56 protein-coding genes (2 of these 56 cut by a window edge) are annotated in these 57,671 nt (G+C 53.6%); 26 read left to right on the top strand and 30 right to left on the bottom strand.

The features are described 5' to 3' along the window. Positions 1–504: the 5' portion of a GlxA family transcriptional regulator gene (locus tag C5750_RS07480; protein WP_105733834.1), read on the bottom strand. Its footprint begins 435 nt before the window's first position; the window shows 504 of its 939 coding nt (coding positions 1–504); it begins with the start codon at positions 502–504; its stop codon lies beyond the left edge, outside the window. A 94-nt stretch (positions 505–598) separates the two neighbouring features. On the opposite strand from C5750_RS07480, the gene C5750_RS07475 reads away from it, so the two are divergent. The 5 genes from C5750_RS07475 to C5750_RS07455 all read left to right on the top strand — a co-directional run bounded on the left by C5750_RS07475 (position 599) and on the right by C5750_RS07455 (position 6,627). Further along, positions 599–1,291: a DJ-1/PfpI family protein gene (locus C5750_RS07475; RefSeq protein ID WP_105733258.1), complete on the top strand. Its 693-nt coding sequence runs from the start codon at positions 599–601 to the stop codon at positions 1,289–1,291. A 92-nt stretch (positions 1,292–1,383) separates the two neighbouring features. Then, positions 1,384–2,088 carry a DJ-1/PfpI family protein gene (locus C5750_RS07470; RefSeq protein WP_105733257.1) on the top strand — a complete coding sequence of 235 codons (705 nt, stop codon included), beginning with the start codon at positions 1,384–1,386 and terminating at the stop codon, positions 2,086–2,088. A gap of 82 nt (positions 2,089–2,170) precedes the next feature. Next, entirely contained in the window at positions 2,171–3,058 is an 888-nt protein-coding gene (locus C5750_RS07465; protein ID WP_105733256.1) for an alpha/beta hydrolase, read from the top strand. 425 nt (positions 3,059–3,483) lie between these two features. Beyond that, positions 3,484–4,296, top strand: coding sequence for a DJ-1/PfpI family protein (locus C5750_RS07460; RefSeq protein ID WP_105733255.1), 813 nt, complete (start codon positions 3,484–3,486; stop codon positions 4,294–4,296). A 321-nt stretch (positions 4,297–4,617) separates the two neighbouring features. Further along, positions 4,618–6,627: a TonB-dependent siderophore receptor gene (locus C5750_RS07455; RefSeq protein WP_199538025.1), complete on the top strand. Its 2,010-nt coding sequence runs from the start codon at positions 4,618–4,620 to the stop codon at positions 6,625–6,627. A gap of 26 nt (positions 6,628–6,653) precedes the next feature. On the opposite strand, the gene C5750_RS07450 is transcribed toward C5750_RS07455, so the two are convergent. Then, a complete protein-coding gene (locus C5750_RS07450) occupies positions 6,654–7,058 on the bottom strand; it encodes a RidA family protein (protein ID WP_105733253.1) in 405 nt (134 codons plus the stop codon). A gap of 62 nt (positions 7,059–7,120) precedes the next feature. Beyond that, positions 7,121–8,596, bottom strand: a complete 1,476-nt coding sequence (locus tag C5750_RS07445; protein ID WP_105733252.1) for an FAD-dependent monooxygenase — start codon at positions 8,594–8,596, stop codon at positions 7,121–7,123. A gap of 51 nt (positions 8,597–8,647) precedes the next feature. Between C5750_RS07445 and C5750_RS07440 the strand changes: the two genes are divergently transcribed. After that, positions 8,648–9,316 (top strand): TetR/AcrR family transcriptional regulator C-terminal domain-containing protein, encoded by a 669-nt coding sequence (locus C5750_RS07440; protein WP_105733251.1) that lies wholly within the window; start codon positions 8,648–8,650, stop codon positions 9,314–9,316. Positions 9,317–9,629: 313 nt separating this feature from the next. Here C5750_RS07440 and C5750_RS07435 read toward each other — a convergent pair whose 3' ends face one another. The 5 genes from C5750_RS07435 to C5750_RS07415 all read right to left on the bottom strand — a co-directional run bounded on the left by C5750_RS07435 (position 9,630) and on the right by C5750_RS07415 (position 13,196). Further along, a complete protein-coding gene (locus C5750_RS07435; protein ID WP_130502090.1) occupies positions 9,630–10,301 on the bottom strand; it encodes a helix-turn-helix domain-containing protein in 672 nt (223 codons plus the stop codon). A 231-nt stretch (positions 10,302–10,532) separates the two neighbouring features. Beyond that, complete coding sequence (locus C5750_RS07430) at positions 10,533–10,754, bottom strand: YbhB/YbcL family Raf kinase inhibitor-like protein (protein WP_105733249.1); 222 nt, start codon at positions 10,752–10,754, stop codon at positions 10,533–10,535. 74 nt (positions 10,755–10,828) lie between these two features. Continuing rightward, positions 10,829–11,638, bottom strand: coding sequence for an SDR family NAD(P)-dependent oxidoreductase (locus tag C5750_RS07425; protein WP_105733248.1), 810 nt, complete (start codon positions 11,636–11,638; stop codon positions 10,829–10,831). Positions 11,639–11,892: 254 nt separating this feature from the next. Beyond that, on the bottom strand, positions 11,893–12,480 hold the full coding sequence (locus C5750_RS07420) for an SCO family protein (RefSeq protein WP_105733247.1): 588 nt from the start codon (positions 12,478–12,480) through the stop codon (positions 11,893–11,895). Between the two features lie 188 nt (positions 12,481–12,668). Next, positions 12,669–13,196 (bottom strand): copper chaperone PCu(A)C, encoded by a 528-nt coding sequence (locus C5750_RS07415; protein ID WP_245421027.1) that lies wholly within the window; start codon positions 13,194–13,196, stop codon positions 12,669–12,671. A gap of 396 nt (positions 13,197–13,592) precedes the next feature. On the opposite strand from C5750_RS07415, the gene C5750_RS07410 reads away from it, so the two are divergent. Beyond that, a complete protein-coding gene (locus C5750_RS07410) occupies positions 13,593–14,129 on the top strand; it encodes a DUF305 domain-containing protein (protein WP_245421026.1) in 537 nt (178 codons plus the stop codon). 300 nt (positions 14,130–14,429) lie between these two features. Here the strand turns inward: C5750_RS07410 and C5750_RS07405 are convergent, their stop codons facing one another. Next, positions 14,430–15,230: a substrate-binding domain-containing protein gene (locus tag C5750_RS07405; RefSeq protein ID WP_105733246.1), complete on the bottom strand. Its 801-nt coding sequence runs from the start codon at positions 15,228–15,230 to the stop codon at positions 14,430–14,432. A gap of 388 nt (positions 15,231–15,618) precedes the next feature. Between C5750_RS07405 and C5750_RS07400 the strand changes: the two genes are divergently transcribed. Both C5750_RS07400 and C5750_RS07395 read left to right on the top strand, forming a co-directional pair. Continuing rightward, entirely contained in the window at positions 15,619–16,290 is a 672-nt protein-coding gene (locus C5750_RS07400; RefSeq protein WP_105733245.1) for a response regulator, read from the top strand. Next, positions 16,290–17,651, top strand: coding sequence for a sensor histidine kinase (locus tag C5750_RS07395; protein WP_105733244.1), 1,362 nt, complete (start codon positions 16,290–16,292; stop codon positions 17,649–17,651). Before C5750_RS07400 ends, C5750_RS07395 begins: the two co-directional genes overlap by 1 nt. A gap of 43 nt (positions 17,652–17,694) precedes the next feature. Here C5750_RS07395 and C5750_RS07390 read toward each other — a convergent pair whose 3' ends face one another. The 3 genes from C5750_RS07390 to C5750_RS07380 form a co-directional block, all read right to left on the bottom strand. After that, on the bottom strand, positions 17,695–19,035 hold the full coding sequence (locus C5750_RS07390; RefSeq protein WP_280952402.1) for an HlyD family type I secretion periplasmic adaptor subunit: 1,341 nt from the start codon (positions 19,033–19,035) through the stop codon (positions 17,695–17,697). Beyond that, positions 19,035–20,780, bottom strand: coding sequence for a type I secretion system permease/ATPase (locus tag C5750_RS07385; RefSeq protein WP_105733242.1), 1,746 nt, complete (start codon positions 20,778–20,780; stop codon positions 19,035–19,037). The genes C5750_RS07390 and C5750_RS07385 overlap by 1 nt, the downstream gene beginning before the upstream one ends. A gap of 88 nt (positions 20,781–20,868) precedes the next feature. Beyond that, positions 20,869–22,020 (bottom strand): calcium-binding protein, encoded by a 1,152-nt coding sequence (locus C5750_RS07380; RefSeq protein WP_105733241.1) that lies wholly within the window; start codon positions 22,018–22,020, stop codon positions 20,869–20,871. Between the two features lie 762 nt (positions 22,021–22,782). Between C5750_RS07380 and C5750_RS26515 the strand changes: the two genes are divergently transcribed. The 14 genes from C5750_RS26515 (at position 22,783) to sctT (ending at position 32,579) form a co-directional block, all read left to right on the top strand. Beyond that, the gene (locus C5750_RS26515) at positions 22,783–22,944 is read left to right on the top strand and encodes a hypothetical protein (RefSeq protein ID WP_165401895.1); all 162 of its coding nucleotides are present in this window, start codon (positions 22,783–22,785) and stop codon (positions 22,942–22,944) included. 62 nt (positions 22,945–23,006) lie between these two features. Further along, positions 23,007–23,915 (top strand): SctD/MshK family protein, encoded by a 909-nt coding sequence (locus tag C5750_RS07375; protein ID WP_105733240.1) that lies wholly within the window; start codon positions 23,007–23,009, stop codon positions 23,913–23,915. A gap of 387 nt (positions 23,916–24,302) precedes the next feature. Then, on the top strand, positions 24,303–24,482 hold the full coding sequence (locus C5750_RS07370; RefSeq protein ID WP_105733239.1) for a hypothetical protein: 180 nt from the start codon (positions 24,303–24,305) through the stop codon (positions 24,480–24,482). Between the two features lie 38 nt (positions 24,483–24,520). After that, positions 24,521–25,333, top strand: a complete 813-nt coding sequence (locus tag C5750_RS26750; protein ID WP_199538026.1) for a type III secretion protein — start codon at positions 24,521–24,523, stop codon at positions 25,331–25,333. Between the two features lie 51 nt (positions 25,334–25,384). Beyond that, positions 25,385–25,798 (top strand): hypothetical protein, encoded by a 414-nt coding sequence (locus tag C5750_RS07360; RefSeq protein ID WP_130502089.1) that lies wholly within the window; start codon positions 25,385–25,387, stop codon positions 25,796–25,798. A 7-nt stretch (positions 25,799–25,805) separates the two neighbouring features. Further along, a complete protein-coding gene (gene sctJ, locus C5750_RS07355; protein WP_105733237.1) occupies positions 25,806–26,597 on the top strand; it encodes a type III secretion system inner membrane ring lipoprotein SctJ in 792 nt (263 codons plus the stop codon). Continuing rightward, positions 26,594–27,247: a type III secretion protein gene (locus tag C5750_RS07350; RefSeq protein ID WP_105733236.1), complete on the top strand. Its 654-nt coding sequence runs from the start codon at positions 26,594–26,596 to the stop codon at positions 27,245–27,247. Before sctJ ends, C5750_RS07350 begins: the two co-directional genes overlap by 4 nt. Before the next feature lie 15 nt (positions 27,248–27,262). Further along, on the top strand, positions 27,263–27,862 hold the full coding sequence (locus C5750_RS07345) for a FliH/SctL family protein (protein ID WP_105733235.1): 600 nt from the start codon (positions 27,263–27,265) through the stop codon (positions 27,860–27,862). Further along, on the top strand, positions 27,862–29,211 hold the full coding sequence (locus C5750_RS07340) for a FliI/YscN family ATPase (protein WP_105733234.1): 1,350 nt from the start codon (positions 27,862–27,864) through the stop codon (positions 29,209–29,211). The genes C5750_RS07345 and C5750_RS07340 overlap by 1 nt, the downstream gene beginning before the upstream one ends. Next, positions 29,208–29,705 carry a type III secretion system stalk subunit SctO gene (sctO, locus tag C5750_RS07335; protein WP_105733233.1) on the top strand — a complete coding sequence of 166 codons (498 nt, stop codon included), beginning with the start codon at positions 29,208–29,210 and terminating at the stop codon, positions 29,703–29,705. Before C5750_RS07340 ends, sctO begins: the two co-directional genes overlap by 4 nt. A 41-nt stretch (positions 29,706–29,746) precedes the next feature. Then, positions 29,747–30,775 (top strand): type III secretion system cytoplasmic ring protein SctQ, encoded by a 1,029-nt coding sequence (gene sctQ, locus C5750_RS07330; RefSeq protein WP_158531304.1) that lies wholly within the window; start codon positions 29,747–29,749, stop codon positions 30,773–30,775. Next, positions 30,768–31,427: a type III secretion system export apparatus subunit SctR gene (gene sctR, locus C5750_RS07325; RefSeq protein ID WP_105733231.1), complete on the top strand. Its 660-nt coding sequence runs from the start codon at positions 30,768–30,770 to the stop codon at positions 31,425–31,427. The genes sctQ and sctR overlap by 8 nt, the downstream gene beginning before the upstream one ends. Before the next feature lie 2 nt (positions 31,428–31,429). Then, entirely contained in the window at positions 31,430–31,699 is a 270-nt protein-coding gene (locus tag C5750_RS07320; RefSeq protein ID WP_105733230.1) for an EscS/YscS/HrcS family type III secretion system export apparatus protein, read from the top strand. A 13-nt stretch (positions 31,700–31,712) separates the two neighbouring features. Beyond that, complete coding sequence (gene sctT / locus C5750_RS07315; RefSeq protein WP_105733229.1) at positions 31,713–32,579, top strand: type III secretion system export apparatus subunit SctT; 867 nt, start codon at positions 31,713–31,715, stop codon at positions 32,577–32,579. A 162-nt stretch (positions 32,580–32,741) separates the two neighbouring features. Here sctT and C5750_RS07310 read toward each other — a convergent pair whose 3' ends face one another. The 8 genes from C5750_RS07310 to C5750_RS07275 all read right to left on the bottom strand — a co-directional run bounded on the left by C5750_RS07310 (position 32,742) and on the right by C5750_RS07275 (position 40,096). Beyond that, entirely contained in the window at positions 32,742–33,398 is a 657-nt protein-coding gene (locus C5750_RS07310; RefSeq protein ID WP_105733228.1) for a L,D-transpeptidase, read from the bottom strand. Positions 33,399–33,459: 61 nt separating this feature from the next. Beyond that, a complete protein-coding gene (locus C5750_RS07305) occupies positions 33,460–34,500 on the bottom strand; it encodes an EscU/YscU/HrcU family type III secretion system export apparatus switch protein (protein ID WP_105733227.1) in 1,041 nt (346 codons plus the stop codon). 15 nt (positions 34,501–34,515) lie between these two features. Next, complete coding sequence (locus C5750_RS07300; RefSeq protein WP_105733226.1) at positions 34,516–35,328, bottom strand: tetratricopeptide repeat protein; 813 nt, start codon at positions 35,326–35,328, stop codon at positions 34,516–34,518. A gap of 40 nt (positions 35,329–35,368) precedes the next feature. Then, positions 35,369–35,803 (bottom strand): hypothetical protein, encoded by a 435-nt coding sequence (locus C5750_RS07295; RefSeq protein WP_162800183.1) that lies wholly within the window; start codon positions 35,801–35,803, stop codon positions 35,369–35,371. Positions 35,804–35,828: 25 nt separating this feature from the next. Continuing rightward, the gene (locus tag C5750_RS07290) at positions 35,829–37,181 is read right to left on the bottom strand and encodes a type II and III secretion system protein family protein (RefSeq protein WP_105733831.1); all 1,353 of its coding nucleotides are present in this window, start codon (positions 37,179–37,181) and stop codon (positions 35,829–35,831) included. Positions 37,182–37,236: 55 nt separating this feature from the next. Next, positions 37,237–39,387, bottom strand: a complete 2,151-nt coding sequence (gene sctV, locus C5750_RS07285) for a type III secretion system export apparatus subunit SctV (RefSeq protein WP_105733224.1) — start codon at positions 39,385–39,387, stop codon at positions 37,237–37,239. Further along, complete coding sequence (locus C5750_RS07280; protein WP_105733223.1) at positions 39,384–39,719, bottom strand: tetratricopeptide repeat protein; 336 nt, start codon at positions 39,717–39,719, stop codon at positions 39,384–39,386. The genes sctV and C5750_RS07280 overlap by 4 nt, the downstream gene beginning before the upstream one ends. Further along, positions 39,716–40,096: a hypothetical protein gene (locus C5750_RS07275; RefSeq protein WP_105733222.1), complete on the bottom strand. Its 381-nt coding sequence runs from the start codon at positions 40,094–40,096 to the stop codon at positions 39,716–39,718. Before C5750_RS07275 ends, C5750_RS07280 begins: the two co-directional genes overlap by 4 nt. A gap of 826 nt (positions 40,097–40,922) precedes the next feature. Between C5750_RS07275 and C5750_RS26510 the strand changes: the two genes are divergently transcribed. Then, positions 40,923–41,084 (top strand): hypothetical protein, encoded by a 162-nt coding sequence (locus C5750_RS26510; RefSeq protein WP_165401895.1) that lies wholly within the window; start codon positions 40,923–40,925, stop codon positions 41,082–41,084. 185 nt (positions 41,085–41,269) lie between these two features. Beyond that, on the top strand, positions 41,270–42,037 hold the full coding sequence (locus tag C5750_RS07270; RefSeq protein WP_105733221.1) for a lytic transglycosylase domain-containing protein: 768 nt from the start codon (positions 41,270–41,272) through the stop codon (positions 42,035–42,037). 469 nt (positions 42,038–42,506) lie between these two features. Here the strand turns inward: C5750_RS07270 and C5750_RS07265 are convergent, their stop codons facing one another. Continuing rightward, complete coding sequence (locus tag C5750_RS07265) at positions 42,507–42,971, bottom strand: hypothetical protein (protein WP_105733220.1); 465 nt, start codon at positions 42,969–42,971, stop codon at positions 42,507–42,509. A 718-nt stretch (positions 42,972–43,689) separates the two neighbouring features. On the opposite strand from C5750_RS07265, the gene C5750_RS07260 reads away from it, so the two are divergent. Next, on the top strand, positions 43,690–44,697 hold the full coding sequence (locus tag C5750_RS07260) for a helix-turn-helix domain-containing protein (RefSeq protein WP_105733219.1): 1,008 nt from the start codon (positions 43,690–43,692) through the stop codon (positions 44,695–44,697). 276 nt (positions 44,698–44,973) lie between these two features. Here C5750_RS07260 and C5750_RS07255 read toward each other — a convergent pair whose 3' ends face one another. The 9 genes from C5750_RS07255 to C5750_RS07215 form a co-directional block, all read right to left on the bottom strand. Continuing rightward, on the bottom strand, positions 44,974–46,089 hold the full coding sequence (locus tag C5750_RS07255) for a branched-chain amino acid ABC transporter substrate-binding protein (protein WP_105733218.1): 1,116 nt from the start codon (positions 46,087–46,089) through the stop codon (positions 44,974–44,976). 618 nt (positions 46,090–46,707) lie between these two features. Beyond that, on the bottom strand, positions 46,708–48,057 hold the full coding sequence (locus C5750_RS07250; RefSeq protein WP_130502088.1) for a hypothetical protein: 1,350 nt from the start codon (positions 48,055–48,057) through the stop codon (positions 46,708–46,710). A 293-nt stretch (positions 48,058–48,350) separates the two neighbouring features. Further along, positions 48,351–52,130: a type III effector HrpK domain-containing protein gene (locus C5750_RS07245; protein ID WP_105733216.1), complete on the bottom strand. Its 3,780-nt coding sequence runs from the start codon at positions 52,128–52,130 to the stop codon at positions 48,351–48,353. 333 nt (positions 52,131–52,463) lie between these two features. After that, complete coding sequence (locus C5750_RS07240; protein WP_105733215.1) at positions 52,464–53,420, bottom strand: ABC transporter ATP-binding protein; 957 nt, start codon at positions 53,418–53,420, stop codon at positions 52,464–52,466. Continuing rightward, positions 53,417–54,439, bottom strand: a complete 1,023-nt coding sequence (locus C5750_RS07235; RefSeq protein ID WP_105733214.1) for an ABC transporter ATP-binding protein — start codon at positions 54,437–54,439, stop codon at positions 53,417–53,419. The genes C5750_RS07240 and C5750_RS07235 overlap by 4 nt, the downstream gene beginning before the upstream one ends. Before the next feature lie 8 nt (positions 54,440–54,447). Further along, the gene (locus C5750_RS07230) at positions 54,448–55,365 is read right to left on the bottom strand and encodes a dihydrodipicolinate synthase family protein (RefSeq protein ID WP_105733213.1); all 918 of its coding nucleotides are present in this window, start codon (positions 55,363–55,365) and stop codon (positions 54,448–54,450) included. Between the two features lie 19 nt (positions 55,366–55,384). Further along, positions 55,385–56,260 carry an ABC transporter permease gene (locus tag C5750_RS07225; protein WP_105733212.1) on the bottom strand — a complete coding sequence of 292 codons (876 nt, stop codon included), beginning with the start codon at positions 56,258–56,260 and terminating at the stop codon, positions 55,385–55,387. Between the two features lies 1 nt (position 56,261). Continuing rightward, complete coding sequence (locus C5750_RS07220; RefSeq protein ID WP_105733211.1) at positions 56,262–57,221, bottom strand: ABC transporter permease; 960 nt, start codon at positions 57,219–57,221, stop codon at positions 56,262–56,264. Positions 57,222–57,278: 57 nt separating this feature from the next. Continuing rightward, positions 57,279–57,671: the 3' end of an ABC transporter substrate-binding protein gene (locus tag C5750_RS07215; protein WP_105733210.1), read on the bottom strand. 1,194 nt of this gene lie beyond the right edge of the window; only the last 393 of its 1,587 coding nucleotides appear in the window; the start codon falls outside the window, past its right edge — the gene reads right to left on this strand; its stop codon occupies positions 57,279–57,281.

Genomic DNA, 57,671 nt, shown 5'->3' with positions numbered 1-57,671 from the left:
GGCCACCATGGCAAGTGCCAGATCGATCCCCGCAGTGATGCCGGCGGAGGTCCAAACATTGCCATCGCGCAGAAAGATGCGGTCCGGATCCAACTTTACTTTCGGATAACGTGACAGGAAATCTTGCGTGCAGCACCAATGCGTGGTCGCCTTTCGTCCATCCAGCAAACCCGCTTCTGCAAGAACATAGGCACCGGAGCAAACGCTGGCGACACGCACGCCTTGCTCAGCTAGTCGGCGTAAAAAGGAGATGGTCGTTTCGCACTTGACTACCGCGTCGACACCATTCCCGCCAGCCACGATGAGGGTCGACAGGCAGTCCGAAGAAAGCAGTGCAGAAGCAAGTACTTCGATGCCCGAAGAACTCTGCACAGGTCCAGCGTTGAGAGCGAGCATCTTAACTCTGGAGGCAACCGGCGTGAAGCGAGCAGCAACTTCAAATACCGCAATTGGGCCAGACGCATCCAGCAATTGAAAGTCTGGAAAGATCAATATCCCAATCATGCCTACGTCCGTAAATGAGGGAATAACACCGTTTCGAATGAGATGGCAACATGGCAATATTCCAGTGTCAAGCTCGACACTAGAAGGTTTCATCATGTCTAAACTTCTACAGATAGGATTTCTTGTTTTTCCTGGCATGACCCAGCTTGATATGACTGGGCCTCTGCAGGTGTTTTCCAGCGTGCCTGGCGCTAGGGTCCACTTAATCTGGAAACGCATCGAGCCGCTGGCCAGCGACAGCATTCTCACCATCATTCCGACCATCACGTTAGCCGACTGCCCTCAGCTTGATGTGATCTGTGTCCCCGGCGGTTATGGCACGGATGATCTCATGGCGGACGATGAGGTTCTGAACTTTCTCCGGAAACAGGCTGAGCATACACATTACCTCACGGCTGTATGCACCGGGTCACTTGTGCTCGCAGCGGCGGGGCTATTGCATGGATATCGCGCGGCCACCCATTGGAGCGCTGTCGACGCGCTGTCCATCTTCGCTGGGGTGACTGTATCGCGTGAACGCGTCTGTGTTGATCGCAACCGCATCACAGGTGGCGGCATCACTGCCGGAATAGATCTTGGGCTAACTGTGGTAGCAAAGCTCACCGATCGCACAACTGCGCAAGCTGTCCAGTTGCGCATGGAGTACAACCCAGCGCCGCCATTCAATGCTGGATCACCTGAAACCGCGCCGGTTGAGGTCGTCGCTCTCTTAAACGAACAGACGTCGAAGGCAAGGATACGCCGGATCGAACTCGCGAAGCAGGCTGCGACCAGAGCCCACGGCTAAATTGAGCATTCACCCGAAGGAACGGCCAGCATGACTGCATAACCTATCGCATCAGATAGTTGCCGACCCCAGCCACAAATGAAAGGCCCAAAATGTCCGCCCGACTTCAGATAGGACTGCTTGTATTCCCCCGCATGACACAGCTTGATATGACGGGGCCGCTCCAAGTATTTGCAGCCTTGGATGACGCCGATATCCATCTGGTTTGGAAAGATATGAAGCCGGTATCGAGTGATACTGTGCTCACTATCGCACCGACGGTCTCCTTTGCGAACTGTCCTCGGTTGGATGTCATCTGCGTACCAGGTGGTTATGGTACAACCGAACTGCTTTGCGACAACGACGTACTAGAATTTCTGCGCGATCAGGCAAAAGAAGCACGCGTCGTTACCTCCGTTTGTACCGGCGCGCTTGTGCTGGGTGCGGCAGGGCTTTTGAAAGGCTATCGGGCAGCCACTCACTGGAATTCACGCGATGCGCTTCCCTTGCTGGGCGCAACGATCGCGTGCGAGCGAGTTTGTATCGACCGCAACCGCATAACGGGAGGGGGCGTCACAGCAGGAATAGATTTTGCTTTAGCTGTCGTTGCGGAACTTAGAGACCGCCCCACGGCAGAGGCAATCCAGTTGAGTCTGGAATACGATCCTGCACCGCCGTTCAATGCAGGTTCGCCAACCAACGCACCAACACAAATCGTTGAAATCGTACGAGAAAAGATGGCTAAAGCCCGAGCTGAGCGTTTTGAACGCGTTAAGCTGGCAGCAGCCAGATTGAGCGATACGACGTTATCACAATAATTTTGGCTCGTGCGTTTGGCTTAAATGACGGCATGACCCCGTCCACTGTTAGCGATAAGCGCCACAGGATAAGGAAAAATCTATGCCAAATACAATCATCATCGCATTCCTTGCATCGTTGGTAGCCCTGGTCTCCCAGCCAGCATTGGCTGATGAAAAGGACGTGAGCTTCAAGGTCGACGGCCAAGTTGTGCATGGTACACTGGCGCTGCCGGATGGCATCAAGGCTCCCCCCGTCGTGCTAATGCTCCACGGTTTCGGGGGAACCCGAAACGAGTGGACCTCGCCATACGTCCCAAAGGGGCTCTTCGGGCAGGCCGCCGAGACGCTCGCAAGAGGGGGCGTTGCCTCGCTGCGCATAGATTTTCGGGGCAGCGCGAGCAGCGAAGGAAAGTTCGAAGACATGACCGTCAACACAGAGATACAGGACGCAATCGCTGCGTTGACGTTCCTCAGCTCGAGCCCGCATGTGGATAGCAAGCGGATTTCTGTTCTTGGCATGAGTCTTGGGGGAGTCGTCGCGTCTGCCGTTGCGGCGCAACGCGGCGAGGATCTTAGATCTGTTGTTCTCTGGAATCCCGGCATTAATCTGCCAGCTGCGTTCGCTGCACTGGTTGGGCTGGACCAAGTACGCAAAGGTCTTTCCGGAGGCGATAACCCGGTCGAGATAGCGCTTCCAAACGGGAAGAGCTTGAACCTGAAAAGGACATTCTTTGAAAGTTTGTATCGCATTGTTCCGGCAGCCGAGATTTCCCGGTATAATGGCCCCCTGCTGGTAATGGTGGGTACGAAGGATGACCTCGTCTTTCCGCAACCCGTATCAGCCGAAGCTCTACTCTCCTATCACCCCGGAACACATGTCTTATGGCAACGTCCTGTTGATCATGGATTCGATGTAGAGAAGGACGGCAAAACCGTTTCTGTATTGATCGACGGCACCCTCGACTTTCTGCGCGAGCATTTCAAATGAGGTTCGGCCAGGCACCATTTTGCGACACATCCGGCCTACGCGCTTATGAAAAATCACAGACAACGGAATAACGCGGCGTCTGGTTTGTCTAACCATTAGAATGCGCACAATCTGATCGGAGTATGAAAGACATGTCCCATCGATATCTCAATGGTGAACGAGTGCTTCTTCTCGCTGGAACACTGCCGTCATCTGCCCTCCGTCGCGTCGGCGCCTGATCCCTCCCACGACGTGATATGCGTGAGCGACCCAACAAAATCTGCAGTGCATTCTGACACAAAACGAGGATTTGCAGATGCGTAGATTGAGCAAGTCCCTTTGACCTACGCTTGCCACCGGCGCAAAGGCGAAAGCAAACACAGCATCCCGCTCCAAGTTGCGCCCGGTTTAAGGCACGCCCGCCCCATATAACCAAGGATAAGACTATGATCAATATCGACCGCCGGACCGTTACCTTGCTTGCACTCGCGGCTCCGTTTGTCTCTCTTGCCGCAGCTGCGCAAGCTCCTGAACATGGGACGTCCAACACGAGCCGGGATATGAGCAAAGTGCCTTGGATGGGGAGCGAGCAGATCGCGATGCTGATTTACCCAGGTATGACCGTAATGGACCTGATTGGGCCGCACTGCATGTTCGGCGCGCTGATGGGGGTAAAGATCGATCTGGTTGCCAAGTCGCTTGATCCCGTGACGAGCGACGCAGGAGTAACCATCCTGCCGACTGCCACCTTTCAGACCTGCCCCACTGATCTTACAGTGCTATTCGCACCGGGGGGCACGGACGGCACCTTGACCGCGGCGGCCGATCCCGAGACGCTTGCCTTCATGGCCGATCGGGGAGCGAGGGCTAAATACATTACAAGCGTTTGCTCCGGTTCGCTGATCTTAGGAGCTGCAGGATTGCTGAAAGGTTACAAGGCAACTTCGCACTGGTCCTGCCGGGATGCCTTGGCCGGGTTTGGCGCGATACCAACCGACGCTCGCGTTGTGCGCGATAGGAATAGGATTACGGGGGCCGGCGTGACCGCTGGCCTCGATTTTGGTCTCTCTATGGTGGCCGAACTGCGCGACCAGACCTATGCCGAATGTTGCCAGCTCATGAGCGAATATGATCCGGCGCCGCCGTTCAATGCGGGTTCGATGAAGACTGCCCCTGCGGAGGTCAAGACCGCCATGATCGACCTGGTGTCCGACTTTTCGAAGAAGGCCAAGGCACTCTCAGCGGCGGCGAAGTATTAGACTCATTTGCAAACGGCATCGCTCTCACGCGTGTTTTCGCGCGGACAGGGACTTGTTTGAGATTGCCTTGCCGTTTTGCATAAATGGCCTGCCTAACAACAGTCGATTTTGAGCAACTGATCTCGGGTAATGAGTTCGGTCTCGACCGGGTGTTTGAAAGGCAAGCCCAAACACCCTTTTATCTCACGGAAAACGAAAATGAGACATTGGAAGTTTGTGCTCGCGATAAGCACTTCTCTCACAGGCCCCGCATTCTCGCAGGAGGGGCCTGTTATAGAACTTGAACCAATCGTTATCCAGGGATCAAAAGGCGACCGGGTCGTGACCACGACGGCTGGAGATGTTGACGGATACAGAGCGCTGACCGCAACCAGCGCAACCCTGACCGAGACACCTCTACGGCAGGTTCCGCAATCAATCGAGGTCGTTCCCCGTAACATTTTGGATGATCAGGGCGTCACCTCCATTGGGGACGCATTGAAGAATGTCAGCGGAACGGTCGGCCAGAGTGCACTACAGACGCCGGTTTACAATTCAAATTACATACGAGGGTTTATCGCCGAACAATATCTGGATGGAATGGCGACATACCTGACCAGCGGCGATCCAAATTCCTTTGCCGATGTCGAGAGGATCGAAGTCTTAAAAGGCCCCAATTCCATTCTCTACGGTGGCGGAAGCGGAACGCCTCTCGGTGGAGTCATTAATGTCATTTCCAAACTGCCGACCGCTGATCGCTTTTTTGAGATCGGAGGTACCGTTGGGAGCGAGGGCTACTACGCCCCCTATTTCGACATTAACCAGCCCTTAAACAACGAGGGTACCGTTTTGTTTCGTGGAACGGGAACCTATGTCAGGTCGGGCTCGGAGATCGACGTTATCGACACGAAACGATATTCTATCAATCCTACCCTGACCCTGACGAACAACGCCGATACGACATTCACACTGCAAGGCCGTATTTCTCGCTGGGAACAGCCCGAATATCAAGGCCTGCCAGCTTGGGGAACAATTGCCGGTCCATTCCGAGTTGACCGAGATCTTTTTATCGGAGATCCGAATGTTCCAGATAGCCATTCCGAGACGAAGAGCATCACCGCAACTTTGGAGCATGAGTTCAACGATACCTGGTCGTCCAGTACGAAACTTCGTTACGGCCAAAGTTCCTATAGTCAGTTATCGCAGCTTATCATAAGCAATACGCCTGATGCCGGTGGGTCATCATGGTCGCTCCACAACACCAATATTGAAGAGGATCGAAAGGAATTCTCGATATCGTCACACCTCCAGGCCAAGTTTTCTTCCGGTGTCTTCGAAAACAATCTCCTGCTGGGTGCTGACTACAGCCGGATATCCGAGACGAACAATGTGTTCTTTAGTGGTCCAATCGGCACGATCAATCTTGATGCCCCCGACATGTGGCCGCCCTTTGCAAGGCCATTCGAAGAGACAAGCGATGCCGACAACGTCTATCGCACGCTGGGAGCCTATGCACAGCTGCAGTCAACGGCAGCAGACCGGCTTCATCTTCTAGCTGGCGTGCGCATTGCCCGACTTGAAATCGATCAATCGTCATCGATCAAACTTCGTAGCGATTACACCGGCAAAACAAAACTCCTGCCTCGGATCGGCGCGGTGTTCGATCTGACCGATCAATTGTCAGCCTTTGCCTCTTATAGCGAAGGCATGAGAGGAAATCCTTTCTACTTCTACTCGGGCACCGCAGCACCGGAAACATCGAAGCAATATGAGGCCGGATTCAAATTCGATCTCGACTACGGACTGTCAGGCAGCGCTGCAGTGTTTCAGATTGAAAGATCGAATGTTCCTGTCCCCGATCCGAGCGATCCTTACGGACTAACGAACTTGGCGATCGGACAGCAACGCTCCCGCGGCTTTGATACGGAGCTGACTTGGCAGCCCGACGACCATTGGAAAGTCATGGCGAACTACGCCTATGTAGATGCCGAGTTGACAAAGGATATTCCTGGCGGGGCTCAAAGTGGCAACAAGCTCAACAATGTGCCACGGCATTCGGGCGGGCTTTGGGTTGACTACACGTTCGGCGATGACGTTCTCAAAGGCTGGAGCACTGGGGCTGGCCTGCATGCGGCTTCCGGTGCGCCTGTCGATCTGGCAAATACCTACCGTACGGAGAGCTATGTCACCGCTGACGCCGCTATCCGATATAAGCATAACGGTTTCTCGGCCAATCTCGCCGTCAAGAATCTTACCGATGAGAAATACTACCTTCCATACACCTATCTCATTGGGGGCGTTGCAGCAGCTCAGGGCCGCTCGTTCTATCTTACCGTCTCGCAACGATTTTGAGATGATGATTTGCCAGCGACCACGGATCAACCGCCGCGATGGAGAACCATGTCGATCTCGACCAGTGCTCCCCGTCCAAGCGCCGCGACACCGACCGTCGTTCGCCCTGGCATCCGCGTGTCGTCATTGAAGTAGCGATGATAGACACTGTTGAACGCGGTGTAGTCCCTGTTGAAGTCCGCAAGATAGATACGCACGAAAATCGTATCGGAAAAATCATAGCGACATCCCTTCAGAATTTTCTCAAGATTGAGGAAACTCATTTCGGTTTGCGCGACGATACCTTCAGCGAGAGGTAAATCAGGTGCATCGGGATCGACGGGCAACTGGCCCGTCACGTAGAGAAAGCCGCACGCCTCGACGGCATGGCTGTATCTGGCGCTTTTGGGCGACGGCGCGGCATCAGGAACGTGATGGTAGATTTTCGTCATTGTAAGGTCTCGATTCCCGTTCGATCTAGCTAGGTCGCGGCTTTGGTGCAGTCCTCAGATCATCAGACCCCATCGACAGCCAACGCAGAGCTTGCAGCCAAATATCCGTCAGGCCGGACAAGCATGGCAGCCAAGCCCTGGAACAATGGCATTTGCATTGCAGCGGGTACACCCGTTAGGCTCTTTATTGCGCTGGGAGCGAGCCAGTCAGGCGCATCGACACGCGCGCCTTGCTGCAATGACAGGTGCAACCAATGTCCGCTTTCCAAACCATGGTAAATTGTCGTGATGGTCCCATCAGGACCAGTGAGGTCGCAGTCGGGGACGCGTTGCCCTATCAGGCCAGCCGATTGCCTATCGGAGTTGTCCTCAAGCAAGGGGGTCGGATAATGGAGGCCGAACCCGGATATTTCCCCCGCAAGTTCGTGGTTAAGGGAGGAATGCCCTAGAAACTCCGAAACAATTTCGCGCAGAGCGCGGCCGGCTGGATCGAAAAGCGACGCGAGTGCCGATTGCGCCAATGTGTTGTTGAAGAGCCGTTTGCCGACTGGGCGACGTTCGGCTTCATAGGTTGCAAGGAGCGCGGCAGGGGCGTCGCCCTTTAACACCGCCGCAAGCTTCCAGCCGAGATTCATGGCGTCCTGCAATCCGACATTGAGACCTTGGCCACCCATCGGCGCATGGATGTGGGCCGCATCACCCACAAGGAAAATCCGTCCCTGCCGATATGCGTCGGCAAGGCGCGTCTCGTCGGAGAACCGGGTCAACCATGTTGCATCACGTAGGTTGAGATCACTGCCAACTATGCGGATCAAGGACTGCCGAAGCTCGTCTTCGCTCAGAGGTTCGTGCGGATGCACATGGCTCCGCTCGGTATCCAGGCAGATAACACGTTGCGCACCATTGCCAAGGGGAAGGATTGTGAGGCCGCCGTTTGGGCATTCTGCCGAAAATGTCGGTTGACCGGCCGGAATATCTACGCGGGCATCGGCCATCATGATCGATTTGGTTGGATAGATTCCCGAGTATGGGATCCCCGCCTCCCGCCGCACCACGCTGCGTGCACCGTCGGCGCCGACGACATAACTTGCCTCAAGGGAAAACCAGCCTTCTGATCCTGCCCCTTCGACGCGCACCGACCGATCACCCTGTGCAACCTTCTCTACCAGGAAGCCGCGACGGATTTCCACCCCGAGTTCACGCGCACGAGCTTCCAGCAGTGCTTCAGTCTGAGTTTGCGGGATGAAGAGCATAAAGGGGTAGCGGGCTTCAAAAATTGAAAAATCGAGGCGTGTTGGCAGTCCGGCGAAATGCCAATTGGGAATCGGACGCCCCTTGGCAAGAAAGCGGTCGGCGAGCCCGCGCAATGCCAACACTTCAAGTGTGCGACCGTGAATCGTCAGTGATCGCGACTGGGTGACATGTTCTTGGCGCCGCTCCAAGACGCAGACTGCAATGCCCGCCAGCTTCAATTCAGCTGCCAGCCAGAGGCCCGATGGCCCACCCCCGACGATCACCACATCATATGTATCAGACATTGCCGAAATCTCATTTCTAACGTTGTTAGAATTTTCTTACGATGATAGAATTTGGATGTCAAGAAGGAGATGGATTTGAGATTTGATCGAGAAATTGCGCTGAAAGCAGCACTCCGGCTTCTCAATGAAGTTGGAATAGATAAATTGACGATGCGGGCGTTGGGAAATGCGATCAATGTGCAAGCCCCGTCCCTCTACTACTACTTTCCCTCCAAGCAGGCGCTTCTGGATGCAATGGCGGATGCAATCGTTCAACCGGCCATGGATGTCATTGCGGCGGATAGCGAATTGAATACCGTCGTACTGGAGGTCGGCCGCCGCTTCAGGAATGCGCTGTTGCAATACAGAGATGGGGCAAAAGTTTTCGCAGGCTCTTATGCCGTCACACCCGGTGTTCTGAAGCTCTCAGATACGCTGCTTGCCGCATTTCTGAAATCGGGTTTCGATGAAACTGCGGCGACCCATTCGACCTTCAATTTACTCTATTACGTGTTGGGATTCGTGCTCGAAGAGCAAGCCTTTGCGCAACGCTACGGCGATGCTGTTTCAGAGAACAGCCAGATGCAAGTGCGTCGCGAGTTCAGGGATCTCATGGCCAAAGGATATCCCGCAATTGATCGTAGTCTTGAGGCCATTCTGAACATCGATTTCGACAAACGTTTCGATTTCGGCCTTGCCACTCACCTTAACGGTTTTAAAGCGATGTTGAATGAGGTTTGACGGCACGGATCATGCGTCCAGCGAAGAGCGCTTCAGCGGCGATGCGTCAAAATCTAGGCCCGGAAACACCAAGCAAACTGGATAAGGCCGGATAGTATTGTAGTACCACAATCAATGCGCGATGACGGTTTGGTTGTGCGGGCAATTGATCCATTCACATCTTTGCACACGACATTGTTTATCTGAGAAAGACGGTAAGACAGTTGTAATGTTCGCTTGCCACCTATTGGAATGTCAGAAAGGTATGAGACCATATCGATCCGGCCGGGGCCCGGCTCTTCCCGCCACCCAACCGCGATAAGCTTGGGCCCCGTCAAATGCCTGGTTCGGACAGAGCAGTTTTGGGATGTTCGTTGCCCCTTCGTTGGTGCCCTCTAATCGCGCTGGGAGCAAAGCCGAACCGTCGACGAAAGCGTATGGCGAACCGTGAGGCGGACTCGTAGCCTACATCGAGTGCTATGCGTGAGATCGGCAAATGCGTCGATTGCAGCAGTTGCATGGCGCACAACATGCGCACGTCGGCAATTAGCTCGCTGAGCGCCATGCCTTCCTCGGCCAAGCGGCGGCGCAACGTGGCTTCGCTCATCGCGATTGTGGAAACGATAGCCGAGGCCGTCCAGTTGGCATCAGGCGAGGATAATATGAGACGCCGAACCAATGCGCTTGTTCGGGAAGACTGACGTTGGCCAAACCGGCCTCCGAAGCTATCGATCCAGACAAGGACTTCGTTCAGCCGATGGACGGCAATGGCGTGAGGAATGTTGTCGGGTTGACGCACAGCATCCAGAGCGACAGCGAAAGAATGGGAGAACTCGTCAGGGACCTGCTTCAAATCCTGCGCAATGTCAATGATTGTACTATTTGCATTGTCCGAAACAAATCCGGATATGAGTACCGGGTCCCACACCAGCCAATCGGCTTGGTATTGACCGTCAGGGCCGGGCATGTTGACGATGTCGAACACCTGATCCTGACTGATTGCCACAGCATCACCTGGCCCCAACACGCACTGGAACCCGGGGGCACGAAGCTCCTTTCGGCCAAATTTGACAACAATCAGCACCGGGCTCGTCGTGGTCACACGGCTGAACCGCAAGTGCCGGCTTTGTACAATTCTGGCCGCCGTCCCAACACCCGGCCTTATCGTGATAACGTGATCCAATGGATGCCCTCGTTGGTAGTGCCACGCAGCCGGCTGTGCGGCACCGGGAATAGGTCAGTTGCTGCCCTTTGCGGTCATTGTCGCGACAGCCAGTCCGTTCATATTGCTCACGAACCCGACCATTGCACCAGTGGCATTGGCAGCAACTGGCAGTTGCTCTACGCCAATGGCTTTGACCGTGATGACATAATCGTACGTCTCGCCGGCAGGCGGCCAGATTCCGGCATAGCCCCGGGCGCTGGCATCGTTAAGGGTCTGGAACGCTCCAATCGGCAACTTGGTCGCGTCGTTGCCGGCCCCCGGCGCAATGCCCGTTTCGGTACACCGTTCGAGTACCGGTGCGCCTGCTTTCAGGATTGACCCACTCGTCCTGTAAGGTCCATGCTGAGCTGCCGAAGTCTCTGCCGCGCATCGATATCATACGCCTGGGCATTTGCTTGCGCTTCGCGTTTGCCATTGAAATATCGCCCGGAAATTGCATCGCACGGGTTGTTAACGAGTGCGATAACGGCTTCCGCCCCCACATGGACTGAAGTCATTGGCTGGACGCCAGCAGCTCGAACCATATGAGTGTCCATGTATGTACCTGGATGAAGGCATGCGCTCGTAACGTTCGATCCCTGGAACTCTTTCGCCAGATCAAAGCAGTGCATGACATTCGCCAGTTTGCTTTGAGCATAGGCGCGATACCCGTCATAGCATCGCTCAAGCATCACATCGTCGAAGTCGATCGGTCTCTGAGACGCGGAAGCCACGTTGATTACCCGCGAATAATTCTCTCTCCCCAGGCACGGTCTCAAAATCTGGGTCAGCAGAAAATGTGCGAGATAGTTGACAGCAAAGTGCAGTTCATGGCCATCCTCGCTCAAACGCCGCTGTGGGTCGCCGTTTCCGGCATTGTTAATGATCACATCAAGCTGAGGATGTGCGGCAGCAATCGCTTCAGCCATCTGGCGAACGGCGCAGAGCGATGCGAAGTTCGCCTCATAGAAGATTGCGGATCCGCCCGCCATTTCCACGGCTTGGGTGACCGCACGTCCACGAGCAAGGTTACGCCCGTGAACGAGCAGAAGCACGTCGGGCGATGCGAGCGTCTCCGCAATGCATCGTCCCAAGCCGTCCGTTGCGCCGGTGATGAGTATGGTTCGTTGTGCAGTCATGACCGACCCGCTCCTGTGAAATTCTGAGTTATACTGGCGGGATCACTATAGAACTGAAATAGGCACTATATAACGCCGAAACGTTCAATCTTGGTGCTGATACCGCCAATCGAGCACTCTCTGTTGATTTCCAACCCGGAAACAACGCAAATGAATATTCGAAAGGAGTGTGACCGATCGTGCTGCTTCTGCAGGATGACTGCTGTACAGGTCCGACATTCTGGCACGCATGTCATAAGCGAGTGCAGATAAAATCAACCGGCGGACTTCAAGAGTGTCTGAATCTTTGCCAGTGCAGAATTCACCTCTTCGCCATAGGCTATCGTACCCTTGAGCCTTCCCTGATCATCCAACATGAATACAGAGGCTGTATGGTCGATCGTATAGTCGCCATCTGCTGTTGGTACCTTTCTAACAAATATCTGCCATTCCTTTATTACTTTTTGTACTTCTGCCGGATCGCCAGTGATCCCGGTCACACGATCCGTGAAATTGGATGTGTACCCGTGGATTATCTCGGGAGTATCTCGTTCAGGATCCACTGTGAAGAAATACGCCTTCAGTCCATCTGCTGCAGGACCAAGCGCCTTGAACCAGCCCGCCATTTCATACAGGGTCGTCGGGCATACTTCCGGGCAATGAGTGTAACCGAAAAAGACGAGAGAGGGGTGGCTCTGTAGCGCCCGATCTGTGATCGGCGCTCCCAGATCATCAACAAGATTGAAAGGCGCGCCATGTCTGGAATTGGTTTTGGTGCCTGCTGCCAGAAAAGTCCATGCCGCGAATCCAAGCGCCGCGCATATCAACGTGACGAAGAATATCTGTTTAGCTGTCAGCTTCATTATAATATCTAATCCAGAACGTAATGTCAGTTAACCAGCAGGCCAGCTGGAGCTTTGATTGATCGCAATGCTGCAGGAAAGAGAGCGATGGCGAAGCCGATAGCATTGATGTTGCCGGCTCCTCTTTGTCACAAACCGTCAATCGCCCCCAAGACTTCGCAGAAGCAACTGCTTTTGCATGCCCCGCCTCAAGACGCCTGACTGAGACAAGGGCCCGCCGCCGGGCCAACCAGGACGTCAATGGTGACCGGTCCTGCCTTTTCAAACTTCAGAGTGAGTTTGCTGACCTGCCCTTCCTTGAGGGGTTCCGCAACATCCATGAGCATGAGGTGATAACCGCCAGGGGTTAGTTTGACGCTTTCGCCCGCGGGGATTGCCAGCCCCTTTGGCAGCTCACGCATGACCATAACGTCATGGTCCATTGCCATTTCATGAATCTCGGCCTTTTTGGATCTTTCCGAGCTGATTGCAAACAATCTGTCGTCTGCCTTGCCAATATTCGTGATGGTCAGATACCCTCCCGCGACCTGGGCGCCAGGCAACATTGCCCGAATGCAGGAGTCAGACAATTTCAGATCGCCGACAGTGATCTCTGCGGCCGTTGCGGCCGTCATGAGACTAAAAACAATGGAGGCCGCCAGAATGAGAAGCGACACCAGTTTTTCCGCGATCAAGCCAGTTTTTGTCGTTGGCCAAAAGATTTTGTGGGCTCGCATTCACGTGCCTCCTTTGCTTGTTCCGGTTCTGCGGTGTTGCAGTTGCACCGTTCGTGACTGGGTAGACAAACGGGGGACGCGCTTTATTCCCATCGTGAAAGAATAAGAGCCATCGCAGATCAGATTTGACCCGCTGCGTCATGGCGACGGGCAATGCGGATGGCGGTCGCCACAAGAACCAGAAACAAAAAAATCAAAATAGAATCGGCTGACGTGGAATAAAATCACCTTGATCATTGTCTATATATGAGACGATCCGAAATGCTGTTTGCTGTACAAACAATGCAGTTCTATGAACGGCGCTTCGATTTTCTGTTACCTTCTCGTCAGGGCGCAATGCCCAGGCTGAGAGCATTTGGAAATCCCGCCGGCACATCGCCTTGAACTGGCGGAGAATTGACCGTCGAATATGACAAAACACATCAAGGGGAGATCGGTATCCGTTGCCGATTCAACAGCATGAAGCTTCTGAAGACATCCACAGCCTATCTCTTCTGCGCGCTACTTGGCGCAGCAGTGACGTTTGTATCCATAAGTACATTTGCACCATCCGCCGAGATGAAATCACCCTCGCAATTTCGACAGCTCGTGTCGAACCTGATGTCGGTTTGCAATTTGGGAATAGAAAAATTTGGCGATGAGACAGCTTACTTGGTCGCGATGAACAACTCTATGGAAAGAATGATGTATGACATGGTCGTATCTCCAACGGGGGCGCTCGATCATGATTTCGTTGAAATGATGACACCGCATCATCGGGGCGCGATCGACATGGCCCAAAACTATCTTCGGTTCGGCAGCAATGAACAATTGAAGCGCATTGCCCAGGAAATTATTGTCGATCAACAGCAAGAAATAGCAGCAATGCGACTAGCCATTGGTGAGCAGCTTCCACCCTCAGTGCCGGCACCAACACAGGTCGGCAAATACTAGATTTCGCGGGACAAAGGTTGTCGCCCTGCACAGGATAATCGGCTGTATTTCCAGGGAATGATATCGATCACCAGGGCAGGCGCACGATATCCACCGCTATTGAACCCACTTGGGGATGGCAGATGCGAATAAGCAGAAAAGCTCGATCTGATCCCTCGCTGTGATTGCATGGATTGAGCGAATTTGGGGCGCTGCCACGCGCCCCACATTATCGAGTGGGCCATCCCCGGTATTATCGCACGGCTTTTTGTATTTTATCCCTATAGGGAGGTGCGGGTTGGAATGACAGCGCAAAGATGCTTAGCGCAGCCAACCTTCGGTGCTCATAATCTTTTGCGCCTCTTCGGTGAGTAGATAGTCGAGAAATGCTTGCGCAGCTGGATCAGCATCAGGCGACTGGGCTACGTTGACGTCGCGCCAGACTGTGCGTTCGAGAGCCAGTGCAACTTTTTCCAGATCAGCGGACTTGGTAACCGGCCAGTTTGGCCAAGTGATCCAAGCGTCTGCATCTTGAGACAGAAACGCCTTGTAGCTCGCACCCGACCCCTTGGCGAAGGACACGATATTCTTGCGGAAAGCCTCAATGTCACTCAACCGCCCCAGACGGCCCGCTACATCTTCCCACGTGCCGGTGCCAGAGGTATTGTCTACGCCAGCGCCTTCAGTCACGACGATCTTTATTCCGGGAGCCAAGAGATCTTCAAAGCCGCTGATACCCTTTGGATTTCCCTTTTTCACGGCGATGATTGTTGGACGAATATAAATTGGATTAACCTGATCCGAAGAGAATGTCTTATAAGTCTCAAGGAATGCCGTCATCGACTGTTCAGACGTGCCCCAAAGAATATCCGCATCCGCCTGTGCCTTGAGCGACCAGGTTTTTTCCGGCCCGGCGATAATCTCGACTTTCTGCCCGGTTTTCTGTTGCCAGACGTCGGCGACTTTGCGAAACGCCGTATCAGGCCCGCCAGCCCCATACAGTTTAACGATACCATCCTTGGGCATGTGCTTGATCGACGGATCGTAAAGCTGAGAACCTTCGGCGAACGCAGTTGGGGCAGCCAACAAGAGAACGACAGTCAGCAGGGATTTCCTAAGCATCTAGTTTCTCCAGAAGTTTGAGTTGCGTACCATACGCCCTGGTTAGACACTGGAGGTCTTGGAATATTCCGTGACGGCCATCACACGACCGTGACTGAGGGGATTTATGCCCATGGTCCGGGCGTGCGGGATAAAATTGACTTGATCAAGAGAAGCGGTTGATTGACTCCGGCCGAACTGCGTAACACTGCTGTAATATTGAAACGTGAATCATAAGACCGGATTTGAAGGTACAGCTCATCCTTTAGATGGAACTCGTCACATCCCTTGATGAATGGCTGGTTCAATACAAGTGCAAAACATTCATCTGACTATGGGGTGTTGTTGTTCGATACGGATTGTTCTCTTTGAAAATTATCCCAATGTACAATTGCTTCCGGGAGGATCCATGCGCGTTCTAATTGTGGAAGACGATAGCGAATTGGCTGATTGGTTGAAAGATACCCTGGCCAACGCCATTGGACCGACAGATGTATTTTCTACAATTGGTGAAGCCGAGGCTGCCTTGTCCACCCACCAATTCGACTTGGTGGTTATTGATCGATGTTTGCCAGACGGCGATGGCCTGACACTTTTGTCGGCTCTAAAAGCGTCTCGATCACAACCGGCAACTCTTTTCCTGACTGCCCTGGATGATCACAGAGATATCATAGCAGCTCTTGATCGCGGTGCTGACGAATACATTGGAAAGCCATTTGAGCCAACCGAGCTTGTTGCCCGGGCGCGCGCTGTTCTGCGCAGGTATAATCTGGATCGCAATGGAACGGACCAGATCGGCAACCTTTGTTTTAACCTTCATCATCGATCGGTTGTTGTCAACGAAGAGCCCCTTGAGGTTCCTCGCCGTGAACTTGCAATATTGGAGGCGCTGGTTCGACGGGCGGGCCGCGTCGTGCAAAGAGAAGCGCTGGAGGCATCAGTGTATTCTATCGACGACGAAATTGAATCGAATGTGATCGATTCACATGTGTCGCGGCTGCGCCGCAGACTTCGCGAGGCAGGCTGCAACGCGCTGATACGCACCATTCGCGGTGTTGGCTACGTGCTGACAACACCCTGATGTTCAACCGTCGCTCCATAGCGTTTCCGGCAGCCGTTCTATTGGTCGTCGGCATGACCGTCGTCATGGCTTTAAGCACGATCCTGACGCTGGCGCTGCTTGTCACCACGCAAGTCGAGGATCGGATGCGTGTTGGACCATACGAATTTGCAAAACTACTGCGCGAGACCATAGAACGTAATGGTCCAGGGGAACTGAAGTTCCCTGATGAGATTCAGTCATCAACTTTGATGCGGATGGTCAAGGACCAACCCTCGTTCTGGTATATCATCAGTGATGCAACGCACAGGATTTCTTACGGACCGGTTCGCCAGGGGATGGATCAGAAAACAACTGATACAACCGTTTATTCCGAATCGCTTTATTCCGATGGCGGGCAGCAATTTATGGGTGTGCGGATCGCTGTATCGGGAAGGGAGGGAACAGTTGTCGAAGTTGGCGGGATCTCGCTTTCCACGCCCCAGGCGATCTGGGTGGCATTATTGGCTGCCCGCTCCGGAGGGGTTTATCAACTCCTAACGCTGATTCTGGGCGCGACCACAACGGCTGCGGTTCTCATCGTGCGTGCAACCATTGCAGCGCCGGTCCGCCGTGTTGTCAGATCCGCAGAGGAAATCGACGGTTTACCAAACGGTCGTCAATTGCCGTGCGATTCTACTCCAATAGAGCTCATGCCAATGGTTACCGCATTCAATACGGCATTGCGGCGCATTGATACCGCTTTTGACTCTCAACGTAATTTTCTGTCCAATGTTGCTCATGAATTGCGCACACCTCTCACCAGAATGCGGCTCAAACTCGAGCGAATCCAGGATGAGAATTTGCGACGCGGCCTCATTCGCGATACATCCCGCCTGGCTTCCATCGTCACAACGATGCTCCAGCTTGCCCGCCTGTCCAATCAGTCGCTTGCCTTTACAGCTGTTAATTTGGTCGCTGTCGCGCGTGCGGTTGTAACCGACCACGCTCCAATAGCGTTGAGCAGGGGCGTAAACCTAAGTTTGAACGCGCCCTCAGCGCCACTCTTCGTATATGGGTCCGAGGACGCGATCTATACGGCAGTATCCAATCTTCTCCTGAATTCGGTCCAGCATGCAACCGGCACTAATCTTGTAACTGTCAACGTGGGCTATCCAGCACAAGTTACGGTTGTTGATCATGGCCCAGGCATTCCTCCACAGGACCGAAATTCTGTCCTGCGACCGTTCGTTCGCGGCTCCAGAAGCAGCCACGACGGAACAGGCCTGGGATTGGCCATTGTCGCACAGGTGATGGCCGTTCACGGCGGGTCAATTGCACTGGACGACACGGCAGGAGGTGGGGCAACCATTCGCTTGCTGTTTTCCACCAAGACTTTATGACGACAAAGCCGTCTTCAAAATGGAATGGCTCATTTCCTGTTTGTCACTGCTCCCGAAACGCACGGGCAATTTGATCTGCAACTGGTTTGATCAGATATGAAAGCGCTGTTCGCGATTCCGTCTGAATGTGGATTTCCGCGGGCATTCCCGGCCGCAGCTTCAGACCGCCAAGACGATCAATCTCGCTCGCAGCCAGCTCCATCCTAACTTCGTAATAGGGTTGTTGGGTTCGCTCTGCAGGTTTTCCTTCTGTTATATCCGCAGACACGCGGGTAATCTGGCCGACGAGTTCCGGTGTCGTGCGCTGATTGAATGCAACAAGACGCACGATGGCCTGTTGACCGACCTCGACCTGATCTATGTCCTTGGGAGCAACGCGTGCCTCGACTGTCAGGACATCTGCCGTGGGGACAATATACATCAGCGTTTCCCCCGGCCCGACAACGCCCCCAACAGTGTGCACTGCGAGTTGGTGGACAATGCCATCTTGCGGTGCACGGATATCGATACGTTTCAAATCATCTGCCGCCGCCACATTGCGTTCGACAAGTTCACCGTATTGGGCGTCGACGTCGCGTAATTCATTCACCACTTCGGTACGTCTGTTTTGATCCAGCTGGATAATTTGCAAGCGCGTTTCGGCAATCTTTCCTTTGCTTTCAGCGATACTCGCCAATAGCCGACCCTTCTCGCCGTCCAGCCTGACCGCCTCGCGCTGCAGGGCAATCCATCTTGAGGCAGGCACAAGTCTCTTTACATATAATTCGTTCAGATCCTTAAGCTCTTTTTTGACGAGATCGAGCTGGGAATCTGCGGACAATATCTGAGCATCAAGCCCCTCGATCTCCTTCGTATATTGCTCGATGCGTTCATTAAGCTGAGCTTTTTGCCCTGCCAAAGCCTCCAGACGCGCAGTAAACAGGTGCTGCTCATCGCTCATGATCTCGCGCAAGTGAGGCTCCGTAGTGCTGCGGTTTCTGAAAGAAGCGGGTATGGGCACGAGGCTCTCAGAATCTCGTTCAGCCGCCAAGCGTGCATGCCTGCCATCGAGCTCATCAAGCTTGCGCGCGACGACGTTCAGTTTGGCTCGGGTTGTTGTTGCATCCAGCCGCAGGAGGACGTCTCCCGCGTGCACGACACTGCCATCATTCACATTGAGCTCGCCAATAACGCCACCGGTCGGATGTTGAACCTTTTTGAGACTGCTTTCGACCGCCATCACGCCCGGCGCGATGACAGCGCCCGCTATCCTGACCGTGACTGCCCATAAACCAACGCTCAAGAACATCCCCAGGCATGCAATGATGCCCAGAAGAAAATGTCCGCGAACAGACGACTTTATCGATGGTTGAGGCAACGAACCCCATCTGCTGTAGTACGCCACTATATTTGCCCGGATGCATTGAGAGCGGCCACCGCCGTAACGTCACGTGGAGCAGCCGATTGTTTGATTAGCTTTTGCAATACGTCCTGTTTGGGGCCGAAAGCCTGCAACGTGCCATTGCCTATCACTGCCAAAAGATTGACGCTCGTTATTGTAGACGGCCGATGTGCGACAACGATGACGATACCTCCACGCCGCCGCACCCCGTCAATCGCCCGGCTCAGGGCCGCTTCACCCTCAGCGTCGAGATTGGAGCTGGGCTCATCAAGTACAATGAGAAACGGATCTCCATAAAGGGCACGGGCCAGCGCTAATCTTTGGCGCTGGCCCGCCGAAAGAGCAGAACCATTCCTGCCGATTATCGTATCGTAACCGTCAGGCAGATGCAGGACCATGTCATGCACATTGGCTGCCTTAGCTGCAGTGATAACATCTGCTGACACGTCTGCGCCGTGATCGAGCCGAGCGATGTTTTCTGCTATGGTTCCTTCAAAGAATTCAATTTCTTGAGGCAAATATCCTATGTGCCTTCCCAGTTGGCCTGAATCCCATTGATCCAGGGTGGCACCGTCAATCCGGATACTTCCGCGCAGAAGCGGCCACGCACCGACAACGGTCCGTACAAAAGTTGATTTACCCGAGCCACTTGGACCAACCAGTCCCAGCCCCTGCCCCGCAACCAATTTCAAGGAAACGTTATGAACAGTAAAGCCGGATGAGCCAGGAGGTCCTGCAAATACCCCATCAATCACAAGCTCGTGCCGAGGTGGCGGAAGTTGCAACGGCGCAGCCTTGACTGGAAGAGCTTCCATCAGCATCGAAAGGCGGCGGCTACTCTCGCGGGCCGTCAGGAAAAATCGCCAATTTGCGATCGCAATTTCAATAGGCGCCAGCGCCCGCGCTGACACGATCGAGCCGGCGACAATCGCTCCGGCCGAAACATCGCCCTTAATGGTCAGCCAGGCGCCAAGGGCCAGCAATGCCGATTGCAACATGGCGCGAAACGTTTTCGATACGGTGCTCATTCCACCAGACACGTCGCCGACCTGTTGTTGAGCTGAGCGGTATCGACGGTTGACGGCAAGCCACCGCTCGGTGTGACGCTCGGCAAAACCCATAGCCCGAAGCACTTCGGCATTTCGAAAGCCTGCCAGCGACATTGCGTTGCTCCTCATCGCTGCCTCTGTTGCTTTCATGGAGGCTTGGCGCGACAAGACTTCTGTTGCTGCTGTGAGAACGACCAGAACCAATGCTCCGGCCACAGCAGTACATCCCAACCAGAAATGGAGTGTAAACACAAAGATGAGGTAGATTGGAACCCAGGGCAGATCGAAGGCAGCAACAGGACCTTGGCCTGCAAGGAACGATCGCAAATTGTCGAGGTCACGCAGCGGTTGCAGCCCATCACCCGAGACCGTCGTCCTGAGCGGAAGCTGCAGCACAGCCGCATAAATGCGGCCGGCAAGCAAATCATCGATGTAAGAACCAATTCGAACCAGCAGTCTTGATCTTAAAAGATCAAGACTGCCCTGAAAAACATACAATGCCGCAGCCAGAATACTGAGTCCAATCAATGTTGGAACACTGTGGCTCGTCAGCACACGATCATAGACTTGCAGCATAAAAAAAGAACCGGTGAGGCCCAGGACGTTAATAACGCCGGAAAACAGGCCAATACCCAGCAGCCATACCCGAAGCGAAGAGAACAAGCTTGGCTGTTCTTTTGACAATGATGTTAATATCATGCGGAGTGACCCAAAATGCTGCCCGATTGAAGGCTTGCCCGGGTTCGAAAACAGCGGGCAAGCCGAAAACTACAGTTGCAACAATTCGTTAGACGTACCAGTCATGGCCAAGGTCGGCCACCTTGACATGTTCCAGAAGGGTTACATCAAAGGGCTTTTCAACGTTTGGAGCCGTTACCTGCACCAGCACATTCTCGCCAACCTGGTGCGCAGAGACGTGGTATCCGCCTCCGTTCGGCAGATGCAGCGATAGCCTGTCCCCTTCGGTAGCGTTAAAGTCGGTTATTCTGGCAAGACCGCTGCTGTGTGAAAGAGGGAAGAAATTGAAGGTATCGGCTCCCTTTCCGCCGGTGAGGATATCTGCCCCGCCTCCGCCGGTCAGCTCATTCTTGCCGTTGTCGCCAACCAGGACATCGGCCTTGGCCGAGCCGATAATGTTCTCAAATCCTGAAATTTTATCTCCCTGTGCATCTCCCCCGGAGACTTTCCCGGTAGCCAAATTCACCTGCACGCCGGCGCTGGAGTTACTGTAATCAAGCGTATCAATGCCGGCGCCTCCATAAAGGATGTCAGCTCCCTTTCCGCCGGCCAGAAGATCATCGCCGCTTCCTCCGTAAAGGATGTCATTGCCAGCACCGCCGGTTAATACGTCGTTTCCGTCTCCCCCGTGCAGTTCGTCGTTGCCATCTCCACCGTCGAGCAAATCGTCGCCTGCATCCCCATATAGCCGGTCATTGCCGTTGCCGCCCGTTAGTATATCGTCTCCAGTTCCCCCATGCAGTTCGTCATTGCCATTTCCACCATCGAGCAAATCGTCACCTGCATCCCCATATAACCGGTCATTGCCGTTGCCGCCGGATATGTAGTCATCACCATTCAGGCCATGGATCGTATCATCACCTGCGGTTCCAACCAGAAAATCATCGCCGTTGGTTCCAGTGATAACCTTTTGAATATTTGAATTGCTGTCGCTCGACGATGTATCTGCGATAGGGTGCGGAACATGGGAGTGTATGCCGTTAGCCAGATCGTCAAAGTTCTGGATTGCATCCTTATCAGCTGATCCCGCCACAAACTTATCACCACTCAATTGGGTGACGGTCTGCCGGGCATTTGAATCGGTTTCAAACGACCAGACATCAACAATTGGATTCAAGATGTGAGAGGGTGTGTTTTCAACCAACAGAGCGGGCCAGTTAGTATTGTCCGCATCAATGTCTTTGTTCAGGTTCTCAAGCATTTTTCTTCCTTTCAATAATCCCAGTTTTCAGTTTTACGTTCACCCCAGTTTTCGACGTTTTCCGCGTCGATTATTTTGTTTCATCACCTTCAAGGCAACGCGCCGGGATAGGTCAGAGACTCAAGGTCGGGTTTCAGGCTTCCCGCAGCATTTGATGAGCGCAGCCTGTCCCATTGCGATGGCCACGGATCAGGACGCGAGAGGTCCTTCGCAACATTGCCCAAAGCAGACAGACACTTTGACGACATTCCAAAACGACAACAATTTCATTGCCTTACTCCGACAGCTACGCTTTCGAAGTCTGATAATTCGCTTTGGCATGTTACCTGAATCTTACGGGTAGAAAGTATTTTGAAAAAAGTGCCGACACCGGCAGTCTTAGCAGTTGGTCGCCGCGATACCGCACGGGACCGCGGATAAAATACATCTGATGTGATGCCTCGCGAGCACAAGCAGTCAACGCCGGAGACGTCTTCTCACCCTTCGCAGCGTCTCCCTAATTTTCCATATCAGAGGAGTTTAATGCGTGGCAGACAGACCGGTTTTATGTCGTTCGTTTAACGCCACAGGCGAACGGACGTGGAGTTTGTGGATAGAGTTTTGCAAGGCAACGAAGATGGTTTGCAAAACGAAGTTATTAAAGTACCCGAATTGTTTGAGCGTCGAAACCGGTCATACTCCAATCACCAAAGAGATATCCGGCATGCCGGGCCTGTTTGGTTTGTCCAAGATGGTTTACTCACGAGAACGAGGAATAGCTCAATGGCTGCCACGCCCCCAATTGATCCGAAATCATCCGACGCGTCGATCGATGCCATGTCGAAGGCCTTTGACTACGCGATCCAGAAATCAGCCGAGATCACTGCGCTGACGACCGAGAAGAAAGTCGAACTCGACGCTGCCAAGCAACGTCCAAACGCTTAATGCGGAATCTGTGCAGATGGCGCCCGCGCCATCTGCACGCATGGGCGTGAGGCAGTTGCACTATGGGTTCACTGATAAAGTTGAACGGGCCTGCGGCCGGTTTGTTGCTCAAGGTAACATCTGGTATACACAGCGGTGTTTCCGTTCCACTCCTAAACCAGACATATCGCGTTGGTTCCGCTATCGATTGTGATTTCACCCTCAGCGATAAAGATGTCTGCGCTCATCATCTCACGATAAAATACCATCAATCCGATGTCTTTATTGAAGCCAATGATGGCGCCGTGCTTGTTGATGGAGATATGGTCATACCCGTCGGCCATGGATTGCGTGCTTCCCCGCCGCTTTGGTTTCAAATCGGCAATACCAAGGTCGAATTGTTATCACCAGCCCGGACAACGAATAAGACCATCGGGGGGCGTACACGCCGGCTTGCAGTTGGCAGCATTGTGCTTACTCTACTACTGACAATAGCCGACTATCCTTCGCTGTTTGATTTTGACGATAAAGAGGCTTCCTTGACGGCAATTCAACCCAAGGAACACACCGGGACTGCTCCTCTCAGCTCCAATGCAGTCCCAGGAACGGCAGTCACCACAAATCTTCAGCGCCGGTTGGCCGAAGTTGGGCTTACAGCTCTGAAAATTGAAACAGACGGCAGGCACGTAACAGCGTCAGGATCTCTGCGAACAGAGGACCAGCCGGCTTGGGTGGATGTCCAAGGCTGGTTTGATCGCACTTACGGAGACAGTTACGTTTTGACAAGTTTGGTGAAACCGTTGGGAGACACGAAGCATCCGAGGCTCAACTTGCAAGCCGTATGGTTTGGTGAAGTACCCTACGTCATTAACTTCGACGGGACGAAGTTCTACAAGGGTGCAGCACTCGAGAATGGCTGGATCATCAAGGATATTCGCGACCACCATATCATAGCGCAGCGGCAAAATGACGAACTCGTTCTGGGTTTTTGAATTCTGAGCGAGCCTGCTCATGACTGATGTTTCTCTCTTTGCAAACGGATAAAAATCAAGCTTGCACGTGGAGCTTCTTGAATTTGCTTGGCCTGTTTCCACACGCCTTCCCAGCCAATGTCGCGCCAGTCCGGATATCATATAGCCCTCCGGGCACTGCATAATCCTTATTAATTTTACGTTATCGCTTCGGATCCTGTCTGCAGGTTATTGCGCATGACAAAACAAACCTTTCGCACGACGAAACACCCCCTCCTGTCGCTGTGTTATTGCTTGTCAGGTATCTGGCGATGATTGTGAAGTTGTCGTCGGCTTTAGATTTCACTTCATGGGTTTACCGAAAACGGAGCTGGTGGAGCTCTGGCAACGCATGTGGGAATTATCACCATGGCTACTCCAACGATACCCGAAGTCGGCCTCAAGCAAGCTGGGGATTCCTCAGATCCTAAGAAGCAATTTGATGAGGCGCTGAACCAGGCCATACTTAAAGGCGGTGGCATGTTCATGTCACAGCAGATGATGAAGATCGCCAATGAGATCTTGGGTGAGGCCATGGATGACGAGTAGAATGTGTTGTTCCCAATGACCTCAGGCTGTGCAGAGAGTTGAGCTATGGCAGCGGTTCCGGCAGTAGCGCCTATACCCGCGCAGAGAGTTACGGCAACGACGCCATTGATTGGATTCCAATATTCTTTGGGGGAGCGGCTCACTTGAAGGTCCGAGCGGCTATCCGGTATGCGCAACTATTCCTGTTTTCAATAATTACGTCCGGATGTCTTTCGGGGATGGCCTGCGGAGCCTTGGCGAATGCCCCGGTTTGGTCCGCCAAGCCGTATTCATACGTCCTCATCAACCAAGATGTGCGTGACGCTCTTAAAGAGTTCGGGCGCAACTTAAATGTCCCTATTTTGTTGTCAGACAAGGTTGGGGGGCGCGTTCGCGGCGAAGTGCGCGCTGATACCGCTGGTGCATTTCTAACAAAGCTCGCCGAGGCGAATGGCTTGATCTGGTACTATGACGGTTCAATCCTCTACATCAATTCGAGCGAAGAATTCGCCACACAGATTATCAATTTGGGGCGAGCCGACGGGCAGAGGGTCATTGACGAGATCAAGCGGCTCAATCTGATGGATGAGCGATTTTCCATCAAATCAACACCCAAAGCACCGGCACTGCGCGTGTCCGGAACACCAGCCTTTGTTACCATGGTTCAGCAGGTTATCGCCGCTATCCAGCCCCCGCCGCCTGCCGGAACGGAGGCCCCGCGCGTGAGGGTTTTCAGAGGCGGAAAACTTAGTGAGCTGGTGGAAGACACAGCGCAGTCCGACAGCGCTGCTGTGGCCAGGAAATTGGTCCCTGCCAGGCAGCCCTTACAGAAGGACCAGTCGGGGACGGAAATGAAACGATCAGTAGAATGAAGACTGATGTGGCATTCATCGCGTCCAAATATTGAAACGGAGAAAATCGTCATGACAGCAGCTCCGATTACGGCAATGACTTCGACACCGGTCATTACCCCAACAGATCATTCCCTGACGTCTCAGAATATTTTCGAACATGTGGTGGACAATGCCCGAACCCTGCCACAGGGAGCAAGCCCCGCAGATCTCGGAAGTGCACTGATCGAAAATCTGAAGGGCTTTCTGGACCGGACGGGCAAGTTCTCAAGCCGTATCAGTGAAGCCGGTAAGCCGGCATCGCAACCATCATTCGCCTATACTGAACCAAACACCGCGCTGCCTGAACGTATTCAGGGCAAGCAACTTGATCACGTCATCGCTTCGTTGGGGAGCATGTTCGATCATTCAATCGAGACCCAAATGATTGTACGCAGCACCACCCAAATCTCAGGGGCTGTGAACACCCTTGTCAAAGGACAGTGAGCAGCAGATGCAGAAGACAGCCGTGCAACTGCCGATACGATTTCTTTTGGCAGCGGTGCTTTGCCTGACAATCCAAGCGTGCAAGCAAGACATATACACCAATATTGAAGAGCGCGAAGCAAATGCAATGGTCGCAACCCTCTTGCAAAAGGGTATCGATGCAGGCCGTGTCATGCAGAAAAATGGCAAACTGACAGTCACCGTTGAAGAAAGTCAGTTTGCACAGGCCGTTGCTGCCCTCAATGAAGCGGGCTTGCCAAAAACGCAATTTGCAACGATGGGAAGCGTATTCAAGCAAGAGGGACTCGTCGCATCTCCCGTCCAGGAACGGGCCCAGATGATTTACGCGCTCAGCGAAGAACTGTCGCGAACCGTCTCGGAGATTGACGGCATTGTTTCTGCGCGTGTTCACGTGGTTCTTCCCGACAATGACCCGCTGCAACGCAATGCTGTCCCCGCCTCTGCGTCGGTTTTCATTCGACACGAGCCCAATCTCGATATCAATACGTTGATCCCTCAGATCAAGACTCTCGTCGCCAACGGCATCGCCGGTCTGACCTATGAAAAAGTGTCGGTGATTCCTGTCGCCGCCGTGGCAATGAATGGATCGAACGCCGGCCCGGAGTTGACCTCATTTCTAGGCATATGGATGCTGCCTGCCAGTGCATCAAAAGCGCATTGGTTGTTTGGCACTTTGATTGCCGCATTGATCGTGCTGGGGGGAGCACTCGGGTACAGGCTGCGGCGGGTCAAACGCCGTCAAATCTATCCGCTCCAGTCTGTGGGGCCTGCGGAATGACAGTAGCACCGGCAGTTGCGGACAATGCGGAAGCGAAATCTTCCAGCCTCATCGACAATTGGAGCAATATCCACTCAGCGCCGGCGCGGTTTGTGCATCCCGAACGCATTGTTTCTTGTTTCGACAAGATTATTTCATCCCAGCTGGCAAAGCGCCTTCAAGCTTCGGACCGTGTGCAGGAACAGTTGAAAATCCTGTTGATGGATCACTTTGATCTACCGGATCCATCCAGCCTGACAGAGATAGATCAAGTGGACCTGGGTCTGTTGTCGAAACCGGCGGAATACATCGCCGGCCTTGTACCGTTGGCTGGCGCAATCTTTTGGGCCAATATTTTTACCGCTGAAATTCGAACTGACAAAATAGCCGCGATGAAGCGCAGCATCGGTGAATCCGCATTCCAGATAGCGCTTGCCAATCGTGACCTCGCCAGTGGATTGCCAGGACCTGACGATCTGGACGCTGCAATTGAGCGTGACGGCAACAACTGCCTTCTTAGTTGGCACATGACACTCCCTCCTGCAGTGCGCGCCTGGGCTCGATTGAAGCATGCCGATGATACATTTCTCTCCGTTCACACGAACGAAAAAGATCAAGGGCGTGGCGTGGCTATCATTCGAAGACTTGCCTCTCAGTACCCTCAACATTGAACATGATGGCGTTCCATGACTGACCTTCCCCCCATGCCCGGCGTAAAAATCATTCGCGAAAAGGACGTTCAGCCGTGGATCAACGCATATGCGTTCATTGCAGGTGCAAGGGCAGATGCCCAAGCGGAAATGGAGCGGATACACGAAATCCGCGAAGCAGGCCGAAAGGAGGGTTATGAAGCCGGCTTTCAACAAGGCGCTCAACAGGCAGGTGCTTTGCTGACCACGACAACCGCTCGTATCAACGACTATGTGGCATCCCTGGATCAGCAGTTCGTCGACCTTAGCCTGTCCATCATCATAAAGGTTCTGGGCAAATTTGGGGACGCCGAGCTGGTCACAAGGCTAGCGCACCATGCGTTGCAGTCATTCCAGCGCGAGCGGGATATTACAATAGCCGTAGCCCCTGATATTGCTGAAGACGTCGCACGGCGTATCAAGTCCGAAAACACCAATCCATCGCTCACGCTTACCGTTGTGCCGGATCCGCATTTGAATGGAACCCAATGCGTGCTTTCAAATGCCATTGCATTGGTCGATGCAAGCCTTGAGATGCAATTATCCGCGATCAGGCAAGCCCTTCTCTCACCATCCAGATCTACTGGAGCGGCTTGATGAATGGACAATTCACACCTCCTGATTTCAGCAATCTTATGGAACGATTACAGGAGACCACGCAGAAGGCGGAAACCCGGCCCGTTCGAGGGCGCATTCGCAGGATTACGGGCATCATCGTACATGCGACCGTACCCATGGTTCGCATCGGAGAGTTTTGTCATTTGCGCGACCCGATATCGAACCGCGTTGTTCCGGCTGAAGTTGTCGGCTTTCACGATGAAGAAGCTGTTCTGACGCCGATTGGTGATCTGGACGGCATGTCTACGCGTGCAGAAGTCATTCCCATGGGCCACGCCCTTCAAATCCCCGTTGGCCCGGAACTGCTTGGATGCGTGCTTAATTCGCTGGGAGAAGTGATGAATAGGACGGGCGCTCCGCCATCGCCTTTGCACACCAAAGGGTATTATCCCACACACAATATCCCGCTTCAGCCTTTGCAACGTGACCTCGTCCAGCATCCCCTGCAACTGGGCGTGAAGGCGATTGACGGACTTCTCACCGTTGCCCGCGGTCAACGCATCGGCATATTTGGTGAAGCAGGCGTCGGTAAATCATCACTGCTGTCCAGCATCGTCCGCGGAACCCATGCCGACGTGATCGTGATTGCCTTGATTGGCGAACGCGGCCGTGAGGTCAGGGAATTCATTGATATACAGCTGGGTGATGAAGGAAGGCGACGCTCCGTCGTTGTCGTTGCGACCTCTGACCGGCCTGCCATTGAACGCGTAAAGGCAGCATATGGTGCAACGGCGATCGCCGAATATTTTCGCGATCAAGGTCAGCATGTTCTGCTCCTGATGGACAGTATCACACGCTTTGCCCGCGCCCAGCGCGAAATTGGGCTTGCAGCCGGTGAGCCGCCGACTAGGCGAGGCTTTCCACCCTCCTTGTTTGCCGCGCTACCACGCCTGCTGGAACGGGCCGGGCCGGGTGTTGGAGGATCCATCACCGGCCTCTACACAGTTTTAACGGAGGGCGACGGCACACTTGATCCTGTTGCAGAAGAAACAAAGGCCATTCTCGACGGTCATATTATTCTGAGCGCCGATCTTGCACAGCGCAACCATTTTCCGGCCATCGACATTTTACGCAGCCGCAGCAGATTGATGGACGTGGTGGCAAGCCGCTCACATCGGCAAAATGCGGCAAGGATTCGCGATCTGATGGCACGGTACGAAAGTATCGAACTGTTGTTGCGCGTTGGAGAATACAAACACGGCGCCGATGCGCGAGCTGATGAAGCATTGGATCGGCATGACCGCATAGAGCAATTTCTCAGGCAGGCCAGCGACGAATATTTCGGCCTTTCGGAAACAAAATTGCAACTTCAGGAGCTTCTCTCATGAACCAGCAACGCAACCTGCAAAAACTGATGGAGTTGCGCAAACTTCGCATGAAAATTGCCGAGGAGGCTTCAATCCGCCAGCAGCACATTCACGACGCAGCGTCAAAGGCTGTTGAGGCTGCGTCCGGTCAAACTGCCGAGCATGAGGCAAGCCGGCTTCAGCATGAATCCGTCATGTATGAACACATGTCAAAAGGCCCGGTCAAATGCCGGGAACTCGACCGATATCGAGACGCACTTTCCACACTGAACTATCAGGCCATCCATCTCAAGCAACAAGAAGAGGAGGCAAAGCTTCGTCTTGTTAACGAGACCATGAGAAAGGACACAAGAGCGGCCGAACATCTCGCCAAACTTCGCCAGCACGATAAGTTGAAAATCCTCATGGAGCGGCAGTCATCACGCAAAGCGATGTGTCAAGGGTTGCTGAGCGAACTCGATGATGAGGATCAAGTGCATTCTTCGATTATGATTCTCAAGGGACGTCGAGTATGAATAGGCCCGTTCGCTGCGAAGCGTTTCCGCCTGACAACCCGATGCCTGACTCAACGGCTGATTTGTCGTGGCTACCTGCCATTGATTCCGATCACGTTGATATCATGAATTTGTTCCACGGAAACCGCGCGCCATTCCAAGTGAATGTGGCTGGTCTTTCAGTGGAATTGAAACTCACCCAAACTGCATCGCCTCTTACCGATCCAGTGGAGATACCGGTATCGATCGGAGCCTGGCACTGCAAACTGGTTTTGTCTGCAGACACGGCGGGACGATTGCTGCAAATGCTGACGGCAAGCAGAACGACGCTTAGCCTCCCATCCCGCAAACAAAGCATTCTATTCGAGTATTTGTTGACGGAACAACTGGCCATACTTGAGCAATCCATTGAATTGCCCATTCGCTTTGGCGGCCAAGCGACCCATTCAACCTGCGATGTGTCCCTGCCCTGGATTATTCGTTTTGATGACGTGCCGCGCAATGCGCAGTTACACCTGTGCCAGCCTGCAGCTCGCATTCTAGGCGGCGCCATCAATCGGTCTGTGCCCCGAACTGATGCCGGTTTTCTCACTTCTGTTACTTTTCTCGTCCAACTCTGCATCGGGACGCAAGAACTGACAGTTTCGGAACTACGAGACCTGCGGCCGGGCGATGTGATCCTCCGTCAACAGACCACGGAAGCTGATACGTTCGCCGTTCTATCCAATTATTACGCTGCATCAACCGTCCCAACGGATGACGGGCCCATGCTTAGCAGCGACTGGCAACCCCTCAATCAATATTCGGATCATTCGATGACATCAGAACCCAGTTTAATTGCCGATGACAAACGCGGCCAGTTTGACGATTTTGACCGGCTGCCAATCCAGCTTGTGTTTGAGATCGGCCGCTGCGAATTGCCGCTAACCGATATCCGCAAACTTGGCGAAGGCAGCACTGTGCCAATCGCGCCCAGTATTACGAACCCAGTGAACATTCTGGCGAACGGACGCCTGATAGGAACCGGCGAGCTGGTTAAAATCGGTGCGGGTCTCGGTGTAAGGGTCGTGCGGCTGTCCAACAATGGCTGAGTACCAGACAAACCTTATTCCGATTATCATTATTGTCTCGACCATCGGTTTGATTCCGCTTGCTGTCGTGACCATGACCGGCTTTCTGAAGATTTCGATTGTCCTCTTCTTGATCAGGAATGCGCTTGGCATCCAGCAATCGCCTCCCAATCTGGTACTTTATGGCATTGCGCTCATTCTGACCGTGTATGTGACAACGCCGTTGGTCGGTGAGATGTATCGTGTTCTTGAAGTACAGCAGGTCGATCTGCAATCTCTCGACAGCATAAAATCCGCAGCCGCAGCTCTTCGACCGCCGCTCCAGGCGCATCTGTTGAAATTCACCAACGAGAATGAACGGCAGTTTTTCATCAAGGCAACGGAAAATGTCTGGTCGCCGGAAGCCCGTGCCGATCTCGCTCCCGACAGCCTGCTCGTCCTGATCCCCGCCTTTGTAAGTTCGGAACTGACACGCGCATTTGAGATCGGCTTCCTGCTCTATCTGCCCTTTCTGGTTGTAGATCTGATTGTTTCCAACGTGCTGATGGCGATGGGCATGATGATGGTGTCGCCAACGCTCATCTCCATACCACTCAAGATCTTTCTGTTCGTTGCTGTGAATGGCTGGTCACGCCTGATGCATGGCCTCATTCTCAGCTATGGGGGAAGCTAGTCATGGGGCAAGCCTCTTTTCTTGCGCAAATGCAGAATGCACTGCTTACGGTATTGCTGGCTTCCGCTCCTGCATTGGCTGTGGCAATCGCTGTTGGCATCAGTGTTGGTCTCATTCAGGCACTGACGCAGATTCAGGACCAGACCCTGCCCCAAGCGGTAAAGCTCGTTGCCGTGATGCTTACTCTCATTGTTCTGGGACCAGCGCTTGCAATTCAGGTGGCAAATCTAGCAAGTCATGTACTGGATGTCTTTCCAGCGATGACACGGTAATGGGAAACGAGCTTTGGACGCCGCTACAACCACGACCTCATTGCTTGACCTCGCCTATCCTTTCATCACTGCAGCAGCCATCGCGGTTGCGCGTGCTCTCGGTATGATTGTTGTCACCCCGGCCTTCATTCGCTTGGGTTTGACGGGATTGATCCGTTCAGGGGTCGCTGTTGCCATTTGCATTCCCGCCATACCGGGTGTGCTCAACTCACTCCTGCTTGAAGGTCAATTGAGTAGTCTTGTGATTGCGGGGCTGCTTATAAAGGAAGCAATCGTCGGCATCATCATCGGAATAGCATTTGGTATTCCATTCTGGGGCGCAGAAGTTGCCGGCGACCTTGTGGATCTGCAACGCGGATCCACTTCGGCACAACTCGTTGATCCGCTTCAGGTCGGTGAGGCCAGTATCACCGCCACGCTTTTCGTGTTTGCACTGCTTGCACTCTTCTTTATGTCAGGCGGCTTTCTGTTGCTGGTCGATGGATTTTACAAGAGCTACCAATTATGGCCTGCCGCCGAGTTTCTGCCTGTCCTTGGTCAACAGGCTGCTCTCGCCCTGCTTGGCGTTCTTGACCGTATCATGCAGATCGCAGTTTTGCTGATCGCGCCGCTGGTCATAGCCTTGCTGCTTGCCGATATAATGCTGGCCTACATATCCCGTATGGCACCACAACTGCATGTTTTTGACCTTTCCCTTGCAATTAAAAACATGCTCTTCTCGCTGCTGATAGTGTTCTACATCTCCTATCTCGTGCCCTACATGGTGTCTGAGCTGAAAGACCTTCGCGGCACGTTTGATATCATGCACTCGCTCGTTGCCAACAGCCCTGCCAAGGCAGTCGATTCAAAGTCAGACCAAGATGTTTTCGGACAGCAATAGACAGGATGATGGGCAGTGATTGCCTGGATCAGCCGTTTTCGATTCAATGGAGAAAGACATCCAATTTCCGAATGTTGATATTGGGCTGCCTCGATATAACGGCATACATCTCCGCTTGATGTATCTATTCCAACAAGCAAATCCGGAACATAAACGGCCAATTCACCGAACCACAACTTTCGTTCCGACGCGGACCCGTTGATAGAGATCGATGATGTCTCGATTGGTCATTCGGAAGCAGCCTGAGGAAGAGTCCTGGCCAACTGTTTCGGGTTCATTTGAACCATGGATGCGAAAAAGCGTATGACCAAGATAAAGCGCGCGTGCACCAAGCGGATTTGCAGGCCCGCCAACCATATGAGCTGGAAGATCCGGCCGGCGGTCCCGCATAGCCGCCGGGGGACGCCAGTCGGGCCATTGGCGTTTGCGGGAGATGCGTTCGGTGCCGCTCCAGCCATAGCGCTCTCGTCCAACACCAACGGAATAACGCAGTGCTTTTCCGTTTGAACCAACGAGGTAGAGCGCATGGTTTGCAGTATCAATGACGATGGTTCCGGGTTTTTCGCTTGTTGCATAAGCCACCATCTTGGGCGGTATTGCAGATTGGCCAGGCTTGTACTGCCCGTTCTCACGGTGCAAAGGAGAGGCCTCGGCGCCCATCAGGAAATCAATATATCCAGGTTGGATCCAGACTTTGTGGGTTTTTGTGTCAAATATTGGAGGGGATGGTTCCTGGACTTGTGCACGGGTATTCACGGCGCCAAGACACAGTTCCATCAGTGCGATGGCAACCAAGTGAATGCAGTGCTTCATTCGCATGGACAGGATACCTCCATTTTGGATTTGACCGTATCAAATGATGTGGGAATAGGCGGCATAATCAGATCAATCCCGCAGCAACCAGGGCATTGGCAACGGACTGAAATATCCGCTCGGGAATGGGATTGCCGACTGTGGATGCCTGCAAAAGCCTGCTGGTCAAATCCGCATCGACTGTGACCGGGATACCAAGTTCCTGCGCTTGCTGGTTCATCTGGACAGCATCTATGCCCGAGGCACGACAAACCACGATGGGTACGGGTGTTTCCCCTCTGACATAGCGGATACCGACAACTCCGTCCCCCGGCGCAAAAAAGAGAAGAACCGCATTTTTAAGGCCGGTTTTTCCGTCTCCCCGGCTTCGGCGCTGCCGCTGACGTTCCTGCCGGATGAGCGGATCGCCTTCCATATCCTTTTGCTCACGTTTATTCTCAGTCTTGGTCATGCGCATATCGCGCAGAAACAACCAGCGCTGCAGGAAGATGTCGCAGAAGCCAAGGACCAGAAAGGCGCCAACGGCGATAACCGCCAATGGTTTGAACATGGCAAGGAAGGTTGCCCACATGCACTGGCTGCCGCAGGACGGCGATTCAAAGAGCGCTTTCAGTCCACCGCGGAAGACAATGGCAAAAGCAGCAGCAACAACGGCGATCTTGAATAACGCCTTCGCAAATTCCACAACGCTTTTAAGCGAGAAAATCCGTTTCAGCCCGCTTGCCGGATTGATCCTGTTGAAATCCGGCTCGATGGGTTTTGCCGAGAAAACAAGTCCCCGGGTTATGGCGAGGTTCGTCAGGAGAATCGCAAAAATTGTAAGAATGAGAATCGGCAAAGTTGCGGTCAACAGAGCTTGAACCGCGATTGTGCTCAAGCGGTACCAGACATCAGCAAAAGGCCGTTCGTAAATGTGCGAAGCCTCTTCGAGCAAGACGCCGATCTTTTGCCTCAGGACCGGGGCTATATACGCAAGAAAAATGGTGCAGGATAGGATGACCACCCCCGAGACCATGTCGGCACTGTGCAGGACCTGGCCTTTCTTTCGCGCATCCTCGATCTTCTTGTCTGACGCGGGTAGTGTTTTTTCTTCGCTGGTCTGGCTCACACTGCTTAACCTGACTTAGGCGGATGCAAGCAGGCCAATAGCCTGCGCGCGCTTTGTTGGATCTTGAATGGAATGCAGTTTTGAAGCTTTTGCCAAAATCTGGCTCTTCTGGCTTTCGGTCATGTCCGGCACAGCAATTGCCCGGGCACGCGCCAAGTCACCCGACATGCTGAGGATAATCATATAGTTGACGAAATGGCGCTTTTCAGCGAGCGGCGATGCCACGACGCTGTTCATGCCGGCGGATGCATCCGGCAGCTTGTTTGAGAGCGCTTGGGCCAGAGCAAGATTGGTCTTTGTATCGAGATTGCCGGGCTGGAGGGTCAGTGCCTTTGTGAACGCACGCTCAGCGGCCGCCGCATTGCCACTGAGAACCAACGCCGTTCCAAGTTTGTTGTAAGCCGATACGGCGTTCAGGGCCTCCGCGGCAGGGGCAAGTGTTCTGGCGGCGGCTGCCGGATCACCACGCTGCAGCTGAAGCGTTCCCAAACCCAACAACGCGGTGGTATCTTGCGGATTGATCTGCAATGCCGACCGGAACGCCTTTTCGGCCCCGTCAGTATCTCCGGCTTTCAGTCTGGCGTTGCCAAGTTTGACCTGAATGGTTGCATCCGCCCCCGACATCTGCGCAGCCCGCTCATAAAGCGCAAGGGCCGTTCCGCTTTCGCCTTTTGCATCCAAGTCCCTGGCAACCCGCAAAAATCTGGACTGTTCATTTACCGGCTTTTGCGCCGCCTGCTGTTCGGCCGTACTCACACAAGCACTGGTTGCTGCAGCGACAAACAACAGACATAGGCCGGTACATTTACGAAAATGTCTCACGCGCATGCTCATATTTCCTTGTCTTGATTGGCCAGGATGGTTGCCTTCACTGCACAGACCGATTGGATTGCTCAACAAGGCGCTGTTGCTTCCGTCCGGCTGGCATAACGCCGTCCATATAATCTTGCGCCGCACGCGCAACCGGAGCGGCCATGGCAGGGCCCATTTGGTGCCCCTGCGTCAGGTCCTGCTTGCGGACGACCATCAACTGTAAATTGAGATTGTTTGAGCAACCCGAGGGTAAATAGACCGGCTGATCTGCCGTATCGGGGGTGATACAGGCATCGGGTACCAATACTGTTGCTGCGGGCTTATCCTGATCATACCCCTTGCGGACTACTCCGGGTCTGGAAAGACCCATCGTCGCAGGCGCCGCCCTCATGCTGAGATAGCTGTAATTGGGGGAATAAGGTTGTGGCTGACTGCCAACACATCCTGCCAAAAGTACAAAAGACCCAACGAACAAAACCAGTCGCGCCATCGATCCTCCAGCCATGAAGGGACAATTATTCAACATAGAAGCCATACTCCTTGTTGATGGTCTGTCTTGCTTTTTTGCGGGGAGAGGCAGTCGTGCCGGAAGGGCTGTCCAACGGCGTTTTCATGCTTCGCGACGAGGTCGGTGTCACAAGGTATGGTGTTATCAGGATAACCAGCTCGGTTTCGTTGCGCTGAAATCTCTTCGACTTGAATAGCTCCCCAAGGATAGGCACATCACCTATCATTGGCGTTTTACTGATGGATTGCGTTTCCTGTCTCTGGAATAGACCGGCAATGGCAAATGTCTGCCCGCTTCCCACTTCAACAGTTGTATCCGCACGTCTGACACGCAGCGAAGGGACGACCAGCCCGTTAATTGAAACAACACTGTCTTGCGAGACACTGCTGACCTCCGGCCGGACCTGTAATGCAATCCGGTCATTTGGCAGCAGCGTCGGAGTGAATTGCAATGACACGCCAAACTGCTTGTACTCGATCGCAATTTGCTGGTTTCCGGCGGGAACCGGAATCGGAATCTCGCCTCCTGCGAGGAAGCTGGCCGTCTGTCCCGTCACGGCTGTAATATTGGGTTCAGCAAGAATTGTCAGTATCCCGTTGGACTGCAAGGCATCAAGAAGAACATTGACGTTGACATTCTTTCCGACCGCGCCAATGGCTGTTCCGCCCCCGCCTTCACTACTGGTATTACCGGTGCGGACGACACCGAAGGAAAACGAACCGGCATTGAAGAAAGCACTCCAATCAAGTCCATAGCGGGACAGTTCGTTGCGTGCCACTTCAGCGAACCGAACCCGGATATTGACCTGGTTGGGACCAGAAATCGTCGTGTTGTTCAATGCGGGCTTGTCGGGTTTCGAATAGCTCTTCAGTACATTACTGGTATCGACGGCTTCGCCCACATTTTTAGTGTGCCCCTTGCCCACAAACTGATCACCAAACAGGGTAATATCGACCGTCGTTGTGGGCTGAAGCGCTTTTGCCGATTGCTGGGCCTCCATGGGGCTGCCGACAACACGAATTTGCAGGGTCCCGCGTGTCCCTTGATCGGGACTGAGGGCAATGAGATTGGTACTTCCAACCTTGGTGCCGTAGATATAGACAGCTCCAGGCGAGACTACACGAACGTCAGCAATGGCCGTATCGGCAAGAAAGACAGATTCCACGGGTTGATCGAACCGCAGAATCTGCCCTTGACCCATGGTCAGTTTCAGAACTTGGCCAGACGTCGCATCGACTTTGACCTGCGCTAAAGCCATGGGAAGAAATGTGATCATTGCCATCAGAAGGATGGCGAGAAACGTCAACTCGGGCAACACGACAGACAAGCGCGCCCGTGCAGTATGGGAATGTTTGAACATAAGGAAATGGTCCACCATAGTTTGGTGTCGGGGGTCATTGAACTCAACGGAGCGCTTACTCACCTTCGCCCCCGACTTCGATCTGCCGCGTGGGATGGAATGCCGGCAACGAAATATATCCGAGCGACTGAATGCTGAACTCCGGGGAAATTTCCTGATAGGACAGGACAGGCAGATTGATGTCATTGCGCATCAGAAGATTTCGGATCGGCCGGCGAATATCCATTGTTGTGAGTACTGCCCGGACAATTCCGGAATCGCTGCTGTCCTGTTTGTCTCTCAACTGGTCGATGATAGGCCGTGAAATCTCGTCTGGAATGCCGATTGCGTTAGCGGCCTGTCCTTGCTGAATGTTGGCGCGAACCGCGTCTTCGGTTTGCCGTGTGAAAAGATAGACGGAGACAACCCGGTTCAATTCCGAATGCCGGTGACAAATCTGTCTGGACAAGCCTATCCGTGCATATTCCGCCAATGTATGGGGGTTCTGAAGCTGTGGTCCCCACTCGACGATCGCCTGCAGGATGACGCGCAGATTTGTAACGGGAACATCTTCCTCGACAAGTCGCCGCAAAACTTCCGAGATTTTCTGTACGGAGGTCACGCTCACGGCTTCCTTCACAAGATCACCATGTTCGTTCTCAATCTGCGTCAGCAGAAACCTGACCTCCTGCCCATCGATGAAATCAGCGATGTAACGACGCAGCACGCGCTGTAGAACATCCATCAACACACCGGTCGGTTCATGAAATCTTATCCCGGCCTCCTCCAGTGCCTCCCGATGACTGTTCTCCACCCATACGCCGTTGTGCTGCCCCATAAGGACAGGGCGGACGTGATATGGAATTGACATCAGATCGAGATGCACCGTTTCGTCGGTGACCAGAAACTGGCTGAGAACGATCGCACCGTCCGTTACCGGCACGCCTTCAAAATCGATACGAAACTGATCGGCACCCAGGCCGGGATCTGCACGAACGCCGATGGGCGGCATGCGAACCCCGATATCTGCAAAGAGATTTGTCCGGACCTGTTCGATACCCTCGCGCAGATCCGGCATCGAAATTGTGGCTGCAAGATGCGATCCAAGTGCGATATTCAAACGCTGGGAGCCTGGCAATAGTCCGGGACTTGTGTTGGACAGCATCGTCTGCGGCTTATTGATATTGCCTATGGGCATTGCCGTGCCGGAATCAGGCGATGCGTCCAAGCGCTCCACCAGCGCAGCGGTGGTTCTCTTGTAAGCAATGTAGGCCAAACCACCGGTAATAACCGCCAGCGTCCAGAAAACGATCATCGGAAAGCCGGGAACCAGGCCGAATCCGAAGAGGATGACTGCGGCCAAGGCCAGTGCCCGGTAACTGGAACCCAATTGTCCGATAATCTCTGAGCCAAGATCCTCATTCTTGTCTGATGTCACACGCGTGACAACCGTCCCGGCAGCAACCGCCATCATCAAGGCAGGAATCTGGGAAATCAGACCATCGCCGACAGTCAGGAGCGAATAAGTGTGCGCTGCTTCACCAAACGGCATGCCGTGTTGCAACGAACCAATTGAAAGGCCGCCAATGAGGTTGATAACAATGATGATGAGTCCGGCAATTGCGTCGCCTTTGACGAATTTCATGGCACCGTCCATGGCACCATAAAACTGGCTCTCGCGCTCCAGATTTTGTCGCCTGCGTTTGGCCTCGGCCGGATCGATTTCGCCGCTGCGCGCTTCACCGTCGATGCTCATCTGCTTGCCTGGCATCGCATCCAGCGCAAAGCGGGCGCCGACTTCCGCGACCCGTTCGGCCCCCTTTGTAATGACGACAAACTGGGCAATTGTAATGATCAGGAAGACGACCAACCCAACAACGACTTCCCCACCAACCACAAAATCACCGAATGCCGAAACAATCTGTCCGGCGTCCGCCTGAAGGAGAATAAGCCGTGTTGTCGTGATGGAAAGCGAAAGACGAAACAGTGTACCGAGCAGAATAATCGATGGCAAAGCGGAGAGTTCCACCGGATGGGAAATGTAAAACGCCACCACCAGAATGAGCACGCTGAATGCAATGTTCATTCCGATCAGCCCATCGACGAGATATGTTGGCAGAGGAATAACCAACATCACAATCGCAAGCATCATTAGCGCCGCAATGACGATACCGGTGCGTTTTGATGCAAGCCGGGCCATTCGGTCCAGCGTGTTCAACATGGTCATAACGGGGTTCTTCCCTTCACATAGTCACGAAAGGTTTGCCGAGCGCGATCATGCTCTCCCCTCATCCACAACGCCCGGCTTTTGAGAAGCTGCAGGTTTGATGAAATCTCTCCTTCAAGCGCCTCAATCCTATCGATCGCAGCGAGCGCCCGATTGGCCGCTTGGGTCTCCACGAAGACAGTCGCCAGGGAATTCAACACTGCAGTATCGTGCGGTGCGATCTTGGATGCCAGCAACAGAAAGACAATGCCGCGGTCCGGTTGACCGGCCTTGCAATAGATATAACCAAGCCCATGAAGAAACTCGGCGCTGTCCTGGCTTAGCCGGGTCACTGGCTCTGGGCCTGGTTGAGCCGGTCTTGCAACTCGCGCCTGCTGTCGATTTCCTCTGTCAGCAGCATCGCGGTGATGGTGGCGACGTCCTTGTCCATATCCAGTGTGGGCAAGACTTCCTTGATAAGGTAGCGGAGGATTTCCTCTGAGCGCCCCAAATCAAAAATACCCAGATTGGCAAGTTTGGGTTTCCTTAGCCGGCCAGTCTGGCCAACAAAAGGGTCCCGCCTCTGTTTGGCCGCCAGCGCCGAACGGGCCAGCGAGGCATCAAAGGCCTGGAGCTGAACACGATCAACTTTCGAAACCTCTATACGTCCTGAGACGCCACCCGTCTGCGAGCGTAGCCGATCCTCTTGCCGACGAACGTCGAGTGCCATCTATATCCCCACTGGCCTAGCTGACGTCACAACAAACTTATCCCCTCGCCGGGCAGCAATCAGACGACCGTCGCCAATGCAAAGGCCCCCATCAGATTGATCAACTCACAGTTGCCGGCATACGGCAGTGACCAGAACGGTTCTGCATATTGGGGAATAAAATTCCCTGATACTGGAAGCGAGGGCCTGTCATTGGATGCCCGATAAATCTGGGTTAACCGAGTATTTAACCATCGAATGGACTCCTCGCTTTTAGATTATCGCCAAAGTACCAAGCAAGGTTCATGCAGAGTTCGCATATGCTGCAAGCCGAATCTGGTTGAACTTCAATATGCCCTGCTTTGGCCACCGGGCAATTCTCGGATTTCGATAATTTCGGATGGCAAAATATCTTCTTTGCATCACAAAGATCGCCGCCCCGCGGGGAACCAGCGCTGCTGAAACAAATGGGAAAATATCTGCTCTGCCAGTCGTCTGTCTGCACCGACCCACGAACAGGCCAAGCGGTATCCATGATGGAGTAAAGCAATGGCGCTATCATTCCATAGGTCGATACGGTGGCCAAGCCCCATCGCCAAGAATAACGAAGGGAACAATTCGGGTAAACAATTGGCAATTTAATGCATGATGCAAATACAGCCTATCCCAATGCGGAGAGAGAGTTTTGCAAGGCAACGAAGATGGTTTGCAAAACGAAGTTATTAAAGTACCCGAATTGTTTGAGCGTCGAAACCGGTCATACTCCAATCACCAAAGAGATATCCGGCATGCCGGGCCTGTTTGGTTTGTCCAAGATGGTTTACTCACGAGAACGAGGAATAGCTCAATGGCTGCCACGCCCCCAATTGATCCGAAATCATCCGACGCGTCGATCGATGCCATGTCGAAGGCCTTTGACTACGCGATCCAGAAATCAGCCGAGATCACTGCGCTGACGACCGAGAAGAAAGTCGAACTCGACGCTGCCAAGCAACGTCCAAACGCTTAATCCGGAATTTGTGCAGATGGCGCCCGCGCCATCTGCACGCAGACGATACAGCACATTGTATTGCCCGTAGAGCGGTATGGAAGGTCACCCTGCCTTCAGAAGGCTGGTCCGCCGATACAAGGTGTACATGCAAATTGGTGCCAATGTGAACAAGAACTAACAATAGGATCAAGGGATTGTCTGTCATGGCTGGTGTTCAAAATGCAAGTCTTGCTGCTGGATGGCAAAGCTTCTACGCTGATAGGCTGCAAAGACAAAAAGCAGCGACGAGTGACGCACTGCGCGCGCATTTCCAGGCGGAACTGGATCTTGCGAAGAAAACGATGAGCCTTATGGGTATCAACCCTGGCGATAACGGTGCCCCGCCCTCAAAAGTCACTTCTCCCAATTCCGGCAGCGATAGTGCAAAGCCGGGAACTGGCAACAAGGCGGGAAATGCTGGTACCGTCACCTTGGGACCGGGGCTTCACGAAAACCTTAAGCCTTACAGCCAGGCAATCCTGAAGGCAGCAGCAGAAACGGGTGTTCCCGCAGATCTTCTTGCGGCAGTGATATGGGACGAGTCGAAGGGAAAAGCGTCGGCCGGAACGATTAACGGACAAAATGGCCAGACTGACAGTGGATTAATGCAAATCAATCCCGCCACCTTTGCAAGCCTCAAGGCCACATACCCTTCCCTGTTACAAGGCAATGATCTGAGTGATCCGCAAACCAATATTATGGCCGGTGCACTGTATTTGAAGGAACAATACAAAACCTTTGGGAGCTGGGATCTGGCGCTACGTGCGTATAATTCGGGTCCTGGTTCGGTAGACCGATCAAACCCTTCCGCATCAACGACAGGTTTGGGTACAAAAAACTATGTCGAGAAGGTAAACTATTTTTGGAATATTATCAGCAAAGGCGGAGAGCTGCCGCTTGCTGGCTATCCGGAAGGCAATGGGTCCTTCTGAATTTATAACGCTTGTCTCGTCGTTCAAATGGGTGAGACGTTCACCAGATGAGTTAGCACGAGATACCGGGCCACACGGACAGTATGCCGGGTATCTTTGTGTCAGTGCCGAGGAGCGCATACTGCACCAAATGCGGCACTCCCTCCCGTTCCGGCCCTGTCTCGTCAAAGGTCAGTGGGGTAGCGGCAGTGCAGCGCTCTTGATTATCAATTTACGAGTCAATGAAGCCACGATCATGATGACGGTTTTGCGCGATGGCGATCCGCCATCGTCACGTTGTTTGCCGCAAATCTGCTTTAAGCCTGGAATTGAAACTCAAGCGAAGCAGAGAAGATGGCAGCGTTGCGACAGTCAGAAGGATCTGTCGCAACAAAATAGGCGGACCGAACGATGGAACGGCCCGCCTCATATAAGGTACTGTTTCACAAGAGACGATGAAGCAGTCCGCCAGAACAATCACATTCCCAAATCAAGCGTTTGGCCGCTGCTTTGCGGAATCCAGATCGACCTTCTTTTGCGTGGTTAGATTTGTAATTTCCGCCGACTTGGCTATCGCCTTGTCGAAAGCAGCTGTCATGGACGAAATAGCGTCAACAGGATTTCCGGCAAGCCCGCCCTTCGCAGCCCATTCGAAATTCCAAACACCAGAAAGCCCATCCGCTCCAGGGACGTCATGCGTTTCGATTGCTTCATAAACCTTGGGGTTTTTAAGCATGTAGTCCGCAGCGGCCGACACTTCGGGCGATGTCCCGGGTGGCGGATTGTTGGCAAGCTGCTTGAGCCCGGCAAGATCGATTGCCGACCTATTTGTGCTCTTCAGAAAACCGGTAAGAATCTCGCTTGCCTTTGCGGCATTCAGATTCCGCTCAAATAATGCCTTCGACGGATCTACAACCGAACTGGTCTTAATATTGGTCAATGCCGACACAGACATACCGCATTCCCTTCGCTTGAGCGTGATAATGAGTATCCGTATCACGCGCTCCAGCACGAAACTTTCGCAATCGCAGCTATTTCATTCGCAAAGCAAAATATCAGGGCGCATGCGGTCTTCGCGAAGCAATCTCGATCTTAGCAAACGGGCCGATCAAGGAATGCTGGATGTGATATTCTGGTTTGAAGCCCGCGATGGAGAGCAAATGCGCGGCGCCTATTGCAACTAAGGAATACGCTTCCCCAGTCTTTCCACTCGTAAGATTCTGGTAATGTTGTCAAGCAATCCATTACCCCACTCAGATGACAAAGGGCGGTTGCGGGACCAAACATGAAACCATCATTATTGGAATTTTCCATCCGAACACGATCATCACGTTTCAAACAATGTTGCTCCGAAGGTTTGCGGTCAGACGTATCGCGACACAAAGGAAAGCATCCTGAAACGAAAATTATCTTTTGTCAGGCGCAATATCGCGCGGCGGTCGATTGACACTTTTTGCTTTGCAATCGAGAAATTGCCGGCCTGATACATTTGCTCAAAATTGGTGCAATTGCTCAAAAAGCGAACTTTTGCACCCTGTGAAGATCAATTGAACCCGGCAGCTATGACGATCTCGAAGCAAATAGGTGAGAACACGGCAACAACAATGAAAGGCCCTGCATTACTTCTGTAATTGGCATGTAGCTGGTTCACTTCATCTTGCGAGAAAACAGCGATGATTACATCCCGTTCAAACATGAAACCTACGTACCAGGACGTTACGGGCATTTCAAAGTCTGCACAAAAGTGTGCGAGCGCAACGTCATCCTCCAATGTGTTGCAGAATAGCTTGCCCTACGAATTTGATTTTACATCATACAAAGTATCGGATTGCATCAGCGTACTGAGTTTGGACATTCACGCCAACTGTGATTCTTTGTACAGCAGTCAGGTCGATCAGTCTCTCGTGTGTCTCGTGCTTCTTGCAGGCTCTCCTGTAACTTTGCATGCACCGGGAAGACCTGCGGTTCTGCTAGAGCACAAGCATCCTGTCATCATAAATTTCGCAGACGGCGATTCATTGGAGTTGTGGCTCAAAGCTGGAACCAGATGCACACTGGGAGGTATCAGTCTGTGCCCCGACGTAATGAAATCCCAACCTTGGCTCACCTTTGCTGACGAACTTGCGCCCCTAACCAATTTCTGTGCACAACCGCATCATCTGATGAAACTGCCTCCATCGTCACGGTTGGTGAATTTGGCAAACGAGACTTTGTCGCGGGAGTATGATGGATTTCTAAAACAGATTTATCTTGAAAGTTATGTTCTTTCGTTTGTTGTTGAAATCATCCACTTGATGCAAAGGACTGCTTCGCAATCAGCCGGCCCGAACTCGAAACATCTCGGAAAAGCAATAGCTGCCCGTGAAATACTCGATAGCGACATCGCAAATCCGCCAACCGCGCGCGAGCTTTCCCAACGTGTCGGTGTAAACATCACTACACTTAGAATTCATTTCCGAATGGCCTTCCACAAGAGCATCTCGGCCTATGTGCACGACCAGAGGCTGGCACGAGCACGCGACATGCTAAGGACATCAACAATGCCTATCGCAGATGTCAGCTATTCCGTCGGCTATACCAACGCGGCAGCTTTTGCGACTGCTTATCGCAAACATTTCGGTTACCCGCCAAGCCAAGAGGTGATTGCGTTCCAGGGGGACGTATCGACCGGCGAAAGGTAATTGAATTTCTGATACCGATTATTCAATCCGGATCGTGCCGTTGGCATCCTTACCAGCAACAATGAACTTTCAGCGTTGTGGCTTTGGATGACGATGGGCGCATTGACGTGAAACTGTTTGAACTTCGTAATCTCCGGGGACAAGCGATGACCCGTTTTCCGTGGAAGGCCTGAAACCGGAGCAATATTCAATTCCCGATTGGTCTAAATCACCAATTGAGTGGATGCTTGGCCAAGCGGCCAAGCATCATCGCGTGTCGCTCGGGAGGATCGACACTTATTGCTGAACGTAGGTATAAGTACCGTCCTTGCCCTTCTTCCATTCATACATGATGTAGCCCGGAAGCTTCGGATCGCCTTTGTTATCAAAGGCAATATCACCCAGAACAGATTTGAAGGGCCCCTTTTCCTTCAACGTCTTGGCCACGATTTCAGGCTCGTTCGACGTGGCTGCTGTCGCCGCCGCGGCGATCACCTGCGCAGCGGCATAAGAATAAAGAGTATAAGCTTCTGGTTCGAATCCGGCTGCGCGAAACTTTTCGACCAGTTTATTGTTTGCCGGATTATTGCGCGGGTCTGGGCCGAACGTGTTCAACGTGCCGACCACCGCATCACCGGCAATTGCAGCCAATTCGGTATTCGCAATGCCATCACCCGAGATAAAGGTAACCTTCAAGCGCTGGTCACCCAGCTGGCGGATGATCAAACCGGCTTCCGTGTACAGGCCACCCCAATAGAGAACTTGGACACCAGCCTGTTTTGCCTTGGCGATCAGTACCGAGTAATCTTTGTCACCAATGTTCACCCCCTCATAAAGAGCTGGCTTGATGCCTTTCGCTTCAAGCGTCTTTCTGGTTTCGTCGGCGAGCCCCTGACCGTAGGGCGTCTTGTCATGAATGATCGCAACCTTGGCGTTTTTGAAATGTGCGGCAATGTATTCACCTGCAATGCCGCCCTGCTGGTCATCGCGGCCGCAGGTGCGGAATGTGTTCCACAAACCGCGCTCAGTGAATACCGGATTGGTTGCACCTGGCGTAATCTCAACGATACCATTTTCCGCATAGACTTCGGAGGCCGGAATGGAAACGCCGGAGTTGTAGTGACCGATCACAAATTTAACGCCGTCGGCCGCGAATTTATTGGCAACCGAGACACCTTGCTTGGCATCGGAAGCGTCGTCACCGAGCACAATCTTGACCTTCTCGCCATTAAGACCGCCGGCAGCATTGATCTCGGCAATGGCCGCCTCGGCACCCTTCTGGATTTGGGCACCAACGGCGGCATTCGGGCCAGTCAAGGGTGCACCGACACCGACTAAAAGATCTGCATAAGCGTGACTGGTGAAAACCAATACCGCTGCAACCGCAACACTCGACAGGAAAGATATCTTCATTTCAATCTCCGGTTCTCGAGTTAAATTTCACGGTCGCTCCAACAGGAATTTGCGAGGCGCACCGTTTCTGCATTTTCCTGTTTTGTCAGGTAAATGAGAAAGGGGATCAGCAAGATGCACAGCATACTTACCACTGAACGTGCAGCCAGGACGGCGACTGACGCGCCTGCATGCGTGAATGCCGGTGAAGCATTACAGGCCCAGTCAAACTGCAGCTCATTGCTGCCAGCCGATTGTTACGGCAATCTTACGTGACGTGCCTGTCGATGAAATAAAGTCTGTCCGCTATTGCCACGGCCGTAACCGGCGCTCCAAGCACCACCCATTGGCCGGTGTTTGTCTGCACCTCTGCGCCATGATCAATGTCCCCGCGGCGGATTGATGAGCATGAATTCGTATACTGCTACGGACGGTGTTAAGCGGCACAACGGTCACAAAGCCAGCCTTGGCTGTGCCCGGTGATCGAGTGCTGGGGCGTTCCTGCATCAACCCTGAATATCCCGATCGGTGCAATTGTGCTTCATCACGTCATTGCGGGACTGAAACGCACATTGAGAATGGTTCGGGACACGAGTTGCCGCTCCCCTAGACTGGATATTTCAACGCACGCGGCTGCATTTACCGGCTCGACTCTTCCTCAACGGGCAGCTCGCGTTCGTCAGCGCCACCGGATTGTTCGTGTGCTGGCACGTCAACCGATGGGGGTTCTGGATTGGCAAGTTCCATTGCCTCGTCATTGTCCGCGGACGGATTGGATGTTTCGTGGTCTTCCGCCGGGATGCTCTGCTTTTCCTGCCGTGTGGCGTACGGTTCATCCGCCGTATCGGCGGGAGCCGGCATTGACCGAGTTTCACTTCCTTCATCAACCTCGGTGGCTGTTACGCCTTTCCGGGATGGCTCAGCCAAATCTTCCTCAAGCTCGTAAGCGGGAACAGGCGGCGTGTAGTTTACCTCACGTAAGTCGACGTCTGCTTCATCAGGACGAAGAGTTTCGAAATAATTTTCGGCCTGAGAACTCTCGTCGACCAAGACATCGATATTCTGTTCGGCGTAGTGGTTAACTTCAATTTGCGTCGAGGCATCGATTTGGATGTTGACGTTGACGGTTGGAGTGAAAGGATCATCGTAATAACTCCAGTCGGTATACGTATAATAGGGCTCGTAGTAATCGGTCCAGCATGTCTCCCAATAGGTATAGGTTGACGGCTCCACAATGAAATAGCTCGTGTAACTCGGATAATATGCTGCGCTGACGACATGGTATCCGTCTACCCATCCTATGAAGGAACCAAGCAGGAATACGGTGCGTTGATAATTTGCCTCGTTGATACGCTCCTGCTCGATACGATCGAGCTGGGCTGAAAGTCGCCTGACGTTGCCGGCAAGTTGCCGGTTTGTCGCCGCTTGTGTCTGAAGTCTGGTGACTTGCGAACGCAGGGCTGCTACCTTTGTCTGAAGATCCCTGACCTGCTTCGAAGTTACTCTGACCGGTTTCGCTTTTGACGGGCTTGTGAGCGCATATCGCGTTCCATACGCTGCCCAATTGGTCGAAAGTGCTCGAATACCTTCGCGTACCGTCGGGTTAGCGATTTTGGCAGAATCGGAGATCGCCTCAATACGGCCGACAGCCACAGACAGCTTGCTCGTTGCCGTTGTCATGATCTTGGGGTCACGTGCTTTCGTGCCCGCTTCAAGCTTTGCCAGCTCGCGTAAAGCCGCACCGGCAGCCTTGATAAGCATCGCATCTGCCCGCGAACCTTTCCTAGGTTCCTGTTTATAAGCAATCAGAATGGTGGAAATCGAGCGGCGCATATTGAGTTGCAACTGCGCTGCATCAACCTTTGCCATTGACGCAGCGAACGCTTCGTTTGCGGTAAACAGCGGCATGACTGTCGCCCCGCTGCCAGCCAGAAGGCAAGCACAACCAAGAACGACGGCCAGATGACGCGACCTGACGAATAAGCGCATTTCTACCTCCATACGACAGCGGGGCAGGAGCACAAGGCAACTTCACCGCATCCCAACGATTCATGTCAGGCCGTGGTTAGTGTCAGACCTTGGCTTACTCAAGGCATGAATAAGCCAATCCAGAGACAGGGTAATCAGATATTGCCACGCATTTTGATGGAGACGCCGACACTCGCGAATACTATCGCGCTGCCGGCGTCGAGATGGTTCATATGATGCGCCGCAAACTGCAAGCGAGATTTGTCTTTAGTCCCGACCGTCGTTGGACCGCGGCAGATGATGAAACGTTTCTATCAGGCCTTGTCGCCAGGTTTGCCATCAATGTTATATTTCTTGAGATAATCTCCCAGAAGATCTGCATAGTCATTTTGAAGCGAGGAAGCCTTGCTCTCATTGATCGCCGTAAGGATGAACGTGGACGCCAAGCTCAATACTCCGCCCGCGACGCCAAATCCGGCCCCTAGCCCCTGGATCAAGCGCGGAACCACATAACCAAGCGCGCCCATTCCGCCTTCCACCGTGACGGCCGATGCGCCGAGAAGACCCAGAGAGCCTGTTGTAATATTCACGGCACCGGTTGCCACATCACCATTTCTGATCGCCTTCACACCATCAAAGATGTTGTAAGCTCCAAGCGCAAGCCCAGCCAGACCTCCGCCCACGCCTCTCAAACCAAATTCAAACCTGCTCGCATTCTTTTGCAAGAACTCGTTAAAGCTCTTGGGGTCGCCGATTGTCTTGGGGTCGAACCCCGCTTTCTTCAAAAAATCGCGGTAGTTCTTCACGCCACCTTCCGCAAGGATTGCGGCCGTTTGGAATGAACCAATCGCGATATCGACTTTGTTGCGGTCCGTCAGATGGCCACTTCCGCCGATGCCTTTGGCTATGGTAATGCCAGCCAGCAATAGTCCGCTCACACCATGCTGAATACCTTTGTCAAAAAGACGCTTGGCGGAATTGTTCGCATCGATCAAGCCGTAAGCCCCACCCCCCTTGGTTCCCTGTCGCAGTGCTTCCCATTGCCCCCGGAAAGCGGTCAGAATCTGGTCCGGTTTGGCTTTCGTCCCGTCCTGATTGACGAGAAGCTCGGGATTGGTTTTCCCGATTTCATCAATCATCTCCCTGACCTTCCTTTCATCCAAATCCTTACCGCCATTGATGCCGAATGCTTTCTGGAGGTCCTGAGCAGTTGCACCGTTGAAGGCACCATCCTTGGCGATAGATGTAAAATTCTCATTGAGTTTCTTGTCGTGCTTGCCGGTAAAATCGGGATCCAACGCGGCGTTGTAGAGCCCAACCTCAAGGCTGAACGTGCTGATTGCTTCTTCGGGTGTGTGGTCTTTCAAAAGATCCTTGAAACGATCGCCGGAGACCATCTTTTTCTCATAGAAATCCTGCAGCTCGCCATTGTGCTTGGAGTTCTTGACTGCGTCCTGCAAAGCCTTGGCATTATCAAGTCCCAGCGCCGCCTGATACATCTTTCCGGTCTGGAAGAAGTTGGCAAGATTCTCGGTCGGGCCGGCCCCGGGCTTCCAAGACTTGTCGAGTGCAGCACCTGACTTGATGTCCTTGTCGTAGATGCCCGTCAGCGCGTTTTTCAGATCCTTGTCGCTACCGACGAAATCCTTCAGGGTTTTCTCACCGGTCTCGTTCAGGAATTTTACAACCTCCGGGTCCTTTTTCAGAGTGTCGATGCGTTGTTTGATCTCGGCCATAATGGCAGCAGGATCACCGCCGACACCGGCGCGATCATTAAGCTTCTTCTTGACATGGTCCTTGTCCCACATGCCAACCTGCTTGCCCATGCCGACCAGATCGTATGCTTTCTGCAGATCGCGCACCACAGCTGCCTTTTCCTGGGCGCTGTATTTTCCCGGATTCTTGAAAATCTCGTCGTCAAATTTCTTTACGTCCACGCCCGCCACAGCGTTGCCGTCAGCCGCGCGCACGATAAATTCCATCGCCTCTTTTGCATCCTTGGGCGCGTCATTTTTCAGCCAGTCCGATATGTCCTTTCTGGAGAGACGTCCATCGGAGCCGTTTCGAAGCTTGTTATGGCTGGTTTCGAGGATGTCAAAGCTGCCTGGTTTTGTCCAGAAATCGAGCGCCTTTCTCAAATCGTCGCTCATCAGCTTGGGGTTTTCATCCTTGAATTTCTGAATATCCTTGAGCGTCAGAGAGTCCTTCGCACCGGTTGCGCCTTTGATGGCGTCGAAATTTTCGTACAGGATGGAACCATACTTGGCGATTATTTTGGATGCGTCGTCGGCATTCTTGTTCGTTTTCAGGTAGTCGTTATAGGTATTACCCACGCCCGCGAGACTTGAAAAACCGTATTTACCGAAATCCTGAAGGCGGCCAGCCTCTGTCCCATGCTTGGCTTCACCACTTTTGGTGAAACCATCAATCTTGCCATTACCGACCTGGTCGCCGGACTGCATTTTCCCGTTCGCATCATACTTTTCGATGCGCTCGAGCACCTGTACCGCACGGTAGGCCGCATCGCGATCATTTTCAAAATCGCCGACACGATCCTTCAGCATGTCCTTCACGCCGCTCTGGTTACCTAAATTCTTGAGCAGCGGACTATTATCGATGATCTCGCTGGCCGAACGCTTGTCATAGTTGGGCACAGTCCACTTGATGCCCAGCGCCTCGGCTTCCTTGCGCATCTTGTCCTCATCGGCAATGCCGCGTGATTTGGTATCCTTGTCTGCTGGTGAACCCCGATGTAGCGATCCATCCTTCTTTTTTGCTGGAGCGTCATCCAAGTTTCCTTTCAGGTTCTTGAAGCCCTGCTTGCCAAAGTCCTGAAGACGGCCGGCCTCGGTACCATGTTTGGCTTCGTCGCCGCCGGTAAAGCCATCGATTTTATTGTTACCGACATTCTTGCCGTCCTGAATATTGCCGTTGCCGTCGAATTTCTCGATATGCCTGAGAACCTGCGCCGCACGAAAGGCAGCATCGGCATCCCGGTCAAAATCACCGACACGCTCCTTGAGCATGTCCTTTACGTGACCCTGATTGCCGAGATTCTTGAGCAGGGGGTTGTCATCAATAATCTCTTTGGCAGATCGTTCGTCACCTTTCGGCCGCTCCCATTTGATACCCAGCGCCTCGGCTTCCTTGCGTGCCGCTTCGTCATGTTTCGGATCAGGACGACGCGGCAATTCTCCCTTCAGATTGTCGAAACCATATTTGCCAAAATCCTGCAGACGCCCGGCTTCCGTCCCATGCTTGGCTTCCCCGCCTTTGGTGAAGCCGTCAATCTTACCATTGCCGATATCGCCACCGGAAATACTTTTTCCATTTTCGTTATATTTTTCAATATGTTCAAGCACTTGTACCGCACGGTACGCAGCATCGGCATCCCGATCAAAGTCACCGACACGTTCCTTGAGCATGTCTTTCACGCCGCTCTGGTTGCCCAGGTTCTTCAGCAAGGGACTATCATCTATGATCTCTCTGGCTGAACGCTTATCGCCCTGCGAATGAACCCAATTGATTCCAAGGCGCGCGGCTTGCTCCCGAGCTTTTGGGTCTCCCCATTCGGCTGAGGTTTTCTTTAAATCGCCCTTCAGGCTCTCGAAACCATATTTGCCGAGATCTTTCAGACGGCCGGCCTCCGTTCCGTGCCTTACCTCTCCCGAACCGGTGATCCCGTCGATCCTGCCATTTCCAACATCTTTGCCGGAATTGCGATTTCCGCCGGAATCGAACTTCTCGATATGGTCGAGAACTTGGCTGGCCCTGTAGGCAGCGTCGGAATCATGCTCATAATCACCGACAAGTTTCTTCAAATTATCCTTCATGGCGTCAATATCAGGACGCCCCTTGCCGCCGCCCTTCCGATCGATCAGGTCACGTAACATCGGATCATTCTCAATGATGTATTTGGCCGAACGATTGTCGCCATTCGGTCGGGTCCACTCGATACCGAGAGCCTCCGCCTTTTTTCGCGTATCTTCGTCCGGTGCTTTTTTTTCAATGGCAGAAACGATCTGGCGCCACTTGAGAGAGGTACCGGGTTCGTTGATATTGGTCTTTTGCAGCTTTACTGACTCTACACCCATGACACGTTCCCCTATCTTCAGCAGAAAACCGGAAAGAAATGCAATCCGCGATCACATCGTTTGGTCGACTAAATAAAACGTCGCATAAACCTTCTATTCCACCTGCACAGTTCATTGTATTTCCGGTTCAAAAAACATCATTTGTGAAACGTAATATATTTGTTCACTCCTGAGCGTGTGCATGCCTCGCGGGTGGCCGCGGTCGATGATGACGGGCTTGAACGCTGGATAGAAAAATCACAGTTGAGCCGGACGGCCTATTCCATTCCGGGCGCGAGAACGCATTTCAGGCCAGCATTCGCCGGCGGCTGCTCCCATCTCAAGCTCGTGCTCTTAATCCAGATCGTCACGGATGCAGGCCTTGTACTGGCCGGGCCCGATTTCACGCAAGTGCGGCACCGTTTCGGCGCATGCGCTTAGTACTGCCGGGCAACGCGTGCGAAACACACAACCGCTCGGCGGATTGGCCGGACTTGGGACATCTCCCGTCAAAATCTGCCTTTTCCGGCTGGCATCCGGTTTTAATGACGGGATGGCCGACAGAAGTGCACGCGTATAGGGATGTTGCGGGCGCGCATAGAGATCGGCACTCGATGCAATCTCCATGATACGGCCGAGATAGAGCACGATCACCCGGTCACAAATATATTCGACCACAGCAAGGTCGTGCGAGATGAACAGCATGGTCAGGTCGTGGCGCTGTTGCAGATCGCGCAGAAGGTTTATCACCTGCGCCTGGATCGACACATCAAGCGCCGAAACCGGCTCATCTGCGACGATGAATTCGGGGGCGAGTGTCAGGGCTCGGGCGATACCAATGCGCTGGCGCTGTCCGCCAGAAAACTCGTGGGCATACCGATTGATGGATTCTGCGGGAAGATCAACCTCCTCAAGCGCCGATCGCGCCCGCTCCAGCCGCTCTGCCGATGTCCCGATCCGCTGGATTTTCAAACCTTCGGTGAGTATTTGGCCAATGGTCATGCGCGGTGACAGACTCGCGAAAGGATCCTGAAAAATATACTGCAGGCGCCGCCGTGCCTGCCGCATCTGAGAGGCCGAAAGCGTTGTCAGTTCGGTGCCGTCAAATTTCACACTGCCGGACGAAGGCTCGACCAAGCGCAGGATCGAACGGCCGATCGTCGTCTTGCCACTGCCGGACTCGCCAACAAGACCGACCACCTCGCCTTTGGCGATATCGAAAGAGATGCCTTCCAGGATACTAAGTTTAACGCCGCGCGAAACATAATGCTTGGTGAGATCGCGGACGGATACGAGTGGTTTATTGCTCATTGGCCTATCTCCTGCCACCGCAGGCAGCGACTTCCGTGTACCGCGTTAACGTCGGCCAATGGTGGTATTGCCATCTGGCAGGCATCGACCGCATAGGTGCAACGCGGAGAAAATGCGCAACCTTCCGGCATGCTGGAAAGGCTCGGTACGACGCCGGGGATGGCCGCCAGTTTCTGTCCGGCCTTCTTCATGCGGGTTGCATCGCCGAGCCGCGGCATGGATGCAAGAAGGCCAAGCGTGTAGGGGTGACGCGGATTGCGGAAAACTTCCTCGACAGGCCCGTGTTCCACAATGCGCCCGGCGTACATCACGGCTACCCGCTGGGCAATCTCAGCGACCACGCCAAGATTATGCGTGACGAAGAGGATGCCCATGCCCCGTTCACGTTGCAATGTGAGCAAAAGGTCGAGGATCTGCGCCTGAATGGTGACATCAAGCGCGGTGGTCGGTTCATCGGCGATCAGCAATGTCGGATCGCAGGCCAGGGCCATGGCAATGGTGGCCCGCTGCCTCATGCCGCCGGATAATTCGTGGGGATATTGGCCTGCCCGGCGTTTTGCGTCCGGGATGCCGACCTGTTCCAGGAGTTGCACGGCAGCGTCGAGAGCCGGTTTGCGGCCGGCTTCCCGGTGAATGCGGATAGGTTCCGCGATCTGGTCGCCGATCGTAAGAACCGGGTTCAGGCTGGACATGGGCTCCTGGAAGATCATCCCGATGTCGTTACCCCGGATTTTCCGCATCTGTTCTTCATCGAGCGTGACAAGATCACGAACCGAGCCATCCTTGGACCTGAAGCGGATGCTGCCAGCCGCAATTACCCCGACATTTCGCGCCAGCAGCCGCATGACTGATAGACTTGTGACTGATTTGCCCGAGCCGGATTCACCGACAAGCGCTACCGTTTCTCCGGCAGCGATGGTCAGATCAATATCGCTGATGGCCGTAATGTCGCCGCCGCGGAGGCGAAAAACTGTCTTTAGGCCGCGAATATCGAGAATTGGCTCAATAGGCTTGTCCATCCCGCCCCTCAGTCAAGCAAGCCGGTTGAGCGAAGAATCATATCGATCCTGACCGCCTCTGCCTCATTGAGCGGCTGGCGCGGCCGAGGCATGACATTGGTGTCAATGATACCAAGCCGGCGCATGGCCGTCTTGAATCCCCCAATACCGGAAGCACCGCCGCTCACCCGGTTCTGCGCCACCCAGACGATTTCGAACAGTTCGCATAGCCGTTCCTGTTCCCGCCGCGCCGCAGCCCAGTCACCCCTCTGAGCCGCATTCCACAAACGGACGTAGCCATGAGGATCGACATTGGCGAGGCCGGGAACCACGCCGTGTGCACCCATCTGCAGCGCGTTGTCCACGACGGTCTCCGAGCCGGTCATGAGAAACACATCCTCGTGCTCCACCAGATCCAACAAGGCATAGCGGAAATTGCCGTCGTCGCCGCTGGAATCCTTGAGGCCGATAATGGTTCCTTCCTTCGCGAGCGTTGTTACAGTCGAGCGCGCCAGTTTTGTGTGAACGCAAACAGGGATGTCATAGGCGACGAGAGGGATATCGACCGCGTCTTTGATGTAACGAAAATGGTCGATGATCTCGGACTGGCTGGTAATCGTATAGTAGGGAGCGGTCACCACAACCGCATTTGCGCCAGCAGCTTTTGCTGCCTGGGAATGCGCAATGACAGCGTCGGTCGTCGCGTCAATAACGCCGGCTATGACCGGGACACGCCCGTTGACCACTGTTACAGAATGTTCAAGGATCGCTTGCCGTGTTTTCCAATCATGGAAGACCACTTCACTTGTGGAACCCAATACGAATACGCCATGGCATCCAGCCTCAATTAGATGTTCGAGCACCCTCGTATAGGATGGATAGTCGACCGTGAAGTCAGGATTAAGCGGTGTTACAACAGGTGGAACCACCCCGTGGAATTTCGTCATTTTCACATTCTCTCGTTTGTCAGTTTAAATCTGCGCGAGGATCGAAAGCATCCCGCAACCCGTCGCCAATGAAGTTGATTGCAACAACGGCAAGCACCAGTGCCCCGCCTGGAAACAGCCATTGCCAGGGGAATTGTTCGAGAACCGCGGTCGAGCGTGCAGCATTGAGCATATTGCCCCAACTGGCCGCAGGCGGTGCAATGCCGAGCCCCAGAAACGACAAGCCGGCTTCCAGAAGAATTGCGTTGGCAATCTGCAGCGTGGCGTAGACGACCAGGATATCGATCGAATTTGGCAGTCCGTGCCGGAACAGCAGATGGCCAAGCCCTGCCCCCATGCCGCGCGATGCCAGGACGAAATCCCGTTCCCGCAATTCAAGCAGCCGGGCCCGGACCATGCGTGACAGGAGCGGCCACGACAGCAGTGAGATGACAAGCACGGTTGGCCAGATGCCCGTCCCGGTGATCGATGCAAGCACCAGAAGGAAAATGACGGGAGGGAGTGTCATAACCAGATCAACGAAACGCATGGTGGTAGCATCGGCCCATCGCCCGCCAAGGGCCGACATGGCCCCGACGAGAAACCCGATAACCGCAGAAACTGCGGTTGAAGCCACGGCGACCAGCAAGGAAATGCGTCCGCCTTCGAGGACGCGGGAAAAGACATCGCGCCCAACGCCATCTGTTCCGAACCAATGTGTACCGGATGGTGCGCTGTTCATGGCAAGCAAATCGATATCATTGGGTTTAAACGGCCACCACAATGGATAAGACAGGATCATGATCAGCAGCGGAACGATCACACAGAGGCCAAAAATCGCTGCCCTGTTATGTCCGAAGCGATACAGAGCTCTCGCCAATGGTCCAGGACCTGAGGTCAATACGCGCGCCAACATCTCAGCCCACCTTGATACGTGGATCGATGAACGCATAGGTAATGTCCGTCAAAAGATTGATGAGGATCACACACACCCCGATGACAAGCGTTGCACCCATGATGACAGGATAGTCACGTGTCTCCACGGCATTGACCAGCAGCAGTCCCATGCCCGGCCAGTTAAAGACACTTTCGATGAAAATCGCACCGCCGATGGCAAGACCGATGGTGGATCCGATCACGGTCACGACTGGCAGAAGTGCATTGCGCAAGGCATGTTTGGCGATGACCCAATACTCCTTGACGCCTTTTGCCCGAGCAGTGCGAACATAATCCTGACTGAGTACCTCAAGCATTGACGAGCGCATATACCGCATGATCAACGCTGCCTGGGCGGCAGCGAGAAGCGATGCGGGCAGGATCAGATGCCGGATGAGATCGCCAAGCGAAAATGCACTGCCTGGCGTCAACATCCCCCCTGCCGGTACCCATTTCAAACGCACGGCAAAAATGTAGAGTCCGATGAGTGCACTCAGAAATGCCGGGCTTGAGATGCCAACGAGGGCAAAAACGGAGAATGACAGGTCAGTGAGAGAGTTGCGTCTCACCGCGCTGATCACTCCGGTGACGATGCCAGCGACTATGGCGATAAACAATGCCGAACCCATCAACAGAATGGTTGGTCCGATCCGCCCCATAATGAGACCCAGAACTGGCTGGTCCTGACGCTTGATGGAAAAGCCGAGGTTCCCTGTGACCGCCTGCTGAAGCCAGGCGAAATACTGCACGGGCAGAGACTTATCGAGTCCCAGCTGTACGCGCAGATTGGCAAGCTGCTCCGGAGATGGTGGAGTGGTTGGATCAATGTAAGCATCAATCGGATTGCCCGGAGTGAGACGCAGAAGGAGAAAGATCAGCATGCTCAATGCTATGAGCATGCCGAAACCTATCACCAGGCGTCGAAGTCCATACTGAAACATTGCGGTTCCATCGTGCGAGAGAGATCAGGTCATCCCGTGCCAAAATCAAAGCTCTGATTATTCAGAGATCGACCATCTTTCCGGATGAGCCTGGAAAGGCCCGCCGCCGGGCGCCGGCGTCCATATGAAGTCCTTCAGTTTTGACGAGACCACACCATAGCGGTTTGCCACCCACATCGTTGCCCACGGAAGATCGGCATTCATGACCTTGCACACGTCCTGATAATGGCTATCGCGTTTTGCCGGATCTGGCTCGCTCAACGCAGCATCAAGCGCCGCATTGAGATCCGGTATGCGCGCCCGTACGATATTTGGCCCTGCGGGCGGTATCTGGTTTTCATTGAGACCAACATTGATGTTGCTGGCGTCGGGTCCATTTTGCAGACCGGCATAGACCAACTGAAATTGCGACACATCTGGGTTCGAATTCAGGACGATGCTATTATAGGT

The sequence above is a fragment of the Phyllobacterium myrsinacearum genome (genome assembly GCF_002980555.1).
In the GTDB taxonomy this organism is placed as follows: domain Bacteria; phylum Pseudomonadota; class Alphaproteobacteria; order Rhizobiales; family Rhizobiaceae; genus Phyllobacterium; species Phyllobacterium myrsinacearum.
The sequence above is the reverse complement of the archived record's forward strand: the minus strand, read 5'-3'. Positions and strand labels throughout refer to the sequence as shown.

Bases quoted from the DNA above. Each gene is read 5' to 3' on its own strand.
- C5750_RS07245 (WP_105733216.1), bottom strand. From the start codon at position 52,130: ATGGGTGTAGAGTCAGTAAAGCTGCAAAAGACCAATATCAACGAACCC.
- C5750_RS07300 (WP_105733226.1), bottom strand. From the start codon at position 35,328: ATGCGCGTGAGACATTTTCGTAAATGTACCGGCCTATGTCTGTTGTTT.
- C5750_RS07310 (WP_105733228.1), bottom strand. From the start codon at position 33,398: ATGCGAATGAAGCACTGCATTCACTTGGTTGCCATCGCACTGATGGAA.
- C5750_RS07345 (WP_105733235.1), top strand. From the start codon at position 27,263: ATGACTGACCTTCCCCCCATGCCCGGCGTAAAAATCATTCGCGAAAAG.
- C5750_RS07395 (WP_105733244.1), top strand. From the start codon at position 16,290: ATGTTCAACCGTCGCTCCATAGCGTTTCCGGCAGCCGTTCTATTGGTC.
- sctJ (WP_105733237.1), top strand. From the start codon at position 25,806: ATGCAGAAGACAGCCGTGCAACTGCCGATACGATTTCTTTTGGCAGCG.
- C5750_RS07260 (WP_105733219.1), top strand. From the start codon at position 43,690: ATGATTACATCCCGTTCAAACATGAAACCTACGTACCAGGACGTTACG.
- C5750_RS07385 (WP_105733242.1), bottom strand. From the start codon at position 20,780: ATGATATTAACATCATTGTCAAAAGAACAGCCAAGCTTGTTCTCTTCG.
- C5750_RS07445 (WP_105733252.1), bottom strand. From the start codon at position 8,596: ATGTCTGATACATATGATGTGGTGATCGTCGGGGGTGGGCCATCGGGC.
- C5750_RS07225 (WP_105733212.1), bottom strand. From the start codon at position 56,260: ATGTTGGCGCGCGTATTGACCTCAGGTCCTGGACCATTGGCGAGAGCT.
- C5750_RS07360 (WP_130502089.1), top strand. From the start codon at position 25,385: ATGACAGCAGCTCCGATTACGGCAATGACTTCGACACCGGTCATTACC.
- C5750_RS07470 (WP_105733257.1), top strand. From the start codon at position 1,384: ATGTCCGCCCGACTTCAGATAGGACTGCTTGTATTCCCCCGCATGACA.
- C5750_RS07295 (WP_162800183.1), bottom strand. From the start codon at position 35,803: ATGGCGCGACTGGTTTTGTTCGTTGGGTCTTTTGTACTTTTGGCAGGA.
- C5750_RS07275 (WP_105733222.1), bottom strand. From the start codon at position 40,096: ATGGCACTCGACGTTCGTCGGCAAGAGGATCGGCTACGCTCGCAGACG.
- C5750_RS07465 (WP_105733256.1), top strand. From the start codon at position 2,171: ATGCCAAATACAATCATCATCGCATTCCTTGCATCGTTGGTAGCCCTG.
- C5750_RS07230 (WP_105733213.1), bottom strand. From the start codon at position 55,365: ATGACGAAATTCCACGGGGTGGTTCCACCTGTTGTAACACCGCTTAAT.
- sctO (WP_105733233.1), top strand. From the start codon at position 29,208: ATGAACCAGCAACGCAACCTGCAAAAACTGATGGAGTTGCGCAAACTT.
- C5750_RS07375 (WP_105733240.1), top strand. From the start codon at position 23,007: ATGGGTTCACTGATAAAGTTGAACGGGCCTGCGGCCGGTTTGTTGCTC.
- sctQ (WP_158531304.1), top strand. From the start codon at position 29,747: ATGCCTGACTCAACGGCTGATTTGTCGTGGCTACCTGCCATTGATTCC.
- C5750_RS07250 (WP_130502088.1), bottom strand. From the start codon at position 48,057: ATGCGCTTATTCGTCAGGTCGCGTCATCTGGCCGTCGTTCTTGGTTGT.
- C5750_RS07290 (WP_105733831.1), bottom strand. From the start codon at position 37,181: ATGTTCAAACATTCCCATACTGCACGGGCGCGCTTGTCTGTCGTGTTG.
- C5750_RS07415 (WP_245421027.1), bottom strand. From the start codon at position 13,196: ATGCGAGCCCACAAAATCTTTTGGCCAACGACAAAAACTGGCTTGATC.
- C5750_RS26510 (WP_165401895.1), top strand. From the start codon at position 40,923: ATGGCTGCCACGCCCCCAATTGATCCGAAATCATCCGACGCGTCGATC.
- C5750_RS07380 (WP_105733241.1), bottom strand. From the start codon at position 22,020: ATGCTTGAGAACCTGAACAAAGACATTGATGCGGACAATACTAACTGG.
- C5750_RS07270 (WP_105733221.1), top strand. From the start codon at position 41,270: ATGGCTGGTGTTCAAAATGCAAGTCTTGCTGCTGGATGGCAAAGCTTC.
- C5750_RS26515 (WP_165401895.1), top strand. From the start codon at position 22,783: ATGGCTGCCACGCCCCCAATTGATCCGAAATCATCCGACGCGTCGATC.
- C5750_RS07405 (WP_105733246.1), bottom strand. From the start codon at position 15,230: ATGCTTAGGAAATCCCTGCTGACTGTCGTTCTCTTGTTGGCTGCCCCA.
- C5750_RS07320 (WP_105733230.1), top strand. From the start codon at position 31,430: ATGGGGCAAGCCTCTTTTCTTGCGCAAATGCAGAATGCACTGCTTACG.
- C5750_RS07450 (WP_105733253.1), bottom strand. From the start codon at position 7,058: ATGACGAAAATCTACCATCACGTTCCTGATGCCGCGCCGTCGCCCAAA.
- sctV (WP_105733224.1), bottom strand. From the start codon at position 39,387: ATGACCATGTTGAACACGCTGGACCGAATGGCCCGGCTTGCATCAAAA.
- C5750_RS07235 (WP_105733214.1), bottom strand. From the start codon at position 54,439: ATGGACAAGCCTATTGAGCCAATTCTCGATATTCGCGGCCTAAAGACA.
- C5750_RS07350 (WP_105733236.1), top strand. From the start codon at position 26,594: ATGACAGTAGCACCGGCAGTTGCGGACAATGCGGAAGCGAAATCTTCC.
- sctR (WP_105733231.1), top strand. From the start codon at position 30,768: ATGGCTGAGTACCAGACAAACCTTATTCCGATTATCATTATTGTCTCG.
- C5750_RS07420 (WP_105733247.1), bottom strand. From the start codon at position 12,480: ATGAAGCTGACAGCTAAACAGATATTCTTCGTCACGTTGATATGCGCG.
- C5750_RS07240 (WP_105733215.1), bottom strand. From the start codon at position 53,420: ATGAGCAATAAACCACTCGTATCCGTCCGCGATCTCACCAAGCATTAT.
- C5750_RS07425 (WP_105733248.1), bottom strand. From the start codon at position 11,638: ATGACTGCACAACGAACCATACTCATCACCGGCGCAACGGACGGCTTG.
- C5750_RS07475 (WP_105733258.1), top strand. From the start codon at position 599: ATGTCTAAACTTCTACAGATAGGATTTCTTGTTTTTCCTGGCATGACC.
- C5750_RS07400 (WP_105733245.1), top strand. From the start codon at position 15,619: ATGCGCGTTCTAATTGTGGAAGACGATAGCGAATTGGCTGATTGGTTG.
- C5750_RS07460 (WP_105733255.1), top strand. From the start codon at position 3,484: ATGATCAATATCGACCGCCGGACCGTTACCTTGCTTGCACTCGCGGCT.
- C5750_RS07220 (WP_105733211.1), bottom strand. From the start codon at position 57,221: ATGTTTCAGTATGGACTTCGACGCCTGGTGATAGGTTTCGGCATGCTC.
- C5750_RS07370 (WP_105733239.1), top strand. From the start codon at position 24,303: ATGGCTACTCCAACGATACCCGAAGTCGGCCTCAAGCAAGCTGGGGAT.
- C5750_RS07340 (WP_105733234.1), top strand. From the start codon at position 27,862: ATGAATGGACAATTCACACCTCCTGATTTCAGCAATCTTATGGAACGA.
- C5750_RS07265 (WP_105733220.1), bottom strand. From the start codon at position 42,971: ATGTCTGTGTCGGCATTGACCAATATTAAGACCAGTTCGGTTGTAGAT.
- C5750_RS07255 (WP_105733218.1), bottom strand. From the start codon at position 46,089: ATGAAGATATCTTTCCTGTCGAGTGTTGCGGTTGCAGCGGTATTGGTT.